Below are 53,639 nucleotides of genomic sequence, written 5' to 3'. Positions count from 1 at the left end.
GTAGAAGTATTACTTATATCTGCTTGTTTATATTTTAGAGTATAAATAGAGTTTTTAAATTCACTTGATATATCATAATTAGGAGAACTTGTTTTACTACTTATACTAAAATTAGTGTTATTGCTAGTATTTGTTGTATTAGTAGAATTTAATACTTCACTTCTTGCTAGAGTTTGTGAATTTGCATTTTGAATTTCATTTAACTTACTAGCATTTTGTTTTAAAAAAGCATTAGCAAAACTTATTTTAGAATTTTCTTTACTTTCTTTATTAGCTTTTGCTTGTGAAAGTATAGAATTATAGTTTGAGTTATCATTGATGCTAAAGATACTCATATTAATTCCTTGATTTAGATTTTTCTGCCTTCAATCTAAATATATTAAAATAATATAAGCAAGATCTGTTCCGTTTTGGGGTGGAGTTATCCCAAAGTCCTTATAATCAAACTTTTAGGCAAATTGAAATACTCTATAAGTTCTTTCTCTTTTTCTCTCATTTCTCCATTATCATTTTCATGATCAAAACCTAACAAATGAAGCATAGCGTGGATAAAAAGCAAGCTTATTTCTTCTTCATAGCTATGCCCTAACTCTTTAGCCTTCTCTTTTGCCAAATCCACATTGATCACAACAGAACCCAAAGGCAAACTCTCATCGATATTTTCAAGCGGAAAAGAAAGTACATCAGTGGTTTTATCTTGTTTTCTTTGCTCTAAGTTAATTTCTTGCATTTCTTTACTATCCACAAAGACAAGCTCCACATCTTTAGGACTTAAAAAACTTGCTATTGATTCTAAAAAATCACATTTTTCATCACTTAATATCATAAACCTTCCTTAATCAAATGATATAAATTTTCTATTTCTTCATCATCAAAAATCGCACAATTTTTACTGCTATAAAATTGTTTTAGTTTTTTCTCTTCAAACTCAAATCCTAAAGCACATTGAGAATGCGAAGGTAAAAAAGCCCTTAGTAATGTAATGGAATTTTGAATTTTCTCATCACAGGCAAAACAAAAAAAATCTTTATGCAATCTTCCTTCAAATTCCAAAATTTTTAAATAAGCATCAATAATAACACGCTTTGGATTTTGTTTTTCAAACCTTTTCACACACTCATCAAGTAAATCAAAATAAAAACTATCAAGCTCTTCCACATCTTTTAAGTGTCTATATAAAAGACGGATAAATTCTTGCCAAATAAGCATTTTATCCCTTTGCATAATCCATAAAAATCCCAAATGCAATACATCTTTAAGTCTTGGTAAAAAACTAGGATTTTCTTCTAAAGCAAAGTCGATTTTATAGCCGCTTAAAATACTAGAATGTCTAAGTCCATAAAAACGATAAGCCTTAATAAGCATTTTAGGACTTAAAATATAAACGATCAAATCCTCATCTTTAACTTTTTGAGTATGAAGTATAAAGCCTTGCATTAAACAATTTCAATACCATAAGCCCTAAGTATATCAAAAGCGGATTTTTCTAAATTTTCATCAAAACTTGCACTTAAATTTTGGTGTAAAATTATCCTTGCATTAGGCTTAGCGCCAAAAGCTAAAATGATATTACAAAACACACAAATATGAGAAACAAGCCCTGCAAAATGAAGTTCTTCATAATCGCTTTTTTGTATGAAATTAGCTAGTTCTAAGCTACCAAAAGTATTTTTATAAAAAATTTTATGAGCTTTTTGTAAAAAAGGTTCAAATTCCTTTGGCATTTGCCAACCCAAACTCTCTTTAATACAATGTTTTACAGGTAAATTTAAACCTTCTTTACTTTGTAGATAATGCTCATCATGCGTATCATAGGTTAAAAGCAAATGCGTGTTATTAAAATCGATTTGATTTAAGGCTTTAAGAATATTTTCTTTGATTTTTAAAGCCTTATCAAAACCTAAACTTCCATCAATAAAATCATTTTGATAATCCACTAAAACAAAAGCTTTTTTCATGCTTTTATGCCTTTTGAAGCCAAAAACTCTCCGTGTGTAAATTGGCAAAAGCGGTTTTTAAACTTGTAAAAAGCTTAGGATGATCTTTTTCTAAATTTGCTAAAAGCTGTTTAGCTTCTTCTCTAGCGTGGGGGAATTTTACATTTTTTTCGCTGAGTTTCATACCAGGACAAAATTCATTTCCTATCACGCTAAGTTCATTTTGTGTAGCATTATCCCTAAGCTGTCTTTCTCGCACAAAAATCAAAGGGCGTATCACAATTACACCGCGTTTGCTTTGATAAATAGGCGCTAAGGTTCTTAAAGCTCCATTATGAATAAAATTCATAAAAAAGCTTTCTGCTGCATCATCTAAATGATGGGCTATAGCAAGCTTGTTAAAACCTTTTTCAAGAGCGTAAGTATATAAAGCTCCACGACGCATTCTCGAAAAATAACTACAAAAACTTGAATTTTCTCTTATGGTATCGCCTGAAACTTCATAAATATTTGAATCAAGCACGCTATGTTTAATGCCGTGTTCTTCACAATGTGCATGAAGATGAGAATAATCCTCGCCCATGCCATAACTCAAAGTTACCGCTTCAAGTTCAAATTTAAAAGGAGCATGAGCTTGCATACGATTTAAAAGATGGGCTAAAGCCAAAGAATCTTTCCCGCCACTAAGCCCTAAAAGAACCCTATCTCCATCTTTAATAAGTCCAAATTTAGCATTAGCTTGTGCAACTTGGCGTATGAGTTTTTTGCTAAGATTTATCATAATTTCTCGCACATTTTAAGCACAAAATTGGCTGAAATTTTAGCTGAATTGATCACAAATTCATCAAAATCAAATTCAGCCTTTTCCCCTGCTTTATCACTCATAGCTCTTAAGATAAAACAAGGCACCTTTAAAGCATCACAAACCAAAGCCACACTTGCGCCTTCCATTTCACAAGCATCCGCATTGAAAATTTCTCTAATTTTTGCTTTTTTTGCTTCATCGCAAATAAACTCATCACCCGTTGCAATAATACCTGCACGAAGTTTGATATTTAATTCCTTAGCAACTTCTAAAGCAAGATTGTTTAATTTCTCATCGGTTTTGATAAAAATTTCATTACCTGGAACAAAACCCAAAGGATGCCCAAAAGCGGTAATATCAAGATCGTATTGGGCTAATTTTGTTGCATAAAGCAAATCACCAATTTCAAGTTCAGGATTAAAAGCACCTGCAACTCCTGTAAAAAGCAAAGCTTGTGCGCCAAATTTTTCTATCATCACACTAGCACTAAGAGTAGAATTTACCTTGCCGATTTTAGAATACGCTAAAACAAGTTCATGATTTTTATACTTTGCAAAATAATAAGTATTATTAGCGTGTTCTATTTTTGTATAATCTTTAAGTGTTTCAAGCAAAGGAGTGATTTCTTCACTCATGGCTCCTAAAATTGCTATTTTCATCATATAACCTTTAAAAATTCATCAATATCATTCATATTTGTTAAAGCATAAGTTTCTTTTGAAGTGATTTTTTTATTCAAACCCTTAAGCACGCTTGCACCAAATTCTATGAAATAATCTACTTCATTTTCACATGCCTTAATGCTTTGTTTATAAAGCACAGGAGAGATAAGTTGTGCTTTTAAAAGTTCAAGGGCTTCTTCTTTGCTTGTATAAATTTTAGCATTTGCATTAGAAATTACGGCTTTAAAATTTGGTTTTAACACCTTTTCAAGCTCCACACAAAGCTTAGCTGAAGCATTTTCCAAAAGAGGACAATGACTTGCCACGCTCATATTTAAAAGCATAGCTCTTTTAGCTCCTGCTTCTTTAAATACACTTTCATAACTTGCTAAATCAGGTTTTAAACCTGCTACAACGATTTGTCCATCGCAGTTATAATTTGCAGCGAAAATTTGCTTGTTTTCTTTTTGTGCTTTTTGACAAAGCTCTTCAACCTTTTCATCATCAAGCCCTAAAACCACCATCATACCTGCTTCAACTTTTGCACAATCTTCTTGCATAAAAAGCCCTCTTTTATTGACCAAAGAAAGAGCCTCTAAAAAATCAAAAGCACCATTGACAGCTAAGGCTGAAAATTCTCCCAAAGAATGCCCTAAAGCAAATTTCGAACTTAAATCAGGTTTTTTTTCAAGTAAAACACTATAAGCCATTAAGGAATTTAAAACGATGGCGGGTTGAGTAAATTCACTTTGATTGAGTTTTTCGTTTTCTTCAAAAAGCAAATGTTTAAAATCAATCTTACAAAAATCACTTGCGTTTTGAAGGAGTTCTTTGGCTTTTATAGAGTTTTCATAAAAATCTTTTCCCATGCCAAGACTTTGTGAGCCTTGACCTGGAAATATAAATGCAGTATTCATTAATGACAACCGCAACCGCCGCCACCACAGCAACCGCCACCACCGTGTCCGTGTCCGTGTCCGTGATGATGATCGTGTCCATGTCCGCTTCCACAACCACAACTATGACTTCCTGCGATAATACCTGTAAGAATTTCATCTTCACTTGCAACTCTAGCATCTACGATATTTAAAGAAAAAAGCAAATCACGACCTGCATAAGGATGATTATAATCAATTGTGACATCATTTTCGCCAATCTCTTTTACAGTTACACGAACGGTTTCGCCATTTTCACCTTCGCCAAAAAGCTCCATACCTACTTTTAAATCAATACCTGCAAATTGCTCTTTTGGTAAAGTTTGAACGGCATTTTCATCGTATTCGCCTAAACCTTTTTCTTTTTTAATTACCACATCAGCATTGCTAGGGCAATCAAGCTTCATCACTTCTTCTTCTAAGCTTTCTAAAATCTGACCTTTGCCTAAAATAAAAGAAATAGGTTGAGAGTATAAATTTGATTCTAAAACTTCATTTGTATTTGCGTCTTTTAACTCATAAAACATTGAAACTACACTATTTTTTTCTATAGCCATTTTATCTCCTTAATTTATTTTCTATTAGGTGAAGCTTTTGCTTCGGGTGAATTTGGATAATTAGTTTTTAAAGCTTTATAAAAACCATTTGCTGTTTTTGTATCACCTGTTTTATCCAATGAAATGGCAGTATGATATAAAAGTTTTGGGAAATAATCCCCTTTTGTACTCAAAGAAGAACTTTTTTTATAATAAACAATAGCATTGTTATAATTTTTTTGTTTATACTCGATCTCCCCTAACCAAAAATTTGCTCTTGCAGGTTTATACTGCTTTGTTATGAGAAAATTTAATTTTGCTTTGGAATCTTCAAAAGCATTTTTATCAACATCTTTTATCGCTAATTCTAAAATTTCATTATCTTTTTTCTTTTTCCAAGATTCATCAATTTGTTTTGCTTTATCATCTTGGGTATTTTGAGCATTATTGTTTTCAATGGTACTATTTGAATCTGTAGTTGAAACAACAACACTAGGTGCAATAGTTTTAACACTTAAATTTGCATCATTTAATTCGTTTTTAGAAACATAATTTGCATTAATAGCATCTACTAAAGAACTAAGTTCAGCTAAAACTTTTTTTACTTGCTTATTATTAGCTTCTTGAATTTTTCTACTTTCTTCAACATAAGTCTTTAATTTTTGAATTTCACTAGTAAAATTATTTTCAATATTTTGATTATTCTCTTCAACTTGACTTAATCTAGAATTTGATTTAGCATATTGAGAATTTATACCTTCTAAAGTGCTTTGTAAACCCTCGATTCTTTCGTTAATTTCATTAATTCTAGCATTTGTTTGTATATTTTCATTATTTAAATTATCTAACTTTTCTTTAAATAATTTTTCATTTGAAGTTAAACCATAAGAAGAATTGCTTGTTATATCTCCTGCACCAAAAGCTGAGCTTTCTGCATAAAGTAAAGTAGCTCCAAGAAGAGCTACTGTGAATATTTTTTTCATTAATTATCTTGATAATTTAAATTCAGCACGTCTGTTTTGTGCATCGCAAGCTTTAGTTTTTTCAGTGCACACAGGATTTGTTTCTCCATAGCTTTTAACAGCAATTCTATCAGCATTTACACCTTTAGCGATTAAAGCTTCTTTTACAGCTTTTGCTCTTTTTAAACCTAGAGCTTGGTTATATTCATCAGTTCCCCACTCATCGCAGTTTCCTTCAACAGTAATACTTACACCGCTTACTTCAGTGTTAAAGATATTAGCATTCGTGCTTACAACATTTTGCATATCAGGACGAATGTTGAATTTATCAAAATCAAAATATACTTTATTTAAAGTATCATTAAGTTGAGAAATTTTTGAATCAATATCCCAACCATCACTTCCACCTGAACCACGATTTGAATCAACACTACTATCACCGCTTACACTAGTGCTTTTTGTGCTACAACCACTAATAACAACTGCAAGAGCTGCAATTGAAGTAAAAAGAATTTTTTTCATTTATGACCTTTCAAAGTTAATAAATTCTTACTATTATATCTAATTTTTAATTAATTTTAACCTAAAATTGAAATTTTTACCAATCAATTGATTGAATTTTTCCAACCCTAAGAGGAAAATAAAAAGTCTTATTTGCATTTACACGAATAACACCTAAAGCACTTTGCGCACCTAAATATTTAATAAATACTATACTTCCACCGTCACTAGAAAATCTTGGAAATAAATTTTTTCCATTTGCTGTAAGTTGACGAATATAATCACTATTAATTGACATCAAATAAATATTAAAAACACCTGCTTGATTTGGTTCACGACTTGAATAAACCAAAAAATCTTTATAAGTCGAAACAGCCGAATTGTTTCTACCATGAAAAACAACTTGTTCAGCACTATTGCTATTTAAATCTTGCATAAAAATATTAGGATATCCTAAACGATCGCTTACAAATACCACTTTACTATCATCTGAGCCAATAAAATTTCCATTAACATCAATACCAGAATAATTAGTTAATTGTGTTAGATTTTTGGTATTTAAGTCATATAAATAAACATCAGGCTGATCTTTTGGAGCCATGGTAACAAGTAGTTTACTTCCATCTACACTCACATCACTTGCTACAACCATACCGCCGCTTGATAAAATTTTACTAGCTTTATTGGTATTTAAATCATAACGGTATAAAGTTGGCTTATCATGATCATAAGCTGTATAATAAAATAGAGTTTGTTCTTTATTTCCCCATTTTGGAAATAAATTAAGCCCACCATCAACAATAACTTTTTGATAAGTTAAAGTATAATCAGCCATAATAATTTGACTTTTCTTAGAGCTAGAATTTCTCGCGATCAAAATTTTATGATCCATCCAATCAACAGGTGCAAGTCCTAACGCATTTACAGAAGCTTTGACGCTTTTATGTGCCAAAAATGGATATTGCTCTAAACCATTTAAAGTATAAGTTTGCTCTGACTTATCAGAACCGCCAGCTTTTATTTTTACATTTAAACTCAAAGTGTTACCATTTTTATTTAAAGCGTATTCAAAAGTATAATTATTTGTCTCAGTTGCATTAGCAACAACTTCAAAGTTTGAACTTACTTTCAAATCGTTCACAATGATATTATAAAAGCTTTTCTTTAAATTCTCATCACTTAAATTTGAATTATCTTTAACAATAATCTTTGGTAAAACTACACCAGAATTAACAACATCAATCACTGGATCTTCTGCCCAAAGACTTCCTAAAAAGACTAAAAAAATTGCTACAATTTTTTTCATTTTTTTCTCCTAATCATTTTTAACTTTTGCTTCATCTCTTAAATTCATGGTAATGCTTATATTTTTATTTTGCGGAGGATAAGTAATAAATTTACCTTTTTGACTTTCTAAAAATTCAGCCACTTTAGCATCATATAAAGGATTCCCACTTTTTTCAACTGAAGTATAGCCAAATTTTCCATTTTCATCAATAAAAATTTTTACCTTAACAGAAATTTTTTCACTATTTGGATAATACTGAGTCCATCTTTGAGTGATAATACGCACAACTTTCCCTAAAAATTCATCATAAATTCCAATCTTTTGCGCCTTTGTGCTTTCTCCTTGTGTTGAACTTTCTTCTTGAAGTAAACTATCATTAAGTTGTTTTACAAGTTCGGAAGCTTGAGGTTTTGGGGCACTAGAAGCTCCTGATTTAGCACTTGATTGAATTTTTGTAGTCTTTTCTTCTTGTATTTCTTTGATATTTCCAAAAAGCTCATTAAAATTACTTGCCTTTTGGTCAATATCTTCTGTTTTAACTGTTTTATTTGTAGTCTGAGCAAAAAGCTTTTCTATATCAACTTGCTCTGTTGGTTTTTGTATTTCTTTAGGAGTGTTGCTTTGAGTAATAACTTGTTTTGATGGTTCAGCAAGTTCAATATCTACAAAACTATCTTTTATATCGGTATATTGTATAGCAGGTTCAACCTCGCTTACAAGTCTAAAAAAAACAAGAATTACTATACTAATATATATTACTAAAGCAAGTAAAAACGAATTTAAATTACTCAAACCATAATTTTTCATGATTATTCAGTCTGTAAAGCAACTTTATTAAATCCTAAATTTTTTACACTTCTTAAGACTAAAATAACATCGTCATATTTTAAGCTTTTATCAGCGCGTATAAAAACCGGATCTTCGGTATTAAATTGTGCTTTTCTTTGAGCAAGATTGTCAGCAAAACTTATAAAATCGTATTTTTCTTGATTTAAAAAAATTTCTTTTTTTGCATTAATACTAATAATTAAACTCTTAACAGTTGGAGAGCTAGTATTTTTTTGACTACCTTGTGGAAGATTAATTTTTTCTTCATAAGTAATGCTTGGAGCTGTTACCATTAAAATCGCAAGCAATACAAGCATAATATCTACTAAAGGCGTGATATTAAGTTCAGGTTTTTCATCATCAAATGGCATTTTTAACCTTATTTACTCGAACTTATAACTTTAATCTCGCTATCAATAATGCTTAAAAGTTCGAAAGCTTTTCTTTTAATGATAAGATGAAATGTATAAGCAGGAATTGCCACTAAAATACCACAACCTGTAGCAACTAAAGCCTCGCTGATTTTAGGAGCTATGATACTTAAAGAATTTTGAGTTCCAAGCCCACCAAAAGTTTCAAGTATAGAAATAACTGTCCCAAAAAGACCTATAAAAGGTGAAGTTGAAGCAATAATACTAAGCCAAGTAAGTCCAGCAGAAGCGCGACGACTTGCTAAATTTTTATAGATTTCTAAATGATTTGAAGTTGTATCATTGCATTTTCTTAAAATCGAATCAGTACGACTTAAATCCTTCTCACCCAAGAGCAAAGTTTCTAAACTTTCTTTTTCCTTATTTCTCCATGTAGCCAAATAAGTCAATCTAGCAAACAAAATACTAAATGCTAAAATAAAATATAAAGAAAGCCATAATAAAACTATATAAGTAATAATACTTGAACTATTGAAAAAATGAAATATAGCTTCAAAATTCATTAATGCATCCTTGCATTATCAAGTTTTGAAAAAGTTGCTGCTAAAGCTGCATTATCAGAACTCATAGATTTGATCAAATCTTTTGCTTGAGCAAGATTTTTTTCAATCTCACTTTCATCACTTCCGCAAACCCAAACCGCACCCTTTGCTAACACGCAAATCTTATCTTCATCTACCTTTGCATGCCCAGCATCAATAGCAATTAATTCATGATTTAAATCAGCTTTTTCAATATCAATTACTCCAGATTTTAAAGAAGAAACCAAAGCAGCATGTCCTTTAAGCACGCCAAATTCTCCTTCACTACCCGGTAAAGTAACAGATTTTACTTCTCCTTGATAGATTACACCCAAAGGCGTAACTATCTCGAAATTAATCAAATCGTTCATAAATTAACCTTTTAATTTATCCGCTTTTGCAATAGCTTCATCTATATTTCCAACCATATAGAAAGCATTTTCTGGTAAATGATCATATTTACCTTCTAAAATTCCCTTAAATCCTGCTATTGTATCTTCAAGGCTTATATATTTTCCTGGGCTACCTGTGAAAACTTCTGCAACGAAAAATGGTTGTGATAAGAATTTTTCAATCTTTCTTGCTCTTTCAACTACAAGTTTATCCTCTTCGCTAAGCTCATCCATACCTAAAATGGCGATGATATCTTGTAAATCTTTGTATTTTTGAAGCACTGATTGAACACCACGAGCAACTTTATAATGTTCTTCTCCAATGATATTTGGGTCAAGCATTCTTGAAGTTGAGTCAAGTGGGTCAACTGCAGGATAAATACCCTTTTCAGCAATAGCTCTATTTAAAACCGTTGTAGCATCTAAGTGAGCAAAAACAGTTGCTGGAGCTGGGTCGGTTAAGTCATCAGCTGGAACGTAAACAGCTTGAACTGAAGTGATTGAGCCTTTTTTAGTTGAAGTAATTCTTTCTTGGAATTTACCCATTTCACTTGCTAAGGTTGGTTGATAACCCACAGCTGATGGAATTCTTCCTAAAAGTGCTGACATTTCAGAACCTGATTGTGAAAATCTAAAGATATTATCAATAAACATAAGCACATCAAGACCCATTTCATCTCTAAAATACTCAGCCATTGTTAAACCTGTTAAAGCAATACGATTTCTTGCCCCTGGTGGTTCATTCATTTGCCCATAACATAGAGCAACTTTGTCTAAAACATTGCTTTCTTTCATTTCATTATAAAGATCATTTCCTTCACGAGTTCTCTCACCCACACCTGCAAATACAGAATAGCCGCTATGCTTAAATGCAACATTGTGAATAAGCTCCATAATAATAACAGTCTTACCAACACCTGCACCGCCAAAAAGACCTACTTTACCACCTTTTGCATAAGGAGCAAGTAAATCTACAACTTTAATTCCTGTTTCAAAAATCTCACTTTTTGTGCTTTGATCTTCAAAAGCTGGCGGATCTCTATGAATTGCCCATTTTTTATCAAAAGGAATTTCTTCACCTTCATCAATCAAATCTCCAGTAACATTGAAAATTCTTCCTAAAACTTTCTCACCAACAGGAACACTAATAGGAGCACCTAAAGCCTCAGCTTTTAAGCCCCTTACCAAACCATCTGTCATATCCATAGCAATAGTTCTAACTCTATTATCTCCCAAATGAGCTGCTACTTCTAAAACAAGTTTATGCTTTTTTCCTTCACTTTCAAAATTTACAACAATTGCTTCATTAATTTGAGGTAAATAGTCGTTAAAATCTACATCAACAACCGGACCTAATACCTGTGAAATAAATCCTTGCATTATTTATCTTCTCCTTAAAATTTACTATTTCATTGATTCAACACCACTGATAATTTCTATAAGCTCAGTAGTAATAGATTCTTGTCTTGCTTTGTTATAAGCTAAATTTAGTTGTTTCACTCTTGCCTTTGCGTTATTAGTTGCATTATCCATAGCTTGCATTCTTGCGCTATGCTCTGCCGCCAAAGAATCGATTAACGCATAATACATATTATACTCAAAATATGTTTTCATTAAATCTTCTAAAAGCTCAGTTCCTTCCGGTTCAAGCTCTAAAAGAGAATTATGAGTCTGTTCAATACTCTTTGGTTCAACTGGAATAAGATGATTGATTTTAAGTTCTTGGGTAATCATATTTTTATAACCATTATGAACTAAAATCACTTCATCTGTATTTCCATTTAAAAAATCATCTACAGCAGCATGAATTACTTCACATGCTTTCTCATAATCAGGACTAGAACTAAGATGGAAATATTTCTCTAACAATTCTATTTTTTGAAAATTAAAATATTCAATCCCAGTTTTACCTATAGCTCTAAGACGAATATTAATATTTTTTGCTTCATATTCTTTTAGCATTTCACTTACTGTTTTTAAAGTCTTAATATTAAAACCACCGCATAAACCTTTATCCGCAGTGATAAATATTAAATCTACGGTTTTAATTTGTTCTTTTTTATGGAACAAAGATAAACGCACATCATCTTCATTGTGAACAATTTTATTAATCTGAAATGAAATTTCACTCAAAATTTCATCGATTTTTTGTGCATAAATTTTTGATCTTTTAGCTGCTTCTTCTGCTTTTTTTAACTTAGCAGTAGAGACTAGCTTCATAGCATTTGTAGTCTTTTGAGTGTTATGAACACTTTTAATTTTTCTTTTAATTTCTTTTAAATTAGACATAAAAGACCTTATAAATGATTTGCTTTAAACTCATTAATAGCTTTAGCTAGTTTTTCTTCCAAGTCAGAATCTAAAGCTTTTTTAGAGCGAATTTGCTCAAAAATATCCGGATGTTTTGCCTCAATAAAAGGATAAATTCCATCTTCAAATTCTTTAATTCTAGAAACAGCAATATCATCTAAGAAACCTTTGGTTCCTGCAAAAATTAAAACTACTTGTTTTTCAACGCTAAGCGGAGAATAAGGTGGTTGTTTTAAGAGTTCAACCATTCTTTGTCCACGTTCAAGTTGTTTTCTACTTGCCTCATCTAAATCACTAGCAAATTGTGCAAAAGCTTGAAGCTCTCTATATTGAGCAAGGTCAAGTCTTAATGTGCCTGAAACTTGTTTTGTAGCTTTAATTTGAGCAGCCCCACCTACACGAGATACTGATAAACCAACATTAATTGCAGGACGAATTCCTGAGTTAAATAAATCAGTTTCTAAGAAAATTTGTCCATCTGTAATTGAAATAACATTAGTTGGAATATAAGCAGAAACATCTCCTGCTTGTGTTTCAATTATCGGCAATGCCGTCAAAGAACCAGCACCTAATTCATCATTTAGCTTGCTTGCTCTTTCAAGCAATCTTGAATGAAGGTAAAAAACATCGCCTGGATAAGCTTCACGACCTGGAGGACGACGTAAAATCAAAGACATTTCGCGATAAGCTACAGCATGCTTGCTCAAATCATCATAAACAATTAAAGCATGTTTTGCGTTGTCTCTAAAAAATTCACCCATGGTTACGCCAGTATATGGAGCTAAGTACTGTAAAGCCGCAGGATCTGAAGCGCCGGCATTTACAACAATGGTATATTCCATAGCACCATGTTCTTCTAGTCTTTTAACCACTTGTGCCACTGTACTTTGCTTTTGACCAATTGCAACATATATACAGATAACTCCTTGACCTCTTTGAGATATAATAGTATCAACAGCAACAGTAGTTTTACCTGTTTGTCTATCACCTATGATAAGCTCTCTTTGACCACGACCAATTGGCACAAGCGCATCAATAGCTTTAATTCCTGTATGTAAAGGCTCATGAACACTTTTTCTCGCCATAATACCTTTTGCTTTTTCTTCAACAAAACGATATTCATTAGCATTGATCACACCTTTAGCATCAATTGGCTCACCTAAAGCATTTACAACACGGCCAATCAAAGCCTCACCTACTGGAACTTTAAGTAATTTCTTAAGTCTTTTTACAGAAGCACCTTCTTTTAAACCTTCTCCTTTTCCAAGTATAACAATACCTACACTCGACTCTTCAAGGTTTAAGGCCATTCCTTTATCACCATTTTCAAACTCTACCATTTCTCCAGCCATAATATTCTTAAGTCCATATACCTTAGCAACACCATCAGCTATAGAAATAATCTTTCCTGTTTCTTCAATTTCAAGATTTAAATCAAAATTTTCAATTCTTTCTTTGATTATTGAACTGATCTCATCAGCTTTAAATTTCATTTACTTTTTCTCCTTAGATAATTTTCAATATATATTCATTTAGCTTATTTTGAAGAGCTTTCATAGAAAAAGAAAGTTCATAACCTAATTCTTCCAATTCTATTTTAATGCTATCATCTTGACTGATTTTATTATTTAATTTAATATTTGCATTAAATTTTTTGTTAAGTTTTACTTCAAGATCTTTAAGATTTTCTTGATTTAATTTTTCTTTAGAATATACAATACCAACAAAAATATTTTCTTTAAAAGCTTTTTGTCTTTCAAGTTCTTTAACTATTTGAGGAATGCATTCTAATCTTGAATTTTCAATCAAAAGTCTTAAAAAATTTTGAAAACTAGAATTTTTAATATCAAAAAAAGAATCAAGAAATTCCATTTTTCTTTCTTTTTTAATCTCATTAGATTCTATAATATTTTTAAATTTTGGCAAAACAAAAGCAGAATTTAAAATACACAAATTCTGATAAAAATCATTTATATCAGCTCTTGAAGCTATCGCTTTTGCATATCTTCTTGCAATTATATTCTCCATATTTAAGATACCTTCTTCATCATAAGTTCTATTATTTCACTCTGTTTTAATGTCATATTTGGATCAGAAAAAATTTCGTTTAAAGTATTTGATACTAATTCTTTTTCCATTTTTCTAAATTCATAATCTTTCTGTTCCTCGAAATGTTTTTGAAGTAAATCCAACTCATCTTGAGTTTCTTTCTTAATATTTTGAACTAAGATTTCAGCTTCTTTTTTTGCTGTAACTAAAGCAGCAGCAGCATTTGCTTTCGCTTCTTCAAGTTTTTTCATCGTATCTAATTTCTTAGCTTTACTTTCTAAAAGTTTTTTTTGAATTTCATCAAGCTTAGAAGAAATTTTTACAATACGGTTTTTGTAAAAATTTTTAAATGGAGTTGCAACAAAATAATACAATATAGCCACAAAAATTAGAAAATTAATAGTCCTTGGAATAATATCATATTCTCCACTACCATTTGATGCACCAAAAGCATACAAAGGTAGCAAAAATATAATAAATAATAACTTACTCATTTCTCTCCTCTTAAATTTTCTTTATGTTATTTTGCAAAGCTTGCTTAAGCTCAGGTAAATGTATGTTTAAATGTTCTTGTAACTCTTTTTTTTGAATAGCTAAATCTGCATAAAAGCTGGCCATTTTTCTTTCTAATTCTTCTTTCTTGCTTCTAAGAATTTGCTCTGCCTCTTCTTTAGCAGCAGCTATAGCACTTTGTTTGATTTTTTGAATTTCTTCTCTAGTGTTAATATGAATAACTTCTAATTCATCATTCACACATAAAACTTCTTGAGAATTTTCTTTTACTTTATTCTCATCATTTTTTATAGAATCATTTCTTTCATCCATAAATTTTAAAAGCGGCTTATACAGCATACTATTTAAAATAACTATCATAGCTAAAAAAATAGCCATAGTAGCAAGCATTATGGAAGGATGCATATCTTCAAACATAATTCTCCTTGGTTAGAATTTTTGAAGGACTATTCTACCATAAAAAAGCTAAGATTTTGGTTAAAACTTTTCAAGCATTTTGATTAATTTTTTAATTTTATCAATATTTTCTAAATGAATTACAAAATCATTATTTTTATTTTTGCAGTCAAATCCAAAGCGATTTAGTATGTGTTTTAATTTCTTTATTTCATCTTCAAATTCTTGATTAGGTAAGCTTTCATTATTTTTTATTTTTTTAACTATTTTTTCGGTATCTCTAACATTAAGTTTTTGACCTATTATACTATCAACCAACATTTTTTCATCTTTTTGATCTAAACCAACCAAAACTTTAGCATGACCCTGAGAAATTTTTCCAGAAGCAATCAACTCTTGAGTTCTAATGTCTAAATTCAGAAGTCTTAAAGTATTTGTTATTTGAGTACGAGACTTATGAATAAGTTCTGCTAAATTCTCTTGAGTAATTTTATGAACTTGCATCAAATCCTTATAAGAATTAGCAAGCTCAATAGGGTTTAAATTCTCTCTTTGTATATTTTCAATAAGAGCCAATTCTCTAAGCTTATTCTCATCAATATCAGCAATAAAAGCTAGAATTTCTTTTTTTCCTAATGCTTTCACCGCTCTTAAGCGACGTTCTCCAGCAATTAAAATAAATTTACTATTTTTTTTAAATACAATAATAGGCTGAATAAGTCCAAATTCTTTGATAGAATTAGCAAGCTCATCTAAAGCTTCTTGATCAAAATTCTTTCTTGGCTGAAATGGATTGGGTGAAATTTGATCAATTTCTATCATAGTGCTTTGATTTTTATCAAAACCCAATTCTTTACTATAAACAGTATCCATATCACTAATTAAACTGCTTAAACCCCTATCTTTATTTAACCCCATTATAATTATCCTAATATAGAATACGCCAAATTTTGATAAGCAACAGAACCTGGTGATTTAATATCATAAAGAATTATAGGCTTTCCAAAACTTGGACTTTCTGCAAGTTTTACATTGCGAGGGATCACAATAAAGTCATCTTCGTTTCCATTAATAGTAAAAAGTTGTTTTTTAAAATTTTGTTTCAAATCATCTACAACATCTTTAGAAAGATTATTTTGAGAGCTATACATTGTCGGTAAAAATCCACGAACCCTGAGTTTAGAATTAATAGTTTTTTTGATAATTTTAATTGTATTTAAAACCATAGCTACACCCTCAAGCGCATAAAATTCACACTGTATAGGGATAATTACACTATCGCTTGCTGCAAAAGCATTTATAGTAATACTTCCAAGAGCAGGTGGAGAATCAATAATAATAAAATCATACTCATCAATCACTTCTTGAATTTGATTTTTAAGCAGCATTTTTTTCTCATTATTTTCACCTTTAGCAAGCTCTTGTTCTATACCTACAAGACCTATATTTGAAGGAGCTAAATGAAGTTGTGGCAATTCTGTTTTTAAAATAATATCTGAAAGCTTTTTTCTTCCTATAAAAACATGGTAAATATTATACTCATAATTATTACGATTAAAACCAAGTCCTGTAGTCGCATTAGCTTGCGGATCAACATCAATCAAAAGTACTTTTTTCTCAGCCACAGCTAAAGAAGCGGCTAAATTTACTGCTGTTGTAGTCTTTCCTACTCCACCTTTTTGGTTTGCTATTGTAATAATTTCGCTCATCTTAAACTATACACCCTTTTATCACCTAGTAAAATTGAACCATCTTCATACAAAAAAGAATTTTCAAGTGAAAAAACTTTACCTTCATGATGGACGCTAAATTTTCTTGATTTTTCGAATTCTAACATATACTTGCTAAAAATATTCTTCCATAAAAATTTTTTTTCTACTTTTTGCAAAAACTCACTCACTAAATCTTTAAGCGAAATTTCTATATCGCATAAAGCTGTATTTTGAGGTGAAAATTTCAGATTTAAACCCATACCGCCTATGATAAAATTTGAAATTTTAGCACTTATAACCCCTCCAGCTTTTTTATCATCTAAATATAGATCGTTAGGCCATTTAAGCCAAATTTTAGAACCTTTTTCTTGTAAAACTTCTTTAAGTAAATAAGCAAAATAAATGCTCACAGAGGCCAAAGGTAAATCTTTTGGTAAATCTTCTTCTTTAATACAAAAAGAAAGATGTAAATTTCCTTTAGAGCTTTGCCAAGAATTTTCCCTGCTTCCAACTCCATTTGTTTGTTCTAAAGCATAAATAGCAAAATTTCCATCAATCTTTCCATTGCGTATTTGCTCGCATAAAAAAAGATGAGTTGAGTCTATACTTTCAACACAAACTATCTTCACTTTTAAGCCTTTTTCCATTTAAATAAGTCCTACCATCAAGAACTTTTTTTCCACTTTCTTGAAGTTTTTTAATACGCAAAACTCCTTGTTTGCAAGCAAGCAAAAAACTTTCTTTTTCTAATTCTAAAATTTCACCCATCCTAGCATTTTGTTTTAATTCATCCACAAGTTCAACTTCTAAGAATTTAAGTCCATTTTCCAAAAAAACTCCAGGCCAAGGAGTAAAAGCTAGATATTTTTGATAAAGTTCTCTTGCATTTTGCAAATTTATAAGTCCATCTTCTTTTTTGATTTTTCTACAAAGTGTTGCTAGACTTTCCTCTTGTTTTTTAGGGGTGATTTTATCGAAATTTAAAAGAGTAGAGAGGATGAGCTTAGCGGCCAAATTTGCTAAAAGTTCAAAAACTTCACTTGAATTTTTATCTTTTATATCACATTCTAAGCTTTCAAGTATAGCACCTGTGTCAAGCCCTTCTTCCATCAGCATGGTGCAAACTCCACTTTTTTCATCTTTGTTTAAAATTGCACTTTGGATCGGACTGGCACCACGGTATTTTGGAAGTAAAGAAGCGTGCAAATTCACACAAGGTGCTAAATCCAAAATGGCTTTAGGTAAAATTTTTCCATAGGCAGCAACCACGATAAAATCAGGATTTAAATCCTTAATCTCTCTTATAATATTTTCATCTTTTAAAGAACTTGGAGTAAAAATAGGAATACTAGGATAATTTTGACTTAAAAAAGCCTTAGTATCACTTGGAGTTAAAATTTGCTTTCTACCTACAGCTTTATCAGGCTGGGTAAAAAGTGCTACGAGTTTAAAATTTTCATTTTCTACTAGTGCTTTTAAAATACAAGTTGCGTAAGATGGAGTACCCATAAAAATAATTTTTTTCATTTTTTCGCTTTGTGTGAAATTAAAAGTTTTAATTATAACTTATTTGATTTTAAAAGAGAATTTAATAAATTAATCACTCAAACAAAGTTCCACCTATTTGTTTATCTTCTAATAAAAATGTCTTTGCCGCACTTAAATCAAATCCACTTGCTAAAAACATTTTTTTATTGTGTTCAAGTAAAAATTTAGCTGCTTTAAGTTTGGTTACTATACCGCCTGTTCCATGTTCACTGCCTGTTTTTATGGTTGCTTGTAGCCATTCTTCTTTAATATGAGTGATTTTTTCTAAACGCTTTGCATCACTAAATTCACTAGGATTTTTATCATAAAATCCATCAATATCGCTTAAAATCACAAGCAAATCCGCATCAAAAAAATGCGTAGCATAAGCACTTAAGCTATCATTATCACCAAAGACAATTTCTTCTATAGCTGTAGCGTCATTTTCATTGATAATAGGCAAAATTCCTAAATTTATCATCATATCGATAGCATTTTTTGCGTGTTTGGTAGCTTTTCTAGAGTCAAAATCCTTACCTGTAAGTAAAATTTGTCCACCTAGTTTATTAAATTTGGCTAAAAGCTCGTTATAAACACTGATTAAAAAAGGTTGTCCAATAGCGGCTAAAACTTGTTTATTAATGAGGTTTTTTCTATCGATATCTAGTTTGGTGTGTCCTGCTGAAATAGCCGCTGAAGTTACTAAAATCACTTCATATTTTTCCATGAGTTTAGCTAAAAATGCGACTAAATTTTTAAGACGCTCAAAACTTAAAGTGTTTTCTTCGCTAATCACATGAGAACCCACTTTAACAACTATTCTTTTCATGCTTATTCCTTGAAAAATTTTTATAATTTTAGCCAAAATTTCATATAAACTAGTTATTTTTTGAAAAAATAGGGAGTGTTTGAAATTTTTAATATAAAACACTTCCTAGATTGTTAAAATTTTTATTTGTTATTTCTTAAAGTTTTAATTTCTTCTAAAAGCATGAATTTAAGTTCTTTAAGTCCTGTTTTTTCAAGGCTTGAGACTTTGATTAAAAAGCTTTGCGGATTATTTATTTCTTTGAGATAATTTTCTAACTCATTAATGTTTAAAGCAATTTGCTCGGCAAATTCTTCTCCTAAATTAACACTATCACTTTTTGAAATCATGATGCCAAATTTACGCCCAAAAAGTTCATTGGAAAATTTTTCAAGTTCTTTTCTTAGTACTATAAATTGTTCTTTTAAAGGCATTTCTCTCATAGGATCAAGCACGAAAAGTAAAAAGCTCGTTCTTTCTATGTGCTTTAAAAAGGCAAGTCCTAAGCCTTTACCCCCACTTGCTCCTTCGATAATCCCTGGAATATCAGCCATAACAAAGGAATTATACTCATCTACATCTACGAGTCCAAGTTTTGGAGTAAGGGTGGTAAATTCATAATTTGCAATTTCAGGTTTTGCATTTGAAACAACGCTTATAAGAGTAGATTTTCCCACATTTGGAAAGCCCACAAGCCCTACATCGGCAATAAGTTTAAGTTCAAGTCTAACTAAGCGACTTTCTCCTTTTATACCAGGTTGTGCGTAATCGGGGCGTTGATTAGTGGCGTGTTTAAAATGAGTGTTGCCAAGTCCACCTTTTCCACCTTTTAAAAAAAGCTCTTTTTGTCCTTCTTTGGTAAGATCGAGTAAAATTTCATTAGTTTGTGCATCGATAACTTGCGTTCCTTCGGGCACTATAAGTTCTAAATTTTCACCCTTTTTGCCATTTTTATTGCGTCCCATTCCACCAGCACCATTTTGTGCGCGTAATTCTCTTTTGCCTTTGAAATTTACAAGAGTGTGGGTATTATTATCACATACGAAAATAATATCGCCACCATTTCCACCATCTCCTCCATCAGGGCCACCAAGTGGAACATGTTTTTCACGGCGAAAACTTACAGCACCTTTACCACCATCGCCTGAAGCTAAAGTAATTTTAACACTATCAATAAACATTTAAATTGCCTTTGACTTTAAATTTATAAAGCTAAATTTGAGTAAATAAAAGAAGTTAAATTTATAAATTTAAAGTTTTCGAGACGCTAAAAAGCGTCCTAAAAACTTATGCAGGATATACAGAAACTTTTTTTCTGTCTTTGTCTTTTCTTTCGAATTTTACAAAACCATCAATCAAAGCAAAGATAGTATGATCTTTTCCCATACCTACATTGTTACCTGCATGAGTTGCAGTTCCTCTTTGGCGGATGATGATATTTCCAGCTCTAACAAACTCGCCACCAAATTTTTTAACACCTAAACGACGACCTATAGAATCGCGGTTATTTTGAGTTGAACCTTGACCTTTCTTGTGTGCCATTCTTTACTCCTTAAGCTTTGATATCTTTTACTACAACGCGAGTAAATTGTCTTCTAAAACCGCGTTTGAGTTTAGAATCTTTTCTGCGTCTTTTTTTGTAAATCACAACTTTTTTATCTTTTCCGTGATTGATCACTTCCAAAACAACTTTTGCACCTGCTACGAAAGGCGCACCTACCTTTAATTCTTTATCATTGATAGCAAGAACTTCGCTTACTTCAATACTTGCTTTGCTTTCAGCTTCAAAGTGATCTAGTTTTAGCTCATCGCCAACACTTACTTTGTATTGCTTTCCGCTGTGTTTGATAATAGCATACATTGCTTTTCCTTATAAATTGGTAGTACCATAAAGCACCGCAATAACGGATTTAAAAGCTTTAGTGGTTTAATAAAATTTTGATTTTACAAAATTTTTCTTTAATTTTTGATGAATTTAAGAAAGGATTTAGAGTTTGAGAAAAATCAAACTCTAAAAATTTAAAAGCCTAGATTTACTCCGCCACCTTCTTGGGTTTCATAATTTGCATCACGACCTATAGTATAACCATTTCCACTATTGCTACCAATTAAAGGTCTACAAATATCGCCTACTTTTACACTACCTTCTGTGATTTTTGCATAAGAAAGTTTAGGGCTTGTGCGAGTGATTTCAATACTTCCTGTTTTGCTTTCTACTCTTCCTGTATTTTCTTTTGTATAAGCATCTTTTATAACCTTCCCAAGAGCAAAACATTCATAAATATCACCTTGATTTAAGCTTTGAGAAAATACTACTTCATTGTTTTCAACGCTTGCAACTTTCAAAGGATAAATTGCATTTAAAATATCTCCTGCAATACGATTTGCAATTTGTTTGAGTGCAGCTTCATTGGCGCTAAGGCTATCGTCTTTAATGTTAACTTTCATACTTAAAGTATTAGAAAATTTAATTTGTCTTGTAGCAAATAAAAACACACGATAATCTACGATAACTTCAATTTCAGTTTTGCTTTTTCCTGTTAAATTGCTTGTTTTTTGCTTACCTTCAAGTCCTGAAATAGAAAACAATAAAATATAATCTGTTGCTAACACATTTTTAAGTTTATAAACTTCATCACTAGCTGCGTCGCCACTTTTGATTAAAGCTTTTTCCATTTCATAATAGCCACTAGAATCACGGTCTAAAACATTAAATTTACGACTTTGCAATAAATCAGAAATGATTTTTTGTTGCAAAGCTGAGCCTATGCCTCTTTTTGCAGCATCTGGAGTAGAATCAAAAACAGTAATACTTCTTCTATTATCTGCACTTAAACCTGGAACTTGATACTTTTTTGTTGTTGTGGTTTTAAAAATCGTTACATTGGCTGTATATTTACCATTTGCATCTTGTTCAACACTATTGATTTCATAAGTATCGGCTCTACCTTTGGTGGCTTTTGAAATTTGCTCGCTGTAATTATCTTGTATGTTTGAACCTGAATTATCAGTTGAAACGCTAGTGTTAGATTTCTTAAGAGAATTGATGCTTACTCCGCTCATTTTTCCTATAGCTTCTATAATGGCATTGTTTATCGCATCTTCCCTAGTCAAACCTGTGCCTTCGCCTGTGCTTGATTTTGTTGAAGTTGTGGTTATAACTTTAGCATTAAGACTTAGGCTTAAAAATAAGCCTAAAAAAAGAATTTTAGTTATTTTCATCTTTTACCTTTAAAAATCATCCATGCTATTTACAACATTAGAACTTCTTTGTATGCTAGAAGATTTTTTAGCTTCATTTTTTGTTGCATTTGACTTTGAATTTAAAGCCTCATTTGTGTTGGCTAAATTTTCATAAGAATAAAATCTCACAGCTCCTACATGTTCAATACCATTTTCACTTGTATAGCTCCATTTTTTAAGAGTACGAATACCACGAATTTTACCGCTTGCGCTTGCTTTTATTTTACTATTTACTTTGTCAATAATATTTGTTATGTTTTGAGTTTGTTCTTGAGTGGAACTATCATTAACATTAATACTTTGTTTGATAATTTCCTCGTAAGTATCACCAGTTGTTCTTTCATCTTTAAGACTTAAATTTGTATTAATAAACTCTATAATAGCAGCATCAGCCATAGTAAGTGCTGTTTCTTTGGCTCTATCTTCTAAAATATTTGTTTTTTTAGCATTGCTAGAATCTGCTACATAACCCCAGTTTCCATAACTTAAAATAATAGGTGCACCATTTTCATCATAAACTAAGCGAATTCCATATTCATTTAAAAAGCCTTTTGTATCTTTTGGCAGATACTCACTTATTGCCTTGCCTTTACCCTTAATAGCACTCTGTCTTGCTAGTGCCATATCTTTTGCTAATTGGCGAGTTTTATTGGAAATAACAGCAATAACACCTACATCATACTCACCTCTTCTTTGTGTAACTATAGTTTGCACAGGAACAAGTCCACTCATAGAACCTATGGCATTTGTCATAGTTTTATTAAGAAATTCTTGCTTTAATAAAGTCTTTTTTCTGTCTTCGCTTAAAGAATTTGTATCTATACCTAAATCTTTTAATGCCTTATCAAGCTGAGCACCAGCTAATTGTGTAAGTTTATTTAAAATTTGATCAACCTTATCACCTTTTGGCAATTCATCAAATTCTTTAGCATTAGTAGAATTATCTGCTTCATAATTTTGAATCCTGCTTGTAGCAATTCTTCCAAAAACATCTCTTATAAATTCGCTTTGTAAATTTAACATTGCTTTTTGGTAAGCATTTTGTAAAGCTTGTGCAAATTGTGGATCAGTATCATTTACAGCAACAGTACTTTTTCCCGTATAAAAAGTTTTTCCATCTTTGGTTATACCATATTCTATACCGAAATTATCGGCAAATTCTTCAAAAAAATCTTCAATTGATTTTGGGGTAATATCCTTAGTACTTGCATCAGACATTTCATTTTGAGTATTTATATCTTGTTGTGTAATTTCTACAGGCTGGGAACCTTGTGCATAAAGTAAACTTGCCATAACTAAAGAGCCAATAAATAATATTTTTTTCATTTCATATCCTTTTAAAAATCATAAAAAAAAGCTCAAGCTAAACACTTGAGCTAAAAATTTTATTCATAAATTAATTTTTATTTTACCAAGTAACTGATTTACTAGAACCAGTTTTATCAATAGTTTGCTCATCTTCCCAATAAACTAAACCTGATGTTAAATCAGTAAGTCTTAGTAAGAAAAAGTATTCTACTTGAGTTTTACCATTGCTAAGTTTTACATTATCTTGTCTAATTTTACCCGCAAGAGAAAAATCAGGCGATACCAATGTCCCTTTTTTTGCTATGGTTTTTTGATTAAACTCATCATTATCTCTTAATTCTCTTACATCTTCACTCATGCTATCAAGCGCTCCGCCTGCAGCAACTGCCGAAGTTAGAACAAATTTACCTGATTTTCTTAATGCAGAAGTGATTTTTGCGGTGAGTTTTTCAGTATCGATTCTTTGCGGGGTATCATTCACAACCCTACCAATAGCAATAACCTTTCTTGTACCTGGTTTAATATTTGCAAAAGCAGGATCGCTTAACATACTATTTATCATAGTTTCAGCTGCACTTTCAAAATCTTGTCTATCAAGACCCAAGGTTAAAGCATCGCCTTTTTTTACCTGACTTGCCTTTCCATCTGTATAAGCTGTTTGCGCACAACCACTAAAAAGCAAAGCTCCAATAAGAGCTGTTCCTAAAATTTTTGTTTTTTTCATGATTTATCCTTCCTAAAATGAGATTAATTTTTTGCTTTAATTTCTAATCTAAAATCCTTCGCTCTTGTATCAGATGCAAGTTTACGAAGAATTACCTCTTGTCCTGCTGGAATTCTAAGGGCTTGATAATCCTCATTTAAAACATCTCTTAGCACAAAACCATCTTTATCTAACCAATCTACTTTATAAATTACATCTTTAGCAAAAGTACTGCGTAAAATCACTTCAAATTCTAAATAACCATTGCTATTTATACGCTTTTGAAATTGTTTTACTAAACTTTTTGGTAAATTTGAACCTAAAATTACAGTATTTTGATTTGAATTTATTTGATAACTTGGTGCACAAGCACTAAGTAAAAACATTAAAATAAATAAAATAATTTTTTTCATCTTTTAGCCTTATTTTTCCATGATAGCAACACTTGCAGGTAAATACGGAGCAAAAGAACGCACTACAACAAGAGCATTTTTATTTTTATCCAATGATTTTTGAAACAAAATATTGCCTTGTGGATCTTTGATTTCTAAATTTCCGTCGTTTTCTATTGTTGCTATGGCAATACTTTTTGGTAAACCTCTCCAAGAACGCACATCAGCTTTGTTGGTTGCAGCAGTTGCTACTGCTGTTGCAAGACTTAGCCATCCACCTGTAGAGTCATTATTTGCAACAGCTACATTTAAAGTGGTTTTAATTATAGTTTGAGCTAAGGCTTTAGCAATCATTGCAGGCATATTTATTTTAAATTCAGTAGCGACAATATTGTCTAAATCTACAAAATCATTTGTATTTTGACCATTTATATTTAAATTTGCAAAAGAAGCTTCCCTTTTTTTCAAGGTTTGTAAAGCAATATTTGTGCTAATAATTTTTTTATCCACTATAAAAGGTAAGGTTAAAGCAAATTCATCCTTAACTACACCAAATCCATTTTCATAAACTACAAAAACATATTTTTTAGCTTTTTTGACTTTTATTTTTGTGGCATATTCTTTAAAAATTTTAGCCTCTTTTTTGATAGTTTTATTTTTTGGATAAATAATAGCTACTTCTCTAAATAAATCTGCAGCTTTTCTATAATCTTTATCCATAAAGAAAAATATTGAAGCAAGATAAGTCGCATAAGGATTTATGAAATTTTTTGTTGTATCAAACTCTTTAAATAAGTTATCGTATTGTGCTTCTATAACTTTTGAGTTTTCATTCATATTTTTATCATAATTTTTATCTTCTTTTGCCTTATCTAAATCAGCACGATTTTTCTCAATTTCTTTAGCAAAATATTCTTTTGCCTTATCTTGACGCATTAAAGCACGATTAAACTCAACTCTTGCATTTTCATAATCATCTTCTTCCATATAGTTTAGAGCTTTATATATATTAACCATAATTCTTTCATATAAAGAACCATCATAATCAACTATAGTATCATTAAGCAAGGTTGTACCAACAAATTTAGCTGCTTTAGAGCCTACATTTTCTAAATCCACATCATATTTATAAGATTCTTCCACAGCATCAAAAAATACATTACTTTTGTTAAAATCACCACAATTTCTAGCAATCAAACCTGCATTTAATCCTGTATAAACGACATCATCATTTTTTTTAATTTTTTCTAAATTTTGATTGAAAAAATCATCACCACAATATTTTTGTGTTAAAGCATTTTCAAATGTTGTATTTTGTTTAACCTGATTAACACAAGCTGTTAAAAAAAGGCAAACAATACCTGAAAAAATCAACCCAACTTTTATCTTCATTAAATTCCTTTCTTAAAGAAAATTAAAAATGAATATTATAGCGTAGTATATACTTAAAAACTAATGAAAAAATTTTCACCCTAGGAGAAAAACCTAGGGTTTGATTTAAATAAGCATAGGAGCTAATACAAAGCCTAATGCTACAGCAATTGCAATAGCTAAAACTCCTGGTATAAAGAAAGAGTGATTAAATATAAATTTACCAATTCTAGTCGTTCCTGTATCATCCATTTGCACAGCGCCAAGTAAGGTTGGATAAGTTGGAAGCACAAAAAGTGCTGAAACTGCTGCAAAACAAGCTACAAGCATATAAGAATCATGCGGATTTGTTGCTGAAATTCCTAAAGCGGTGATAATTACAGGTACAATGGCCTTTGCGGTTGCTGCTTGAGAATATAAAAGCATACTTGCAAAGAAAAATGCAACTGCTAACATAGCAGGGGTTTGTTTAACCCAGTCACCTGCTACTTCTTTAATAGAAGCTTCGTGTCCTGCAACAAAAGTATTTCCAAGCCATGCTACACCAAAAACACAAACACAAGCAGTCATACCACTTTTAAATACACTGGTATCAAGAATTTTACCTGGTTCAACTTTACAAAGCCAAGTGATCAAAGTTGCTGCAGTAAGTAAAAAGCTCATAATAGCTGCATCTCTTGGAACCACAACAGGATCAATCCATTTAATATTACTTGAAATTGCAGTTGCATAAAGTACAACTGCCAAAACAGTGATCAAGAAAATTCCTACTGAAAGTTTAGCACCTGGTTTATCTTCACCATGTAAAATAGCTCCTGCATCTTTAACAAGTCCTGCTTTTAAGCGTTCTTGATAAACGCTATCTCTGCTTAAATCCATAGGAGTGATTAAACTCACTATAAAAGCTGTAAGCATACAAGCTATAAAAGTTGTACCGATCCAAATTCCAATTAAAGTTGGATAATTCCATCCAAGTGGCTCTAAAACGCCGCTCATATAAACCACAGCTGCACTTACAGGAGAAGCAGTGATTCCAATTTGCGAAGAAACAACCATTAATGAAAGTGGAACACTAGGTTTTATGTTTTGAGATTTTGCAACATCAACTACAACAGGCATTAAAGAAAATACTGCATTTCCTGTTCCTGCTAAGATTGTAAGCAACCATCCACAAGCTGGAGCTAAATAATTTATAAATTTAGGGCTTGATCTTAAAATTTTTTCTGTCACCCTTACCATATAATCAAGTCCACCTGCTTGTTGCATAGCAGAAATTGCTGCAATAGCTGCAGCAATAATTAAAATAACATCCCAAGGAATATTACCAGGTTTCATACCTAAAACAAGTCCTAGTATAACTACACCCAATCCTCCAGCATAACCTATAGCAATACCGCCTAGGCGAATACCGATAAAAATTGCCCCAAGAAGGACGATTACTTGCAAAATTATCATTATATCCATATTAAATCCTAAAATGCTATTTTTTAGCTTCCATGTGAGGATTTAGCATATTTGATGGTGTTAAAATTTCATCAATTTGTTCTTTACTTAAAAGCCCTCTTTCAAGCGCAATATCAGCCACTCTTTTTCCAGTGTTCATTGCCTCTTTAGCTATAGAAGCTGAATTTTCATAACCAATATAAGGATTTAAAGCTGTTACTATACCTACTGAATTATAGACAAAGTCTGAACAAATTTTTTCATTTGCAGTAATACCATCTATACATTTATCAGCTAAAGTATACATTGCTTTTTCTAGCATTACAATAGAATTAAATAAGCTATATGCTGCAACTGGTTCAAAAACATTAAGTTGTAATTGTCCACCCTCACAAGCAAAAGTTACAGTTACATCTGCTCCAATAACAAAATAACAAACTTGATTAACTACTTCAGGAATAACAGGATTTACCTTACCTGGCATGATAGAACTACCTGGTTGCATTTTTGGAAGATTAATCTCATTAAGACCACATTTTGGACCACTACTTAAAAGTCTTAAGTCATTACATACTTTAGAAAGTTTTGTTGCAACACGTTTTAAAACACCTGAAATTTGTACATAAGCTCCCGTATCTTGAGTCGCCTCGATCAAATCCTCAGCCACAGTATATTCAAAACCTGTCACTTCTCTTATTTTTCTTTCTACAACCTTCGGATAATCAGGGTGAGAATTAATTCCCGTTCCAATAGCAGTTCCGCCCAAATTGATCTCTAAAATCAATTTTCTAGCTTCTAATACTCTTTGTATATCTTCACCTATCATTACGGCAAAAGTTTTAAATTCACGACCTAAAGTCATAGGTACAGCATCTTGCAGTTGGGTTCTACCCATTTTAAGAACATCTTTAAATTCTTCAGCTTTTCTCTCATAAGCTTTTTTTAGATGTTCCATAGCTTTTGCCAAATCACTTAAATAATCATGCAAAGCAAGGTGTAAAGCTGTAGGATAAGCATCGTTAGTACTTTGGCTTAAATTAACATGATCATTTGGATGAAGATATTGGTATTCACCTTTTTTATGACCCATAAGTTCAAGTCCTATGTTTGCTATAACTTCATTAGCATTCATATTTGTACTTGTTCCAGCACCTCCTTGGATCATATCTACTACAAATTGATCATAATACCCGCCTTCTAAAATTTTATCACACGCTTTAATAATCGCATCTTGGATATTTTTATCCAAAAGACCTAATTCATGATTTGCCATAGCTGCAGCTTTTTTTACTCTAGCCAAAGCTCTAACAAAGCGAGGAAAATCTTTTAATCTATCATGAGAAATATCAAAATTTTCAACAGCTCTAAAAGTTTGCACTCCATAATAAACCTCATCAGAGATTTCCAATTCCCCAATAAAATCATGTTCTTTTCTTGTTCCCATTTTGAACCTTTCATAAAAGTATTTTAATTTAAAATCAAAAATTTTTGATTTAAATCATAAAATAATGATATTGCATTTTTAGTTAATAATTGGTTAATAATTAAAATACTTTCAAAATATAATAAATTAAGTATTTTTATATCCTATTATGTCTTTATATTTAATTTTTATTAATATAAAAAATTTTATTTACTTCAAAAAAAATTAATATATTTTTGCAAGCTTTTTTTGCTAGAATAAAATTTTTAATAATTTAAATAATTAGGGATAACATGGAAGAAATTACAATAAACATAGATAAGATTAAAATAAATGATGACTGGAAAGAATTTTTAAGAGACGAATTTCAAAAAAAATATTTTCTAGAAATCAAAAAACAATACCTAAATGCGATTGATCAAAATATAATTATTTATCCGCCTGCAAATTTAATCTTTAATGCTTTTAATTTATGTCCCTTAAAAGAAATTAAAATTATTATCCTAGGACAAGATCCCTATCATCAACCAAACCAAGCAATGGGGCTTAGTTTTTCGGTTCCAAAAAATGTAAAAATCCCACCAAGTCTTAATAATATTTTTAAAGAATTGCAAAATGATTTAAACATCGCTCCAGCAAAAAGCGGAGATTTAAGCTCTTGGGCAAAACAAGGAGTTTTGCTCTTAAATTCTATTCTTAGCGTTGAAGCAAATAAAGCAGCTAGTCATAGTTCGTGGGGTTGGCAAGAATTTAGTGATGCTATAATACATAAATTAAGCAATGAAAAATCAGGGCTTGTTTTTATGCTTTGGGGAAATTACGCAAAAAGCAAGGAGATCTTGATTGATAATACTAAGCATTTGATTTTAAAAGCAGCTCACCCAAGCCCTTTAGCTAGAACAGGATTTTTAGGTTGTAAGCATTTTTCAAAGGCTAATAAATTTTTAAAAAAAGTTGGTAAAATTCCTGTAGATTGGAAAATAGTTTAAAAAATTATTTTAAATTTTAATAAAAATATTAAAATATATTTATTTATTTAAAAATAAATCGTATTTCTATGAAATATATTATAATAAAACAACTCAAAAATTAATTTTTAAGGAGAAAAATGAAAACCATTGGTATTATAGGCGGAATGAGTTTTGAAAGTACTATTACTTATTATAAAACAATAAATCAAGCTATAAATGATAAATTAAAATCTTTAAATTCTGCAAAAATTTTACTTTACAGTGTTAATTTTGAAGAAATAGAAAATTTACAAAGCCAAGATAAATGGCAAGAAGCTGCGCAAATTTTAACTCAGTGTGCTAAAAAATTAGAACTTGTAGGGGCTAGTTTTATAATAATTGCAACTAATACTATGCATAAGGTTTTTGATGAAATTCAACAAAACATAAATATCCCTATTTTGCATATTGCAAAAAGCTCTGCTAAGGCTTTAAAACAAGAAAACATACAAAAAATTGGTTTATTGGGTACTAAATACACAATGACTCAGGATTTTTATAAAAAAATGCTTATTGAAGAAAATATTAGCGTTATTATTCCTAGCGATGAAGATATAAAAATCGTTAATGATATTATTTTTAATGAGCTTTGCAAGGGTAAAATCAAGCAAGAATCTAAAGAAAAATATTTAAATATTATAAAAAAACTACAAGAAAAAGGTGCAAAGGGAGTGCTTTTAGCTTGCACTGAAATTGGTTTATTAATATCCAAAAATGATACAAATATCAAAATTTTTGACACAAGCCTTATTCACGCCCTTGATGCCGCTAATGAAGCTTTAAAAGATTTATGATTAAAAGATGCCCAAAAATGGGCAAATTGCAATATTTTGAAAAGATTTATACTTATATCGGTTTAAATCTTATCTTGCTTTATAGTTTGCTATCTTTTTCTAATTGATTGATATTTAGCATTATAAATTTATAGCTTAGATAAATTACTAAAGGCCAAGTCAATAAAAACAAAGCATGTAACATTTTTTCTCCTTAATATGCGTGATCATCGTTTGCGATTTCTTCGCGTGTGATTTTTACCTTATCCATTGCATTCCAAACATAGATAATATAAGCTAAAACAAAAGGTACAAGCAAAGACACATAAGCCATGACGCTTAGAGTATAATAGCTTGAACTTGCATTTTTTAAAGTTAAAGAACTTTGTAAATCACTTAAAGATGGGTAAAAAGCACTTTGACCTAAACCAATACTTGATAATAAAGCAAAAACTATTAAAACCGTTCCAAGTCCTAGAGTAAAAATAGCCTTAGAGCAACCTTTTACTCCTTGAACCATACCTAAAAGCACTAAAATCACACCAATAACAAGCAAAACAGCAAAAATCATTTGATTTAAGAAATTATATAAATATAAATTCGCACTCATGCTTACAGTTCCATTTGCATCTACACTAAAACCATCTTTTAAGAAAATCCACGCTAAAAAACCTAAGAAAAAAGGTAAAAATAGAATGCTATTGATCATAAGTTTTTTCATAGCTCTTATTTTGATATTCTCATCATTGATATTGTTCATAAAATACGCTGCGCCTAAAAGCCTTGCTAAAAATACCAAAGCTAAGCCTAAGAGATAATTAAAAGGATTGAGTAAAAGCTCTAAGCCGTGCAAAGGATTTTGCCAAGAAACAAAATTATGCTCATTTAAGATAAATTCGGAACCGCTAAAAAAGCTACTTACTGCAACTCCGATTAAAAACACACCTAAATAGCCATTAATTTTAAGAAAAATTTCATAGGTTTTAGAGCCATAAACATTATTTTCTTTTTTACGATACTCATAAGCCACAGCTTGTAAAATAAAACAAAATAAAATACAAAGCCAAGCCCAATAAGCTCCGCCAAAACTTGTACTATAAAAAAGTGGAAAAGCTGCAAAAGCAGCTCCGCCAAAAAGTACGAGAGTTGTAAAACCAAGCTCCCATTTACGCCCTAAAGAATTGACTAGCATGGTTTTTTCAAGCTCATCCTTGCTAAGCTCATCGATTAAAGTTTGTCCACCTTGGACAAAAAACATAAAAACTAAAAGTCCGCCGAGCAAACTTAAAATCAACCACCAATAAATTTGCAAACCTTCGAGTTCTAAACCAAAAAACATCATTTTTCTCCTTTGCCCATAAGTGGAGTATGCTCTGCATGTGCGTCAAAACCTTTTTTAATCTGAGTAAGTATGATTTTAACTTCTGCAATCAATAAGGCTGTAAAAAGTACTGCAAAAATCCAAAATGAAATTTGAACATTGACTTTTCCAAGTTGCGTTGCTGCGATATGTACAGGAAGTAAGTCTTGAATTGCCCAAGGTTGTCTGCCTACTTCAGCAACAATCCAGCCTGCTTCAGCGGCGATATAACCCAATGGAATGGATAATAAACATACCCAAAGTACTTTTCTAAATTTCTCAATATCATTTGCCATAGTAAGATAAAGAGTAACGATGAAAAGTAAAAAGAAAAAACTTCCTAAAGCAACCATGATATGAAAGCTATAAAAAGTTAAAGCCACAGGCGGAATAGTATCACTTGGTTTTTCTAGATATCCATAGCCAAAATCTTTAAAATGAGTTTCTAAAATAGATTTGTGATTTGCCATAGCTATTGTATCATTGTTTTCTTTAGCAAGTTTATAGTCTTTTAGAGCTTGTATAGCGATTTTTCCTCTATCGATACGATTTTGCATAGGTTCTATACCTTTGCTTTCATTTCCATAGATTAAATCTTCAATTCCTGGAACAAAAGAATTTGGATCACGGTTTCCTAATATAGAAAGAGCGTAAGGTATAGTAATGTCAAATAAAAACACACTTTCGTTATTATCTATGGTTTTTTTAGGGTTTAAAATTCCAAAAGGCACAAGCCCTGCACGATGTTCACCTTGATAAACCCCTTCCATAGCTGCAAGTTTCATAGGTTGAGTTTGAGTTACACGATAAGCACTTTCATCTCCGCTGAAAAACAAAAAGATTGAACAAACCAAACCAAAACTAGCTCCTACAACTAAGCTTTTTTTAGCCTCGATAATATGGCGTCCCTTTAACATAAACCAAGCTGAAATTCCTATTACAAATAAAGCTGAAATCACATAACCACTGCCTATGGTATGTAAAAATTTTGAAATAGCCACAGGAGAAAGTGCTACTTCAAAAAAGCTTTGCATTTCATTTCTTGCTGTATCAGGGTTAAAGCTCATTCCTACAGGATATTGCATCCAACCATTTGCCACTAAAATCCAAAAAGCAGAAAGATTGCTTCCTATAGCCACACACCAAGTTGAAAGTAAATGAAAACCCTTACTTACTTTATCCCAGCCAAAAAACATAACTGCAAAAAAAGTAGCCTCTAAGAAAAATGCCATAATACCTTCAACCGCCAAAGGTGCGCCAAAAATATCGCCCACAAACCAGCTATAATTTGCCCAGTTTGTTCCAAATTCAAATTCCATTATAATACCTGTAGCTACACCGATAGCAAAATTTATAGCAAATAATGAAAGCCAAAATTTGGTGATTTTTTTCCATCTTTCATTTTTAGTTTTTACATAGATAGTCTCCATGATAGCAATGATAAAAGATAAGCCTAAGGTTAAAGGCACAAACAAAAAATGATAAAGTGCAGTTAAAGCAAACTGCGCTCTTGACCAATCAACGCTACTAAGTTCGTTCATTTATTTTCCTTCGAGTGTAAGATTTTTGAGTACAAAAGTGCTTTTTTCTTTGTCGCTTTTAAAAATAGAATTAAAATTTACATCAAAAACAAAAAGTTTTAAAATCACAAACATAACAAAAAGTTTAATAAAGATAATTTTCCAAAGGGTCTTTCCAAGAGTTAAATTTTTAAAACCTTCTTTGTAAAAATTAAAAATTTGAGAAATACTAAAATATAAGTGTTTAAGATGCATGTAAATTCTACCTTTAAAAACAACAAAATAAAACATTTTAAGAAGCGGAAAATTATAATGAAAATTATGTTATTATTTTCTTAAAAAATTTAAATACATAATCAAGGTTTTTAATGCAAAAAATTAAACTTTTTATTTTTGTTTTATGATTTTTTCTTTAAATACATGTTCTTCTAAATTTTGAAAATGTAAATCCTTTGGTGCGTTCATTTGGAGAATTTGAAGATACTAATTCTTTTTCTTTAAAATTAGGACTTGAACCTATTTTTCCTACCAATCAAGAAATTCCAAGTTTAATTAGCAATGCTGATTTAGTACTTATTACTCCTATTTACCCCACCTTTAACTAGTAGCATCAACAATAATGCAATAAAACAACTTGCAAGTGGAGCAAACCCCTTAGATATCTTAATGATACAAGAAATAGGAACTTTACTAAGAATAGCCACTCCAACAGGACGCCATGTGCAACAAGGTGGAATGCCTATTGATGAATATGAGTAGAATTTGAGGACTCTTTCAAGACCTGATAGGGTTTTTAATTTATTATTCTCGCGTTGATGTAGGAGCTAATCGTGTAAATTTAGCTATAGTTTCAAGACCCATTATAGGAATTCGCGATGGAAGTGATGCTTTTTTCAATATCTATGTTTTAGCCAATGAAGGAACAGATGTAGGAGCAATTATCACAGCCCATAAATACACATTTTGTAAATATACCTCAAGTTAACTGGATGATAGCAGGGGATTTTAACCGTGATCCTTCTACTATAACAAATACAGTGGATAGAGGATTAGCAAATAAAATTAGAGTGGTTTTTCCAACTAGTGCAACTCAAGCAAACGGAGGGACTATTGATTATGCAATTACAGGAAATTTAAACAGACAACAAGCCTATACTCCACCACTTTTAGCTGTGATTTTGATGCTTGCAAGTTTAAGATCATTTTCCAGTTAATTTTAGAAAATTTTAGGACATTTAATATGAAAAAAATTGTTGCTTTATTTTTTATGTTTATAACTTTAGCCTTTGCAACTCCTACTGGAGATTTGAAAGATTTTACCAAAATGGTTTCTATAAGAAATTTAGAAACGGGAATTTTTTTAAGCGCCTTTAGAGATATCTCAAAAGATCCTATTGATCAAAATTGGAATATTAAAGAAATTGTTTTAAGCAATGAGTTAAAACAAAAAGATAAATTAGCTAATGAACTTCCTTTTGGTTATGTGCAATTTACAAATCCAAAGGAAAGCGATCTTTGTTTGGCCATCCTAGAAGATGGAACCTTTGGAGCAAAATCTTGTCAAGATGATCTAAAAGATGGTAAATTAGAAACTGTATTTTCTATAATGCCAACAGCAACTTCAGACGTGCAAATTTGTTCTTTAGTTTTGGAATCTGATGAATGTATGGTAACTTTTTAATCCAAATATTCCTACACAAAAACGCTTTAGAATAGCCCCTTGCACCTTAGATCCTAATTTTTTATGAAGTAAACGAACTAATGACTATAACTCCACCTTTAACAGCTTCTACCCCTTTAGAATAAGATTTTTTATTATTCTATTTTTATATTTATTTAATATTTATGATATTACAAAAATACACAAAATAATCAATAACAACACAATATAATTTACTTTACTCTATAATTTTTTTATTTTAATTTAATTTTTTGTTACAATAAATTTATACATAAATAATTATCAAGGAGGAAAAATTGGAGCAAATTTTAACATGGCAACAAGTTTACGACCCTTTTTCAAACATTTGGCTAAGTGCTTTAGTGGCATTTTTACCTATACTATGTTTTTTAGTTTGTTTGGTTGTTTTAAAACTTAAAGGTTATCAAGCAGGTTTTTTAACTGTTATACTTGCTACTTTGGTAGCTTTATTTGCCTATAAAATGCCTTGGAATTTAGTGGGCGCAAGTTTTATTCAAGGCTTTACAAATGGTATGTGGCCTATAGCTTGGATTATCATTGCGGCAATCTTTCTTTACAAACTTTCTATCAAGTCGGGTTCTTTTGAAATCATTAAAAAAAGCGTGATGAGCATTACTCCAGATCATAGAATTCAAGTGATTTTAATAGGTTTTTGTTTTGGTTCATTTTTAGAGGGTGCTATAGGTTTTGGTGGCCCTGTGGCTATAACTGCTGCACTTTTAGTAGGACTTGGTTTGCGTCCTTTGCAAGCTGCAGGACTTTGTCTTATCGCAAATACCGCTCCTGTTGCTTTTGGTGCGGTGGGAATTCCTATTATTGCTATGGCAAATCTTGTCGGCATAGAACAGCATTCAGTTTCTGCCATGGTAGGTAGAATGCTAGTTCCTTTAAGTCTTACTATACCTTTTTTCATAGTTTTTTTAATGGATGGATTTAAAGGCGTTAAAGAAACTTTTCCAGCTATTTTAGTTGCGGCACTAAGTTTTACAACTACTCAATTTTTAAGCTCAAATCACTTAGGAGCAGAATTACCTGATATTATCTCAGCTGTAGTTTCTTTAGCGGTTACAACTGTATTTTTAAAATTTTGGAAACCAAAAAATATTTTTAGATTTGATAATGAAAGCAATTTCACTCAAGATAACACCTTAAGTTTTAATCAAATTTTAAAAGCTTGGTCGCCTTTTATTTTACTTATTGTTTGTATTATCATTTGGACACAACCTTGGTTTAAAGCTCTCTTTGATAAGGACGGAATTTTAAGCTATACAAGCATTACTTTACAATTTAGCAATATCACAACTGGAATTTTAAGCCCTTCTATCACAGGCATAGGAGAAGCTAAGCCTTTATCTTTGGCCTTGGGTGTAGATTTAATCAATGGAAAAACCGTAGCTCAAGCAGGAACAGCGATTTTACTTGCCGCTTTTCTAACTATAGCTATTTTAAAAATCAAAGCTGAAGATGCAGCAGAATGCTTTTGGGCTACTTTAAAAGAAATGGCTATACCTTGTATCACCATAGGTTTAGTTGTGGCTTTTGCTTTTATTTCTAAAAATAGTGGTATGAGCACTACTTTAGGACTTGCTTTTGCACATACAGGTGATGCTTTTTCTTTCTTTTCACCAATCATTGGCTGGATAGGGGTATTTTTAACAGGCTCTGATACAAGTGCTAATTTACTTTTTGGAACCTTGCAACAAGTAAGTGCTCAAAAACTAGGTGTTAGTGAAGCTTTATTTTTAGCAGCTAATTCAGTAGGTGGAGTCGTTGGAAAGATGATCAGTCCACAAAGCATTGCTATAGCTTGCGCAGCAGTTGGGCTTGTAGGAAAAGAATCTGATCTTTTCAAATTCACATTAAAATATTCTGTAGCTTTTATTATTTTAATAGGAATTTGGACTTGCATTATAGCTTTTTTCTTACAAGAAATCATCCCTGAAGCTATAGTGAAATAATTAAAAATTTAAGTTTTGCTTCAACAAATATTCGTTTTTAGAATATTTGTTGGAAAATTTACTTTGCTTTTATTTTTACAGGATTAAAATATTTATCCTAAATTATCCCAAAAGGAGAGATCATGAAAAAGGTGTATTTTTACGCCACATGCTTAGGAAGTGCTGCTATGCAACAAAGCGTTTTAAATGCAATAAAACTTTTAAGGCGTGAAGGTATTGAAGTGATTTTTAAAAAAAATCAAACCTGTTGCGCTCAACCTTCTTTTAACTCAGGTTATTTCGATGAAAGTCGTGAGATTGCTTTATATAATGTGGATTTATTTGATAAAGATTACCCCATCGTTGTGCCAAGCGGATCTTGTGCGGGTATGATGAGTCATGACTATAAAGAACTTTTTAAAAACAAACCTGAATTTTCTAAAGTCAAAGATTTTAGCTCTAGAGTCATAGAACTTTCACAATACCTTGATGAAGTTTTAAAAGTAGATTATGAAGATAAAGGTGCACCTATAAAAGTAACTTGGCATTCTAATTGCCATGCTTTAAGAGTGCAAAAAAGCATACAAGCGAGTAAAAATCTTATCAAAAAACTAAAAAATGTAGAATTAGTAGAACTTCAATACGAGGAAGAATGTTGTGGTTTTGGCGGAACTTTTTCAGTAAAAGAGCCTGAAATTTCAAATGCTATGGTAAGAAGTAAAATTAAAGATATACAAAATAGCGGTGCAAAATATCTCATCAGTGGCGATGGAGGTTGTCTTTTAAACATAGATGGCACAATGAAAAGAATGGGTTTAGATATAAAAGGCATACATTTATATGACTTTTTACTTAAACGCTTGGAAGGAGAAAGACTATGAGTCAAAAAATTCCTCACGAACAAATCGTTCAAATTAAACTCAATGACAAGCAAATGCAAGAAAATTTAATGACTGCCATGCATACTTTACAAAAAAATAGACTCAATGTTATTGATGCTAGATTTAAAGACTGGCAGGGTTTAAGAGCTAAAGCTAAACAAGCTAAAAACAATGCCTTAATGAGTTTAGAAGAAAGGCTTTTAGAATTTGAAAAAAATGCTACAAAAAATGGCATTAAAGTGCATTGGGCAAGTAGTGATGAAGATGTCTGTGAAATCGTCTATGAAATCATGAAAGAAAAAAATATTACCAAGCTTTTAAAAGGTAAATCTATGGCAAGCGAAGAAATAGGCCTAAATCACTACCTAGAAAAAAAAGGTTTAAAAGCTATAGAAACCGATCTTGGAGAGCTTATTTTACAGCTTAATGAAGAGCCTCCTTTACATATAGTTGTACCTGCTATACATAGAAACCGCCATGAAATCGGAGAAATTTTCAAAGAAAAATTAGGAGCGAATTTAGAAAACAATGAACCTGAAAGTTTAAATGCGGTAGCTAGAGAGCATTTAAGAAAAGATTTTGAAGGCTTAAAACTTGGACTTAGTGGGGTCAATTTTGCCATGTCAAGAGAAGGAGCTTTTTGGCTTATAGAAAATGAAGGAAACGGTAGAATGTGCACTACAGCACCTGATATTCATATCGCACTTTGCGGCATAGAAAAAGTCATGGAAAGCTTTGAAGATGCGGCTACTATGGTTTCTTTACTCACTCCTTCAGCCACAGGACAATTTATACCAACTTATAATAATATCATTACAGGCCCTAGAAAAAATGGGGATTTAGATGGTCCTAAAGAAGTGCATGTGATTTTATTTGATCACAATCGCTCTAAAATGTTAGCTCATGAGGATTATTATGAGGCTTTGCGTTGTATTCGATGTGGGGCTTGTATGAATTTTTGCCCTGTTTATGATCAAATCGGCGGACATGCCTATCAAACCACTTATCCAGGACCTATAGGAGAAGTAATCAGTCCTAATATTTTTGGTATAGATCATACAGGAGATATTTTAAATTTCTGTTCACTTTGTGGGCGTTGTTCTGAAGTTTGTCCAGTGCAAATTCCTTTGGCTGATCTTATTCGCAAATTAAGATGTGATAAAATAGGACAAGGTAAAAATCCACCTTTAGGAGCAAATAATGTTCATCGCAATGCCTTAGAAGCCTTTACTTTTAAACAATTTAAAAATATCGCAACCAATGGCAATAAATGGCGTTTTTCACTTTCAAAAGCACATTATTTCAACTGGACGGTACAAAATTTCGCAAGTGTTTTACCTGTGATTAAAAAATGGCACGCTTTTAAAGAATTACCTCAAATTAAAATGGATCTTTATAAAGAAGTGCAAAAACTAGAAGGAGTAAGCTATGAGTAAAATCGATGAAATTTCAAGCAAAAGTAAAGCAAGTATTTTAGAACATCTTAAAAAAGCTTACAAAGAAACAACATTCACACGCATTGAAAGTATAGATCCTGTAGAACATATCCAAACCACCCAAGATATGCTTGCAGAAATGAAACAAAAAATGAATGATAACAAATACATCGTTGAAAATGCTACAAAAGATACCTTAGAAGAAAAAATCAATGAAATTATCGCAAAATATGACTTTAAAAGTATGATTTATGGGCTAGATTTAAATTTAAATTTAGAACAAATCAAAGCAGAAAAAAAGATTTGCTTTGATAAAGAAATCGAAAATTTAAGATCTGAGGTTTTTCATAGTGATTTTTCCATCATTCATGCAAGAGCAGGGGTAAGCTCTCACGGAGTTGCACTTGTACCTTCAAGCAAAACTCAACCTAGAATGCTAAGCCTTGCACCTAAACTTTGTATAGTGCTACTTAAAAAAGAAAATGTTGTTAAAAGTCTTAGCGAGGCTTTAAATTTGGTAAAAAAAGAAAATGAAATCTTACCTACTAATATCTTATTTATAGCAGGGCCTTCAAGAACAGCAGATATAGAACTTATCACTGTTTTTGGTGTTCATGGGCCACAAATTGCACATATTATTATTTACTGATTCTATACTAGAATCAGTAAGTCTTAATTTTTAATATTAATTATATATATTTTTTATATTATACAAATATAAATAAAATAAATAATTTTAAATTAATAATATTTTAATAAAATATAATATTTCACTCAAATATATGAAATTAATTTTAAATACAAAAATTAAAGAAGGTGCTTTTGGATAAACTAATTCCAACTTGGAATGAAAAATACAGTATTCATGACATAATGATTGACATTCAACACCAAAAACTTTTTGAACTTGCAGCAAAAATAGAAAATATGGTTTATAAATTTGTTCAAAGAGATGAGTTAAAAGAAATTTTAATAGAACTTTTTAACTATAATAAAAGAACATTTTAGCAACGAAGAAGATTATATGCAATAAATTCATTATCCTTGTTTAAATGAACACAAAATCATGTATAAAATATCATTCATGATATGTCTTATCTTATACAAAACATAAAAACCACTAATGATTTAAAAGAGAAGCTTTACACAGTTTCTAAAAAATTTCTTTTAGAACATATACTCTATGAAGATATGAAAGTTGAACAATATAGAAGATCTTCTTTAGCTTCTGAAGATGATGGAGGAGTAAGCTTTGAAGAAGTCAAAGAAGAAAAAGATGATGAAAATGCAGTTTATCTTTATACATGTGAATGCGTAGGACAAATGCATGATATACCTTTTGGAATTCATCAAAAATTCAACTTAAGGGTGTAAAATTTAAATGTAAAAAATGTAAAGAAGCCATACAGTTTTATAAAAAATATTCAGAAAATTTCTAATTAACTATTTATGCGTTAAAATAATAAATAAAGTATAAGTTAGTCAAAGAAGGAAATTTGATGGATAAAAAATAAAATATTTTATTTTGGATAAATTTGACTATTCCTATCCTATACTAACCAAAGATACAAAATGCTCATTTTGTGAAAATTTTTTCCCAATAGAATATAGCTCAAACTTAAAAACAATAGAAAAAGAATGTCCATTTTGCAATAATAAAATGGACATTAAACTTAAAAACTAAGCCTTAGTTTTACTTACAATATTAATAATATTTGAAGCCACTTCATCAGCAAGCTCTAAATGAGAAGTAAAGCCTACACAAGAACAATTAATCTCGCCTAAAACATATTTATCATTGCCCTTTTCATCAGTATCTAAAATAAAATCAGCCGTCCAAATCAATGGTAAGTCGTAATTGCCTAATCTTTCCCTTACCTTAGGAAGCTCGCCTAAAAACATATCCACCAAAGTTTTCCAATCTTCTGGCTTATCATAACGATATTTTGCCCCACTAAAAAGCGTAGCAGAAAAAGCATCGGCATCTTCGGCTGGTTTTTTATGTACTACATTTACAGGAGTGTTATAAAGCATTAAAAGTCTGATTTCACCTTCTTTAATGCGCGGTAAAAAAGTCATATCCACAAGCATACCATTATCACCTATGATATATTGCTCACAAAAATCCATAAATTCCCCAAGCTCTCTATGTTCTACATGATTATCCTTAGCTTCCGTACACTTGATTTTTGTGTTTAAAGGCAAACTATCTCCACTAACGCTACCCTCTACACTCACACGCCAAATTCCCTCTCCTGTAGAGCCACGATTTTGCTTTAAAACCCTTTCACCTTTAGCCAAACTTTTTGGAAAATTTTCTTTAAAAGTCTTAATATCATAGTAAGCATAAGTATCGCTTGGAACAAGATCAGTATCTGCTAATTTTGTAAGTGCATCTTTAGCACCATAACCTATCATAGCATCAGGATGAGGCATACCTACAAGCTTATCAGCACAAAGTTTTCTTAACATATCAAAATACTCATTTTCTTCTTTAAGATTACCAGGATTGATGCGAGAAACATAACCATCAAAATTTTCTTTCACATATTTGTAAATTTCATCTTTTTTACTCACTTCAAAAAAAATCACCTCAGCATTCCAACCCTTAGCTTTTAAGGCATTTACCATAGGTATAGTATCTTTTCTATAACCATCTTCACCTTTATCACTCCCACCTTTAACTTCAAAAAAAACAATATTTTTTTTCATTATTTTACTCCTTATCTAAAATATAAATAATTATTGCATAAAAATATTACAAAAATTAAATAAAAATATTTATATATTTTATCTAGCGTTTATAAAACTGCTATTAGTCTTATAAGCGATTTCGATTAAGCTTTTACTTATCAAGCTTGATACTTGTCCTTCTAGGCGGTTAAGAAATTTATCAATCTTATTTTCTTCTTTCCAAACGGGATTTGAAACATTAGCAAGTTTTTCAAGCTCCTTTTTAGCATTTTCATAATTACTAAGCTCATCTATAAGACCAAGCTCCTTAGCCTTGGCAGCTAAAAACACTCTTGCATTTGCCCATTGGTCTTTTTTGTTAAGATCTAATGCTCTTTCCTTAGCAACAAAACCTGTAAAAAGATCATAACTTTGATCAATTAAACCCTGTAAAAAATTTCTTTCATTCTCATTCCAAGCTCTTGCAAAAGTTCCAGCACTTTTAAATTCACCTGCTTGAATAGTTTGTTCTTTAATACCGAGTTTATTAGCCAATCCACTTAAATCAGCTCCTTGCATAATCACACCGATAGAGCCTATAAAACTTGCCGGATTGGCTAAAATTTTATTGGCTCCAACTCCTGCTAAATAACTTCCACTTGCCATAGTTCCGCTTGCATAGACAAGCACGGGCTTTTTAATTTTTAAATCCTTTATAGCTAGAGCTAGTTCCATACTAGGAGCAAAAGCTCCACCAGGAGAGTCTATAACAAAAAGCACTCCTTTGATATTGCTATCATTTTTAGTATTGATAATTTTTTCTAAAACCGCAGAGCTATCAAAAATTTCACCCTTTAAATCAATGCGTTCTAAATTTGCAAGATTGGAGCTTGAATTTGCACTAGGCATTAAAATCCATATAACAATCAACAATAAAACAAAGGTTTTAAAATAAGTATTGATAAATTTTATTCCACACCCTAAAGCCTTAAAAAATGATTTTAAAATTTGCATTCTTTTCCTTTTATAAATAATTTATCCACTTCCTTAGCATTTAAAATAAACTGCAAAGGAGCTTGCTTTTTATCACATTCTCCTAGCTCAAATACGCTAAAATCAGCAATTTTACCTTTTTTAAGCTCTCCTAAATTTAAATTTAAAGCCCTTGCAGGATAAAGTGTTACCATTTGCAAAAGCTTAGATGCTAACTCTAATAAATCAAAATTCTTATGTATAAGCAAATTCGCGCGCATTTCATCAAGTAAGGACAATGAAATATTTGAGCTAAGTCCATCGGTTCCTAAATGGATATTTAATCCACTTTTTAAAGCCGTTTTTAAATCTAAGCTTTTTTGACTTAAAAGACGATTTGAAAATGCACAATGTGTAATAGAATGTAAATTTTTATCTAACCATTCATATTCTTTTAGATAAACACAATGCGTAAAAAGAGTCCTTACTCCTTTAAAGAGTTTAGCAAAATCCTTTGGTGTATAAAGAGGCTTAGGATGAAGTGTGAAATTTTCAAGCCATTTTTTAAACCTCCCTTTAGACTCTCTAAGCCAGATATTTTCAGCCTTACTTTCTAAAAAATGCGTACTAACTAGTAAATTTTGCTTTTTAGCTAAATCAAGAGCAAAATGAGCCAAACTAGGATGAGTTGAATAAGGAGAATGAATCGAAATTGCTGGGATAAAAAAATCATTTTTAAATTTCGAAGAATTTTCAAATCTTTTTAAAAATTCTTGTTTTTTATCTTCAACTTGATTTTCATTTGTGCCTAGAATTTCATTAAAAAATACTACACGTATACCCTTTTGACTAGCCTTTAAACAAGGATCTAAATCACTCCCAAAACTTGAAATTTCACCTATGGTGCCTATGCCGCTTTTTTGCATTTTTTTAATGCTTTGAAGTATTAATTCTTCTTTGGCCTGCGCATTTAACATGGAACGAGAATTTATAACACTTTTAAGCCAAGTTAAAAATTCTCCAAAATGCAAAGTTGTTGAATTTGCACTAAATTCTAAGTGTGTGTGAGGATTTATAAAAGTAGGTAAAATAACCGAATTTTTAGGTGTTTTGATGATTTTAGCCTTAGGATATTTTTTTCTTAAATTATCCAATTTACCTAATTCTAAAATTTTATCTTCAAAAACAAAGGCTTGATTTTCTAGTATCGTAAAATCTTCATCACATAAAAAAAGATATCTTGCAGCAGCTATAAACACGATTTTCCTTTCAAAAATTACATTGTAGCAAAAATTTATTTTTAAAATGTTATAATATAAGGTTAAAAATAAATTTTTAAGGTTAAATCCATGAAAATAATGATTATCCAAGGCCCAAATGTTAATATGCTTGGCGTAAGAGAAGTGGGAATTTATGGTGCTATGAAAATGGAGCAAATTCATGAGCAAATGAAAATAGCTGCCACTCAAAGCAATGTAGAACTTGACTTTTTCCAAAGTAATTTTGAAGGTGAAATCGTAGACAAAATTCAAGAATGCCTTGGAACAGTTGATGGAATTATTATCAATGCAGCAGGCTATACTCATACTTCAATAGCTATTCGAGATGCTATTGCAGCGGTAGCTTTGCCTACAATTGAAGTGCATATTAGCAATGTTTATCGCAGAGAAGAATTTCGCCAAAAAAGTCTTATAGCGCCTGTATGCTCTGGAACTATTGTTGGTTTTGGTCCTTTTGGCTATCACTTGGCTTTAATGGGTGTAATTCAAATTTGTGAACAAATAAAAAATTTGCACGCAATGCAACAAGCACAACAAACAAATAAATAATAATGCTAAAAATTCAAGGAGTAAAACACTTTGAAAAAAGTCGTTTTTTTCCTTTTTTTAGTCAAAATATACGATCTTTTAAATATTTAGCCCTTATAGGCTTAGGAAGCAATATAGAACCTGAAAAAAAAAGATTTGATATGCTTTTTCGAGTAATGATGGATGATAAAAGATTTAAAATTTTATCCACATCTCCTATGTTGATAAATGAAGCCTTTGGTTTTAAAGAGCAAAAAGATTTTACCAATGCTGTTATGTTGATACAAACTAATTTGCATGCACGAGCACTTTTGAAAGTTTTACTTTATTATGAAGTAAAATTTAAACGCAAGAGAACTTTCAAAAACGCTCCTAGAACGCTTGATTTAGATCTTTTATACTTTTCACAAAAAGTCAAGCGTGATAAGTGGTGTGAGGTGCCTCATAAAGGGGCTAAAGAAAGAGTGAGTGTAATTTTGCCTTTAGGCATGATATAAGGAATATAATATGGGACAACTTATACATACTTTTACTGTTGAAGATACAGAACAAATTATACCCAAAGTAAAAGAAGATTACGGAGATAAAGCTTTAATTATAACAAATAAACAAATTCGTCCTAAAACCTTAAATCGCAGTGCGCTTTATGAGGTTATGGTAGCCATAGAAGAAAGCGACTATGAAGAACACTTAAAAAAACAAGGAAAATCTTTACCTGCAAAAAAAAGCTCGCCAAAACCATCTTCTACCTCTCTTACAGAAGAAAAAATTAGATCTCAAATCCCTCAAGAAGATGAAGATGTAGTCTTGGATTTCTCAAACACTCGCTTAAATACAAATTTAAACACTGTAAAAAACAATGACTTAACTAAAAAAACCTATCAAGATTTTCCACAAAACAAAATCAACCCTCATCAAAATAAGACTCTAGGCTTTGATGATTTTAAAGAAAAACTAAGTGAAGTTAGCAATGAAATTTCTAAAGTCACAAACACACCTTTAGAAAATTACACCCCTAATCCAAATTATAATAAAAAAATAGAAAATTTTGAAAAGCAATTTGAAAAACAAATCAACAAGCTTAACGATAAAATAGATCTTCTTGCAGATATGATGTGGGATGATAAAGCTGAAGCTAGAAAAAATCTTATGATACCTCCTGAATTTGCAAGTATTTATAAGCAAGCCAAAGAAAGTGGAATGCTTGAAAATCATCTAGAAGCGATTATGAAGGCAACTATAGAAAATATGCCAGCTGCTATGAAAACCAACAAAGATGCGGTTCAAAGATATTTTCACTCACTTTTAAGAAATATCTTGCCTTGTCGCGTTGAAAGCGATATAAAAAAACAAAAAATCATGATGCTAGTGGGCCCAACAGGAGTCGGAAAAACAACAACCTTAGCTAAGTTAGCTTTTCGCTATGCTTATGGAGATAAGCGTTATAAAACAGGTATTATTACGCTTGATACTTATAGAATCGGTGCGGTTGAACAACTTTTTCAGTATGCAAAAATGATGAAACTTCCTATTATTGATAGCATAGAACCAAAGGATTTAGATGAAGCAATAAAAAGCTTAAATAATTGCGAAGTAATTTTGGTTGATACTATAGGAAATTCACAATACGATCAAAGTAAACTTTCTAAAACTAAAGAATTTTTAATGCACTCAAATGCAGAAATTGATGTAAATTTAGTGGTTTCTGCAAACACCAAACATGAAGATTTAATGGAAATTTATAAAAATTTTTCATTCTTAAATATTGATACTTTGATTATTACTAAATTTGATGAAACAAAGGTTTTTGGAAATATCTTCTCTCTTATTTATGAAACAAATATTCCTCTAAGCTTTTTCTCTACAGGACAAGAAGTGCCAGATGATTTAGAAGTAGCCAATAGTGATTTTCTAGTTCATTGTATTTTAGAAGGGTTTAATAAAGGAAAAAATAATGAATAACCAAGCAAATAAACTTCGCAATCTCATGAGTCAAAATGGAACCAAAAAATCCCAAAACACTCATTTTATAGCTATTACAAGTGGAAAAGGTGGCGTTGGAAAAAGTACGATTAGCGCAAATCTAGCCAATGTTTTAGCAAATAATGGCTATAAAGTTGGGCTTTTTGATGCTGATATTGGCTTGGCAAATTTGGATGTCATTTTAAATGTACGCATACAAAAAAATCTCTTGCATGTTTTACGCGGAGAATGCTCCTTGGAAGATATTTTAATAGAAGTTAAGCCAAATTTATGGCTCATCCCAGGCGAAAGTGGAGATGAGATTTTAAAATATAATGATAAAAATATTTACGAGAGATTTTTAAATCAAGCAAGTATTTTAGATGAGCTTGATTTTCTTATTATCGACACAGGCGCGGGTATTGGTGGAAATATTTTAAATTTTTTAGAAATGGCTGATGAAGTTATAGTAGTAACTGTTCCTGATCCTGCAGCAATCACTGATGCGTATGCAACCATAAAAACAACTTCTAAGACAAAAGAAAATTTACTAATGCTCTTTAATGTTGTAAAAAATGAAAATGAAGCTTTAAAAGTGTTTGAAAATATTAAAAAAGTTGCAGATGCAAACATTAAAAATCCTTTAAATTTAGAATTCTTAGGTCATTTAAGCGCTTCTAAAGATGTAAGTGGTAGTATTAAAAAAAGAACTTTATTTAGCGATGAAAACACAGCCTCAAGTGATGAGCTTAAAGCCCTAGCTTCCAAGCTTTTATATAGATTGGAACGGAAAGTGCTTGATAATGTTTCAAATCGTAGTTTTTCAAGTTTTTTTAGAAAAATTATTGAAAGATTTTAGCAATAAAGAGAAGAGATTATGAGGCCAGAAAATTACGTAGCATTTTTTACTGTTTGTGGATTTTTTATAGGACTTGCATTTAGCATTATTAGTATAGATGAAGCCTTTGATATACTGATTTTTACTTGTTTTATTACTTTTATGTTTTATGTTTTTGTTCATATTGCCATTATGAATTTTATAGATGTAAAGAAAATTAGCGGTAGAATCTTTAATAAACACGATTATGAAAAAACTAGCAATAATATTATCAACGATTTAGCTATTCGTGAAAAGAAAATGGATATAATTTTAGAAAAGCTCAATGAAGAAAGAGAAGAGCTAAAGAAAAATGAATCCAAAGAAAGACGAAGAAATGCTAAAAGAGCCGCCTAAAGCTTATGCACAAATGCTAAAGAAAGAGCAAGATGAGCTTGTGCTTTCTTACATGCCAGCCCTACGTGCTATGGCTTTTAGACTAAAAGAACGCTTGCCTTCAAGCATAGATGTTAATGATCTTATTAGCATAGGCGTTGAAGAAATGATAAAGCTTTCACGCCGTTACGATAAAGAACAAAATGATAACTTCTGGGGTTTTGCAAGAAAAAGAGTTAATGGCTCTATGCTTGATTATCTTAGAAGTCTTGATGTAATGAGTCGCAATAATCGCAAAATTATTAAAGATATTGATGTAATCATGGATGAATATTTCCTTGAGCATGAATGCGAACCTGATGATGAATATCTAGCCAAAAAACTTGATTTGGATGTAGAAAAAATCAAAGAAGTAAGAACAGCTCATGCTATTAGCTATACCCTGCCCATCGATGAGCAAATCGAACTTTACAACGAAGACAATACTTTAGAAAAAATTGAAAAAGAAGAACTTTTAGAAAAAATTCACGAAGTGCTAGATGATCTTAAAGAGCGCGATCAGTTAATCATTCAGCTTTATTATTATGAAGAATTAAGCCTAAAAGAAATCAGTGAAATTTTACAAATCAGTGAAAGTAGAATTTCACAAATTCACAAAAAACTTCTTAAAAAACTTAGAGAAAGGCTAATGTAATGGCTGAGATACTTTCCCAAGAAGAAATTGATGCCCTGCTTGAAGTTGTTGATGATAACACCGACACACCCATAGCCTCAAATTCAAAAGATGAAAAAGATGAAAGAAATATCGTTGTATACGATTTTAAGCGTCCAAACAGAGTTTCAAAAGAACAACTTAGGACAATCAAAGGCATACATGATAAATTAGCAAGAAATTTAGCCTCTCAAATTTCATCGATGATGAGAAGTATTGTTGAAACTAAACTTCATTCAGTCGATCAAATGACTTATGGAGAGTTTTTAATGTCTTTGCCAAGCCCAACAAGTTTTAACGTTTTTTCTATCAAACCTTTAGATGGAAACTGTGTTTTAGAAATCAATCCAAGCATAGCTTTTCCTATGATAGACAGGCTTTTAGGTGGTCAAGGTGATAGCTATGAAGCTTCGCGTGAGCTTACGGATATTGAGCTTAATTTGCTTGATTCTATTTTGCGTATCATTATGCAAAGACTTAAAGAAAGCTGGGCTACTGTAACTGAAATTTATCCTAGTATTGAAGCTAAAGAATCAAGTCCAAATGTTGTGCAAATCGTATCTCAAAATGAGATTGTTATCATGGTGGTAATGGAAATCATCATAGGAAATTCAAGCGGTATGGTAAATATCTGCTATCCTGTAGTACATTTAGAAAGTATATTAAGCCGTTTAGCAAACCGCGATATTATGATGGGTGAAACCTCAGCCAAAAAATCACGTAACAAAGAACTTAAAACTTTAATCGGTCGTGCTGAAGTGGTATATGAGGCAATTTTAGGAAAAACCTTAATTAATGTTCATGAATTTTTAGAACTTAAACAAGGTGATATTTTAAGGCTTGATAGAGAAGCAGATGATAAAGCTATAGTAAGCATCGATAAAAAAGATGTTTTCTTAGCACAAATTGGATTGCATCGTTTTAGAAAATCTATTAAAATTTTAGAACTCATACGCACAGATAAAGATGAAATCAAAGAAATTTTGGAAAAATACGAAGAAGAACGTAAAGCTAAAGCTAGTGTTTATGATGAGCCTGAAGAGGAGGATGAAGAAATATGATCAATGATTTTTTAAAAATGTTTACAAATGAATGCATCAGCACCATTGAAGGTTTAACAGGAAAAAGTGCTGAATTTAGCGAATATAAAGAATTTGATGTCAATGCAAGCGATACTTTAAAAGCACCTTTAGTGTATGCTATATTTGATATAGCAAATGGTGGAAAAATAGGAATTTTAGCCGGTGCTGTTTTAATGAGTGCTATTGGTGAATGGATGATGGGTGAAGAAGAGATCACCAAAAACGATAAACTAGGTCCTGATGAAATGGATGCAGCTAAAGAAGCCATCCAAAATATCATTTCAGCATTTTCTACAACTTTAGGAGCTCAAAAAGACATTCCAAAAATGGATTTTAGTATAGAATCTTGTGAATTTGTGCCTGAAAGCGTAGATTTTAAAGATTTTAAAAAATTATTTTTATATGATGTAAAAATAGGCGATTTAGAAGAACAAGTTTCTTTAGCCATGGATCAAACACTTCACAACATTCTAAGTGGAAAACCTGCTGAAACAGGAAATACAAGCACTGATTCTAATCACAACGCTGAAGAAAAAGCGATAATGCTTAGCGAAGAGCTTAAAAATATCAATCTTATCATGGATGTGCGTTTGCCTGTTCGTGTGCGTATAGGCAATAAAAAAATGCTTTTAAAAGATGTTTTAACTATGGATATAGGCTCAGTTGTGGAGCTTAATCAACTTGCAAACGATCCGCTTGAAATTTTAATTGGGGATAAAAGAATTGCTTATGGCGAGGTAGTAATTGTCGATGGTAACTTCGGCGTTCAAATTACAGAAATTGGTTCTAAAAAAGAAAGATTAGAACAACTAAGATAAAAAGTTTTAGCCTACAAATTAAGAATAATAAATATAAACGAATTAAAACTAAAACAAACTAAAAGGGCTGAAATCAAAATGTAAAGATTTTGGAGTATTTAACTTAAAAGGTTTTAGCTCTTTTTTAGGAGCAACAATTAAAGCATAACCACCTTTATTATATCTATCCCAAATACTAAAAAATTGACTTTTAGAACTTATATATTCTCCATGGCTTGGATCAAGTATTTGCAAATAATTTCCTTTATGATTGATAATTATAACAAAATGTGGAAAGCGTGGATCATCTTCAATTTTTACAAGCATTGGAATATTTACAAGTTTATCCAAGTTTTCTCTATTGATTTGATATGAATTGCTTTGAAAGCCCAGTTTTTTAACTGCATCGCTTAAATCTGCAAAGCTTACCATATCCGTATAAAGTTCTTGTCCGCTCATAATCTTTAAAAGTTCAAGTTCATCAAACTTTTTTTGATCATCAAGTATATTAAGTAAAGTTGCTAAAGATGAAGCCCCACAAGATTGCTCATAAGTTTGTCTTATTACTCTTTCGTTTTTAATTTCTTGATAAGACTTAACTACCCATTCGGCTTTTGCACTCAAAGCAAGAATGGGTAAAAATAATAAAATTTTTAGAATTTTTTCCATAAGCTTATCCCAAATATACTATCAGGAGAAGCAGAGCTTCCTCCAAAACTAGCATTAACAGAAACTGCGGTATCTGAATTAATGCTATAAGTAGAACCTAAACTTAAAGTTGGAATAGAACGCACTTCAGAATTTTGATAACCATTAATTTTTTGCTCGGTTTGAAATCTTTGCTCTGCTCCTAAATCTAAAGTAATTTTAGGACTTAGAATAATAGATAAATCCCCACCCACATAAATACTATTTCCATACTCTATTTTAAGGGTTTTAAATTTTCTTGATTGATTATAACCAAATCCTGTATAAATACTATAAACCACAGGATCGCTATATCCCCTTAAACTAGCTTGTAAGCTTTGTGATTTTAGATAAAAGTTTTTGGTTTGATTGATTGCTTTTTCTCTTTGAACGACTGCAGTTTGAAAGGTAATTTGTGGAATTAAATCTGCAATGCTATCGCCTGTATAAATAAAACCTAGCCATAAATTATCAAAACCTATTCTGTTTTTACTAGAATACTCATTTGTAAAAAAGTTTGTATATTCCCCTCTTGCATAACTTCCGCCCCCTGAAATAAGTATGTCAAACTTAGGTGTTATGGTATAAATGAAAGTTTGAGTTAAAAACACTTGCTTTGTATCATTCCAAATTGTAGGATCTCCGCCTATTGTTATATTAGGATAAAGAGAATACGAGTTTGCATTTCCTGTGCTAAGCAAAGAAAAGCTTGTAATGCTTCTTAAGCCTATTTGCTTTTTAAATAAACTGTCTATATTTAGTTCATCACTAGCAAAAACACAATTAACTAAAACCATAAATACTTAAACAAATCTTTTTCATTGTTGCCTTTCTAAATATTTTCAAATTTTTTTAAAAGCAATGAATGTTCCAAATAAAAAAAATTTGATTTTAATATATAATTTGTGATATTATTTGTAAGGGGTATTTCAAAAAGAACATGTAACTATCCCTAAATAATTTTAGCAAAAATCCCAAATAATAGGATTTTAAAGCTTACAAAAATGACTTTTTATCTTTCCTAATCTAAAGCGTAAAATATCCCAAATATCCCAAAATGTCCGTTTTGTCCCAAAAAAGTGATTAAATGCTGTTTAAAAGATGGATAAACACGAGCTTTGATTTTAAATTTTATATCCCAAAAGTGTTTTTTACCCTCTAGGATAGTTACATTTTTGCTTAAAGTATTTTTATATTTTCTTATTGATGTAACTATCCCAATAAAACACTATATAATCATAGTTTAACCACTTTTTATATAAAAATAGCATGTAACTATCTATGGCATTAAGCTTTGGAAGATAGTTACATAGAAAACTTAAAAAGTAATGAAGCAATTTTTTATGAAATCTTGTTAAAAAAATAGCTTAGTAAGATGTTTTTAAATATCAATTTAGAGAGCTTGAAGTTAGATTTTTCAAGCTCTTATATTAAAAATCTTTCAAATCAAAAGTTTTTAATTGCTTTTTGAAATTTTATGTTTAAATTCTTTGAAATTAAAATCAAAGGATTTAAAATGCAAATGCAAGAAGTGATTGAAAAATTAAAAGATATACTTGCAAGTGAAGGTAAGCGTGATTTAAAAACCAAAGATATAGCTAAAGAACTAGGAATTCATCCTGATACTTTTAATTCCATGAAATTTAGAAACTCCATTCCTTATCCACAAATCCTAAACTTTTTAAATCAAAGAAATATAAGCATTAATTATTTCTTCTATGGAAGTTCCCCAAAAGATCAATTAGAATGTGAGAATAAATATAAAATTTTAAAGCTTTATAAAACAAATGCAAGTTTAGGTGGAGGTGGTATAAATGATTTGATTGATAGCTCTGATTTAATCATCGATGAAAAGGTTTTAAACTTTTTTGGAAGTAAAGAATGTGAGTTTATCACTTGTTATGGAGAGAGTATGGAACCACTTATAAAAGATGGTTCAATTTGTGCAATAGATAGGAATAAGGCTTTTAAAAATAAAAGCATTTGTGTGATTAATACTAGAGATGGACTTTTTATAAAACAAGTTTTAAAACAAGTTGATGGAGTGATTTTACACTCTTTAAATCCTTTATATAAAGATATATTTTATAAAAATGGAGATTTTTTACTAATTGGTGT

General features: G+C 30.9%; 58 protein-coding genes and 5 pseudogenes. 19 read left to right on the top strand and 44 right to left on the bottom strand.

What is annotated here, in order from left to right:
- The 36 genes and pseudogenes from AJ885_RS02045 to aspA all read right to left on the bottom strand — a co-directional run.
- Positions 1 to 335: pseudogene (locus AJ885_RS02045) on the bottom strand (hypothetical protein); the annotation flags it as partial.
- An 86-nt stretch (positions 336 to 421) separates the two neighbouring features.
- Positions 422 to 826: an rRNA maturation RNase YbeY gene (gene ybeY, locus AJ885_RS02040; RefSeq protein ID WP_070249010.1), complete on the bottom strand. Its 405-nt coding sequence runs from the start codon at positions 824 to 826 to the stop codon at positions 422 to 424.
- On the bottom strand, positions 823 to 1,437 hold the full coding sequence (gene recO, locus AJ885_RS02035) for a recombination protein RecO (protein ID WP_044779837.1): 615 nt from the start codon (positions 1,435 to 1,437) through the stop codon (positions 823 to 825). The genes ybeY and recO overlap by 4 nt, the downstream gene beginning before the upstream one ends.
- Complete coding sequence (locus AJ885_RS02030) at positions 1,437 to 1,958, bottom strand: isochorismatase family cysteine hydrolase (RefSeq protein WP_002785057.1); 522 nt, start codon at positions 1,956 to 1,958, stop codon at positions 1,437 to 1,439. The genes recO and AJ885_RS02030 overlap by 1 nt, the downstream gene beginning before the upstream one ends.
- A 4-nt stretch (positions 1,959 to 1,962) precedes the next feature.
- Positions 1,963 to 2,718, bottom strand: coding sequence for a tRNA 2-thiocytidine(32) synthetase TtcA (locus AJ885_RS02025; protein ID WP_002860947.1), 756 nt, complete (start codon positions 2,716 to 2,718; stop codon positions 1,963 to 1,965).
- Positions 2,715 to 3,404 (bottom strand): aminodeoxyfutalosine nucleosidase, encoded by a 690-nt coding sequence (gene pfs / locus AJ885_RS02020; RefSeq protein ID WP_002859787.1) that lies wholly within the window; start codon positions 3,402 to 3,404, stop codon positions 2,715 to 2,717. The genes AJ885_RS02025 and pfs overlap by 4 nt, the downstream gene beginning before the upstream one ends.
- On the bottom strand, positions 3,401 to 4,273 hold the full coding sequence (locus AJ885_RS02015) for an ACP S-malonyltransferase (RefSeq protein WP_236842038.1): 873 nt from the start codon (positions 4,271 to 4,273) through the stop codon (positions 3,401 to 3,403). The genes pfs and AJ885_RS02015 overlap by 4 nt, the downstream gene beginning before the upstream one ends.
- A gap of 47 nt (positions 4,274 to 4,320) precedes the next feature.
- Positions 4,321 to 4,896, bottom strand: coding sequence for a peptidylprolyl isomerase (locus tag AJ885_RS02010; RefSeq protein WP_070280656.1), 576 nt, complete (start codon positions 4,894 to 4,896; stop codon positions 4,321 to 4,323).
- Between the two features lie 14 nt (positions 4,897 to 4,910).
- Complete coding sequence (locus tag AJ885_RS02005) at positions 4,911 to 5,858, bottom strand: tetratricopeptide repeat protein (protein ID WP_070280654.1); 948 nt, start codon at positions 5,856 to 5,858, stop codon at positions 4,911 to 4,913.
- A gap of 3 nt (positions 5,859 to 5,861) precedes the next feature.
- The gene (pal, locus tag AJ885_RS02000) at positions 5,862 to 6,359 is read right to left on the bottom strand and encodes a peptidoglycan-associated lipoprotein Pal (RefSeq protein WP_002851617.1); all 498 of its coding nucleotides are present in this window, start codon (positions 6,357 to 6,359) and stop codon (positions 5,862 to 5,864) included.
- A 76-nt stretch (positions 6,360 to 6,435) separates the two neighbouring features.
- Positions 6,436 to 7,644: a Tol-Pal system protein TolB gene (tolB, locus tag AJ885_RS01995; RefSeq protein ID WP_070280652.1), complete on the bottom strand. Its 1,209-nt coding sequence runs from the start codon at positions 7,642 to 7,644 to the stop codon at positions 6,436 to 6,438.
- Between the two features lie 9 nt (positions 7,645 to 7,653).
- On the bottom strand, positions 7,654 to 8,433 hold the full coding sequence (locus tag AJ885_RS01990) for a TonB C-terminal domain-containing protein (protein WP_070280650.1): 780 nt from the start codon (positions 8,431 to 8,433) through the stop codon (positions 7,654 to 7,656).
- 2 nt (positions 8,434 to 8,435) lie between these two features.
- Entirely contained in the window at positions 8,436 to 8,825 is a 390-nt protein-coding gene (locus tag AJ885_RS01985) for an ExbD/TolR family protein (protein ID WP_002860941.1), read from the bottom strand.
- An 8-nt stretch (positions 8,826 to 8,833) separates the two neighbouring features.
- Positions 8,834 to 9,388 carry a MotA/TolQ/ExbB proton channel family protein gene (locus AJ885_RS01980; protein WP_002854361.1) on the bottom strand — a complete coding sequence of 185 codons (555 nt, stop codon included), beginning with the start codon at positions 9,386 to 9,388 and terminating at the stop codon, positions 8,834 to 8,836.
- Positions 9,388 to 9,777: an ATP synthase F1 subunit epsilon gene (gene atpC, locus AJ885_RS01975; RefSeq protein WP_002851752.1), complete on the bottom strand. Its 390-nt coding sequence runs from the start codon at positions 9,775 to 9,777 to the stop codon at positions 9,388 to 9,390. The genes AJ885_RS01980 and atpC overlap by 1 nt, the downstream gene beginning before the upstream one ends.
- Before the next feature lie 3 nt (positions 9,778 to 9,780).
- Positions 9,781 to 11,178, bottom strand: coding sequence for a F0F1 ATP synthase subunit beta (gene atpD, locus AJ885_RS01970; protein ID WP_002860940.1), 1,398 nt, complete (start codon positions 11,176 to 11,178; stop codon positions 9,781 to 9,783).
- Positions 11,179 to 11,202: 24 nt separating this feature from the next.
- Positions 11,203 to 12,087, bottom strand: coding sequence for an ATP synthase F1 subunit gamma (gene atpG, locus AJ885_RS01965; RefSeq protein WP_002860587.1), 885 nt, complete (start codon positions 12,085 to 12,087; stop codon positions 11,203 to 11,205).
- Positions 12,088 to 12,095: 8 nt separating this feature from the next.
- A complete protein-coding gene (atpA, locus tag AJ885_RS01960; protein ID WP_002881387.1) occupies positions 12,096 to 13,601 on the bottom strand; it encodes a F0F1 ATP synthase subunit alpha in 1,506 nt (501 codons plus the stop codon).
- A 13-nt stretch (positions 13,602 to 13,614) separates the two neighbouring features.
- Positions 13,615 to 14,136: a F0F1 ATP synthase subunit delta gene (locus tag AJ885_RS01955; RefSeq protein ID WP_002871100.1), complete on the bottom strand. Its 522-nt coding sequence runs from the start codon at positions 14,134 to 14,136 to the stop codon at positions 13,615 to 13,617.
- A 2-nt stretch (positions 14,137 to 14,138) separates the two neighbouring features.
- The gene (locus AJ885_RS01950; RefSeq protein WP_002881385.1) at positions 14,139 to 14,651 is read right to left on the bottom strand and encodes a F0F1 ATP synthase subunit B; all 513 of its coding nucleotides are present in this window, start codon (positions 14,649 to 14,651) and stop codon (positions 14,139 to 14,141) included.
- A gap of 10 nt (positions 14,652 to 14,661) precedes the next feature.
- Positions 14,662 to 15,087, bottom strand: coding sequence for a FoF1 ATP synthase subunit B' (locus AJ885_RS01945; RefSeq protein WP_002873443.1), 426 nt, complete (start codon positions 15,085 to 15,087; stop codon positions 14,662 to 14,664).
- A 60-nt stretch (positions 15,088 to 15,147) separates the two neighbouring features.
- On the bottom strand, positions 15,148 to 15,984 hold the full coding sequence (locus AJ885_RS01940) for a ParB/RepB/Spo0J family partition protein (RefSeq protein ID WP_044779401.1): 837 nt from the start codon (positions 15,982 to 15,984) through the stop codon (positions 15,148 to 15,150).
- 5 nt (positions 15,985 to 15,989) lie between these two features.
- On the bottom strand, positions 15,990 to 16,775 hold the full coding sequence (locus AJ885_RS01935; RefSeq protein WP_002851697.1) for a ParA family protein: 786 nt from the start codon (positions 16,773 to 16,775) through the stop codon (positions 15,990 to 15,992).
- Entirely contained in the window at positions 16,772 to 17,425 is a 654-nt protein-coding gene (locus AJ885_RS01930) for a biotin--[acetyl-CoA-carboxylase] ligase (protein ID WP_002860934.1), read from the bottom strand. The genes AJ885_RS01935 and AJ885_RS01930 overlap by 4 nt, the downstream gene beginning before the upstream one ends.
- Positions 17,388 to 18,305, bottom strand: coding sequence for a methionyl-tRNA formyltransferase (gene fmt / locus AJ885_RS01925; RefSeq protein WP_002881381.1), 918 nt, complete (start codon positions 18,303 to 18,305; stop codon positions 17,388 to 17,390). Before fmt ends, AJ885_RS01930 begins: the two co-directional genes overlap by 38 nt.
- Before the next feature lie 73 nt (positions 18,306 to 18,378).
- Positions 18,379 to 19,134 (bottom strand): glutamate 5-kinase, encoded by a 756-nt coding sequence (gene proB, locus AJ885_RS01920; RefSeq protein WP_002871097.1) that lies wholly within the window; start codon positions 19,132 to 19,134, stop codon positions 18,379 to 18,381.
- A 122-nt stretch (positions 19,135 to 19,256) separates the two neighbouring features.
- Positions 19,257 to 20,294 carry a GTPase ObgE gene (gene obgE / locus AJ885_RS01915; protein WP_002860931.1) on the bottom strand — a complete coding sequence of 346 codons (1,038 nt, stop codon included), beginning with the start codon at positions 20,292 to 20,294 and terminating at the stop codon, positions 19,257 to 19,259.
- 106 nt (positions 20,295 to 20,400) lie between these two features.
- Complete coding sequence (gene rpmA / locus AJ885_RS01910; protein ID WP_002800974.1) at positions 20,401 to 20,655, bottom strand: 50S ribosomal protein L27; 255 nt, start codon at positions 20,653 to 20,655, stop codon at positions 20,401 to 20,403.
- A 10-nt stretch (positions 20,656 to 20,665) separates the two neighbouring features.
- Positions 20,666 to 20,974, bottom strand: a complete 309-nt coding sequence (gene rplU, locus AJ885_RS01905) for a 50S ribosomal protein L21 (protein ID WP_002778820.1) — start codon at positions 20,972 to 20,974, stop codon at positions 20,666 to 20,668.
- A 158-nt stretch (positions 20,975 to 21,132) separates the two neighbouring features.
- Entirely contained in the window at positions 21,133 to 22,335 is a 1,203-nt protein-coding gene (locus AJ885_RS01900) for a CsgG/HfaB family protein (protein ID WP_002881377.1), read from the bottom strand.
- A gap of 9 nt (positions 22,336 to 22,344) precedes the next feature.
- Complete coding sequence (locus AJ885_RS01895) at positions 22,345 to 23,682, bottom strand: DUF6844 domain-containing protein (RefSeq protein WP_002881375.1); 1,338 nt, start codon at positions 23,680 to 23,682, stop codon at positions 22,345 to 22,347.
- Positions 23,683 to 23,764: 82 nt separating this feature from the next.
- Positions 23,765 to 24,388, bottom strand: a complete 624-nt coding sequence (gene lpoB / locus AJ885_RS01890) for a penicillin-binding protein activator LpoB (RefSeq protein ID WP_002851945.1) — start codon at positions 24,386 to 24,388, stop codon at positions 23,765 to 23,767.
- Between the two features lie 23 nt (positions 24,389 to 24,411).
- Positions 24,412 to 24,780 carry a YcfL family protein gene (locus tag AJ885_RS01885; RefSeq protein WP_002881373.1) on the bottom strand — a complete coding sequence of 123 codons (369 nt, stop codon included), beginning with the start codon at positions 24,778 to 24,780 and terminating at the stop codon, positions 24,412 to 24,414.
- 9 nt (positions 24,781 to 24,789) lie between these two features.
- Complete coding sequence (locus tag AJ885_RS01880) at positions 24,790 to 26,151, bottom strand: COG3014 family protein (RefSeq protein WP_002881371.1); 1,362 nt, start codon at positions 26,149 to 26,151, stop codon at positions 24,790 to 24,792.
- 105 nt (positions 26,152 to 26,256) lie between these two features.
- Positions 26,257 to 27,594 carry an anaerobic C4-dicarboxylate transporter gene (locus AJ885_RS01875; protein WP_070280648.1) on the bottom strand — a complete coding sequence of 446 codons (1,338 nt, stop codon included), beginning with the start codon at positions 27,592 to 27,594 and terminating at the stop codon, positions 26,257 to 26,259.
- A 16-nt stretch (positions 27,595 to 27,610) separates the two neighbouring features.
- The gene (gene aspA, locus AJ885_RS01870) at positions 27,611 to 29,017 is read right to left on the bottom strand and encodes an aspartate ammonia-lyase (RefSeq protein ID WP_002854440.1); all 1,407 of its coding nucleotides are present in this window, start codon (positions 29,015 to 29,017) and stop codon (positions 27,611 to 27,613) included.
- Between the two features lie 272 nt (positions 29,018 to 29,289).
- On the opposite strand from aspA, the gene ung reads away from it, so the two are divergent.
- Positions 29,290 to 29,985: a uracil-DNA glycosylase gene (gene ung / locus AJ885_RS01865; RefSeq protein WP_070280646.1), complete on the top strand. Its 696-nt coding sequence runs from the start codon at positions 29,290 to 29,292 to the stop codon at positions 29,983 to 29,985.
- A gap of 119 nt (positions 29,986 to 30,104) precedes the next feature.
- Complete coding sequence (locus AJ885_RS01860; protein WP_070210397.1) at positions 30,105 to 30,800, top strand: aspartate/glutamate racemase family protein; 696 nt, start codon at positions 30,105 to 30,107, stop codon at positions 30,798 to 30,800.
- Between the two features lie 193 nt (positions 30,801 to 30,993).
- On the opposite strand, the gene cydB is transcribed toward AJ885_RS01860, so the two are convergent.
- From cydB to AJ885_RS01840, 3 genes are read right to left on the bottom strand one after another with little or no spacing between them, the layout of a single operon-like run.
- The gene (gene cydB / locus AJ885_RS01850; protein WP_002881266.1) at positions 30,994 to 32,118 is read right to left on the bottom strand and encodes a cytochrome d ubiquinol oxidase subunit II; all 1,125 of its coding nucleotides are present in this window, start codon (positions 32,116 to 32,118) and stop codon (positions 30,994 to 30,996) included.
- The gene (locus AJ885_RS01845) at positions 32,118 to 33,680 is read right to left on the bottom strand and encodes a cytochrome ubiquinol oxidase subunit I (protein WP_002881265.1); all 1,563 of its coding nucleotides are present in this window, start codon (positions 33,678 to 33,680) and stop codon (positions 32,118 to 32,120) included. The genes cydB and AJ885_RS01845 overlap by 1 nt, the downstream gene beginning before the upstream one ends.
- Entirely contained in the window at positions 33,681 to 33,914 is a 234-nt protein-coding gene (locus AJ885_RS01840; RefSeq protein WP_002860921.1) for a DUF4492 domain-containing protein, read from the bottom strand.
- 200 nt (positions 33,915 to 34,114) lie between these two features.
- Between AJ885_RS01840 and AJ885_RS01835 the strand changes: the two genes are divergently transcribed.
- The 8 genes and pseudogenes from AJ885_RS01835 to AJ885_RS10410 all read left to right on the top strand — a co-directional run bounded on the left by AJ885_RS01835 (position 34,115) and on the right by AJ885_RS10410 (position 41,054).
- Positions 34,115 to 34,264, top strand: a complete 150-nt coding sequence (locus tag AJ885_RS01835) for a toxin (RefSeq protein WP_186820550.1) — start codon at positions 34,115 to 34,117, stop codon at positions 34,262 to 34,264.
- Positions 34,265 to 34,280: 16 nt separating this feature from the next.
- Positions 34,281 to 34,889: pseudogene (locus AJ885_RS10415) on the top strand (cytolethal distending toxin subunit B family protein); the annotation flags it as partial.
- 10 nt (positions 34,890 to 34,899) lie between these two features.
- A pseudogene (locus tag AJ885_RS01825) lies at positions 34,900 to 35,465 on the top strand (cytolethal distending toxin subunit A).
- 171 nt (positions 35,466 to 35,636) lie between these two features.
- Positions 35,637 to 37,319 carry an L-lactate permease gene (locus AJ885_RS01820; protein WP_070210398.1) on the top strand — a complete coding sequence of 561 codons (1,683 nt, stop codon included), beginning with the start codon at positions 35,637 to 35,639 and terminating at the stop codon, positions 37,317 to 37,319.
- Positions 37,320 to 37,438: 119 nt separating this feature from the next.
- Positions 37,439 to 38,179: a (Fe-S)-binding protein gene (locus tag AJ885_RS01815; RefSeq protein ID WP_074470023.1), complete on the top strand. Its 741-nt coding sequence runs from the start codon at positions 37,439 to 37,441 to the stop codon at positions 38,177 to 38,179.
- The gene (locus AJ885_RS01810; RefSeq protein ID WP_070280644.1) at positions 38,176 to 39,615 is read left to right on the top strand and encodes a LutB/LldF family L-lactate oxidation iron-sulfur protein; all 1,440 of its coding nucleotides are present in this window, start codon (positions 38,176 to 38,178) and stop codon (positions 39,613 to 39,615) included. Before AJ885_RS01815 ends, AJ885_RS01810 begins: the two co-directional genes overlap by 4 nt.
- Positions 39,608 to 40,264 (top strand): lactate utilization protein C, encoded by a 657-nt coding sequence (locus AJ885_RS01805; protein ID WP_070280642.1) that lies wholly within the window; start codon positions 39,608 to 39,610, stop codon positions 40,262 to 40,264. The genes AJ885_RS01810 and AJ885_RS01805 overlap by 8 nt, the downstream gene beginning before the upstream one ends.
- Before the next feature lie 173 nt (positions 40,265 to 40,437).
- Positions 40,438 to 41,054, top strand: a pseudogene (locus AJ885_RS10410) (bacteriohemerythrin).
- Positions 41,055 to 41,295: 241 nt separating this feature from the next.
- Here the strand turns inward: AJ885_RS10410 and AJ885_RS01785 are convergent.
- The 3 genes from AJ885_RS01785 to AJ885_RS01775 form a co-directional block, all read right to left on the bottom strand.
- Entirely contained in the window at positions 41,296 to 42,327 is a 1,032-nt protein-coding gene (locus AJ885_RS01785; RefSeq protein ID WP_002933934.1) for a Cj0069 family protein, read from the bottom strand.
- Between the two features lie 78 nt (positions 42,328 to 42,405).
- Complete coding sequence (gene sppA, locus AJ885_RS01780) at positions 42,406 to 43,302, bottom strand: signal peptide peptidase SppA (RefSeq protein ID WP_044779857.1); 897 nt, start codon at positions 43,300 to 43,302, stop codon at positions 42,406 to 42,408.
- Positions 43,290 to 44,519, bottom strand: a complete 1,230-nt coding sequence (locus AJ885_RS01775; protein WP_044779858.1) for a metal-dependent hydrolase — start codon at positions 44,517 to 44,519, stop codon at positions 43,290 to 43,292. Before AJ885_RS01775 ends, sppA begins: the two co-directional genes overlap by 13 nt.
- A gap of 90 nt (positions 44,520 to 44,609) precedes the next feature.
- On the opposite strand from AJ885_RS01775, the gene aroQ reads away from it, so the two are divergent.
- The 8 genes from aroQ to fliY are packed head-to-tail and all read left to right on the top strand — an operon-like array spanning position 44,610 to position 50,855.
- Positions 44,610 to 45,089, top strand: coding sequence for a type II 3-dehydroquinate dehydratase (gene aroQ / locus AJ885_RS01770; protein WP_002860905.1), 480 nt, complete (start codon positions 44,610 to 44,612; stop codon positions 45,087 to 45,089).
- A 2-nt stretch (positions 45,090 to 45,091) separates the two neighbouring features.
- Positions 45,092 to 45,565 (top strand): 2-amino-4-hydroxy-6-hydroxymethyldihydropteridine diphosphokinase, encoded by a 474-nt coding sequence (gene folK / locus AJ885_RS01765; RefSeq protein WP_002851803.1) that lies wholly within the window; start codon positions 45,092 to 45,094, stop codon positions 45,563 to 45,565.
- Positions 45,566 to 45,575: 10 nt separating this feature from the next.
- On the top strand, positions 45,576 to 47,030 hold the full coding sequence (gene flhF, locus AJ885_RS01760; RefSeq protein ID WP_044779859.1) for a flagellar biosynthesis protein FlhF: 1,455 nt from the start codon (positions 45,576 to 45,578) through the stop codon (positions 47,028 to 47,030).
- On the top strand, positions 47,023 to 47,889 hold the full coding sequence (gene flhG / locus AJ885_RS01755) for a flagella biosynthesis ATPase FlhG (RefSeq protein WP_002854691.1): 867 nt from the start codon (positions 47,023 to 47,025) through the stop codon (positions 47,887 to 47,889). The genes flhF and flhG overlap by 8 nt, the downstream gene beginning before the upstream one ends.
- An 18-nt stretch (positions 47,890 to 47,907) precedes the next feature.
- Positions 47,908 to 48,264: a hypothetical protein gene (locus tag AJ885_RS01750; protein ID WP_070248959.1), complete on the top strand. Its 357-nt coding sequence runs from the start codon at positions 47,908 to 47,910 to the stop codon at positions 48,262 to 48,264.
- The gene (locus tag AJ885_RS01745) at positions 48,245 to 48,937 is read left to right on the top strand and encodes an RNA polymerase sigma factor FliA (protein ID WP_002871494.1); all 693 of its coding nucleotides are present in this window, start codon (positions 48,245 to 48,247) and stop codon (positions 48,935 to 48,937) included. The genes AJ885_RS01750 and AJ885_RS01745 overlap by 20 nt, the downstream gene beginning before the upstream one ends.
- Positions 48,937 to 50,016 (top strand): flagellar motor switch protein FliM, encoded by a 1,080-nt coding sequence (gene fliM / locus AJ885_RS01740; protein ID WP_002851710.1) that lies wholly within the window; start codon positions 48,937 to 48,939, stop codon positions 50,014 to 50,016. The genes AJ885_RS01745 and fliM overlap by 1 nt, the downstream gene beginning before the upstream one ends.
- Positions 50,013 to 50,855, top strand: a complete 843-nt coding sequence (gene fliY, locus AJ885_RS01735) for a flagellar motor switch protein FliY (RefSeq protein ID WP_002860902.1) — start codon at positions 50,013 to 50,015, stop codon at positions 50,853 to 50,855. Before fliM ends, fliY begins: the two co-directional genes overlap by 4 nt.
- A 48-nt stretch (positions 50,856 to 50,903) precedes the next feature.
- Here fliY and AJ885_RS01730 read toward each other — a convergent pair whose 3' ends face one another.
- Both AJ885_RS01730 and AJ885_RS01725 read right to left on the bottom strand, forming a co-directional pair.
- Positions 50,904 to 51,503 carry a C39 family peptidase gene (locus AJ885_RS01730; RefSeq protein ID WP_053872216.1) on the bottom strand — a complete coding sequence of 200 codons (600 nt, stop codon included), beginning with the start codon at positions 51,501 to 51,503 and terminating at the stop codon, positions 50,904 to 50,906.
- Positions 51,488 to 52,343, bottom strand: a pseudogene (locus AJ885_RS01725) (hypothetical protein). Before AJ885_RS01725 ends, AJ885_RS01730 begins: the two are co-directional and overlap by 16 nt.
- 694 nt (positions 52,344 to 53,037) lie before the next feature.
- On the opposite strand from AJ885_RS01725, the gene AJ885_RS01720 reads away from it, so the two are divergent.
- A partial coding sequence (locus AJ885_RS01720) for a helix-turn-helix transcriptional regulator (RefSeq protein WP_070280637.1) occupies positions 53,038 to 53,639 on the top strand: 602 nt, incomplete at its 3' end.

The sequence above is a fragment of the Campylobacter sp. BCW_6464 genome, assembly GCF_001762775.1.
GTDB lineage: Bacteria > Campylobacterota > Campylobacteria > Campylobacterales > Campylobacteraceae > Campylobacter_D > Campylobacter_D jejuni.
Note: the sequence above shows the minus strand (reverse complement) of the source record. Positions and strands in the feature narration are given on the sequence as shown.

Excerpts from the sequence above, each read along its gene's own strand:
- ybeY (WP_070249010.1), bottom strand. The coding sequence starts at position 826 with ATGATATTAAGTGATGAAAAATGTGATTTTTTAGAATCAATAGCAAGT.
- recO (WP_044779837.1), bottom strand. The coding sequence starts at position 1,437 with ATGCAAGGCTTTATACTTCATACTCAAAAAGTTAAAGATGAGGATTTG.
- AJ885_RS02030 (WP_002785057.1), bottom strand. The coding sequence starts at position 1,958 with ATGAAAAAAGCTTTTGTTTTAGTGGATTATCAAAATGATTTTATTGAT.
- AJ885_RS02025 (WP_002860947.1), bottom strand. The coding sequence starts at position 2,718 with ATGATAAATCTTAGCAAAAAACTCATACGCCAAGTTGCACAAGCTAAT.
- pfs (WP_002859787.1), bottom strand. The coding sequence starts at position 3,404 with ATGATGAAAATAGCAATTTTAGGAGCCATGAGTGAAGAAATCACTCCT.
- AJ885_RS02015 (WP_236842038.1), bottom strand. The coding sequence starts at position 4,273 with ATGGGAAAAGATTTTTATGAAAACTCTATAAAAGCCAAAGAACTCCTT.
- AJ885_RS02010 (WP_070280656.1), bottom strand. The coding sequence starts at position 4,896 with ATGGCTATAGAAAAAAATAGTGTAGTTTCAATGTTTTATGAGTTAAAA.
- AJ885_RS02005 (WP_070280654.1), bottom strand. The coding sequence starts at position 5,858 with ATGAAAAAAATATTCACAGTAGCTCTTCTTGGAGCTACTTTACTTTAT.
- pal (WP_002851617.1), bottom strand. The coding sequence starts at position 6,359 with ATGAAAAAAATTCTTTTTACTTCAATTGCAGCTCTTGCAGTTGTTATT.
- tolB (WP_070280652.1), bottom strand. The coding sequence starts at position 7,644 with ATGAAAAAAATTGTAGCAATTTTTTTAGTCTTTTTAGGAAGTCTTTGG.
- AJ885_RS01990 (WP_070280650.1), bottom strand. The coding sequence starts at position 8,433 with ATGAAAAATTATGGTTTGAGTAATTTAAATTCGTTTTTACTTGCTTTA.
- AJ885_RS01985 (WP_002860941.1), bottom strand. The coding sequence starts at position 8,825 with ATGCCATTTGATGATGAAAAACCTGAACTTAATATCACGCCTTTAGTA.
- AJ885_RS01980 (WP_002854361.1), bottom strand. The coding sequence starts at position 9,388 with ATGAATTTTGAAGCTATATTTCATTTTTTCAATAGTTCAAGTATTATT.
- atpC (WP_002851752.1), bottom strand. The coding sequence starts at position 9,777 with ATGAACGATTTGATTAATTTCGAGATAGTTACGCCTTTGGGTGTAATC.
- atpD (WP_002860940.1), bottom strand. The coding sequence starts at position 11,178 with ATGCAAGGATTTATTTCACAGGTATTAGGTCCGGTTGTTGATGTAGAT.
- atpG (WP_002860587.1), bottom strand. The coding sequence starts at position 12,087 with ATGTCTAATTTAAAAGAAATTAAAAGAAAAATTAAAAGTGTTCATAAC.
- atpA (WP_002881387.1), bottom strand. The coding sequence starts at position 13,601 with ATGAAATTTAAAGCTGATGAGATCAGTTCAATAATCAAAGAAAGAATT.
- AJ885_RS01955 (WP_002871100.1), bottom strand. The coding sequence starts at position 14,136 with ATGGAGAATATAATTGCAAGAAGATATGCAAAAGCGATAGCTTCAAGA.
- AJ885_RS01950 (WP_002881385.1), bottom strand. The coding sequence starts at position 14,651 with ATGAGTAAGTTATTATTTATTATATTTTTGCTACCTTTGTATGCTTTT.
- AJ885_RS01945 (WP_002873443.1), bottom strand. The coding sequence starts at position 15,087 with ATGTTTGAAGATATGCATCCTTCCATAATGCTTGCTACTATGGCTATT.
- AJ885_RS01940 (WP_044779401.1), bottom strand. The coding sequence starts at position 15,984 with ATGGGGTTAAATAAAGATAGGGGTTTAAGCAGTTTAATTAGTGATATG.
- AJ885_RS01935 (WP_002851697.1), bottom strand. The coding sequence starts at position 16,775 with ATGAGCGAAATTATTACAATAGCAAACCAAAAAGGTGGAGTAGGAAAG.
- AJ885_RS01930 (WP_002860934.1), bottom strand. The coding sequence starts at position 17,425 with ATGGAAAAAGGCTTAAAAGTGAAGATAGTTTGTGTTGAAAGTATAGAC.
- fmt (WP_002881381.1), bottom strand. The coding sequence starts at position 18,305 with ATGAAAAAAATTATTTTTATGGGTACTCCATCTTACGCAACTTGTATT.
- proB (WP_002871097.1), bottom strand. The coding sequence starts at position 19,134 with ATGAAAAGAATAGTTGTTAAAGTGGGTTCTCATGTGATTAGCGAAGAA.
- obgE (WP_002860931.1), bottom strand. The coding sequence starts at position 20,294 with ATGTTTATTGATAGTGTTAAAATTACTTTAGCTTCAGGCGATGGTGGT.
- rpmA (WP_002800974.1), bottom strand. The coding sequence starts at position 20,655 with ATGGCACACAAGAAAGGTCAAGGTTCAACTCAAAATAACCGCGATTCT.
- rplU (WP_002778820.1), bottom strand. The coding sequence starts at position 20,974 with ATGTATGCTATTATCAAACACAGCGGAAAGCAATACAAAGTAAGTGTT.
- AJ885_RS01900 (WP_002881377.1), bottom strand. The coding sequence starts at position 22,335 with ATGAAAATAACTAAAATTCTTTTTTTAGGCTTATTTTTAAGCCTAAGT.
- AJ885_RS01895 (WP_002881375.1), bottom strand. The coding sequence starts at position 23,682 with ATGAAAAAAATATTATTTATTGGCTCTTTAGTTATGGCAAGTTTACTT.
- lpoB (WP_002851945.1), bottom strand. The coding sequence starts at position 24,388 with ATGAAAAAAACAAAAATTTTAGGAACAGCTCTTATTGGAGCTTTGCTT.
- AJ885_RS01885 (WP_002881373.1), bottom strand. The coding sequence starts at position 24,780 with ATGAAAAAAATTATTTTATTTATTTTAATGTTTTTACTTAGTGCTTGT.
- AJ885_RS01880 (WP_002881371.1), bottom strand. The coding sequence starts at position 26,151 with ATGAAGATAAAAGTTGGGTTGATTTTTTCAGGTATTGTTTGCCTTTTT.
- AJ885_RS01875 (WP_070280648.1), bottom strand. The coding sequence starts at position 27,594 with ATGGATATAATGATAATTTTGCAAGTAATCGTCCTTCTTGGGGCAATT.
- aspA (WP_002854440.1), bottom strand. The coding sequence starts at position 29,017 with ATGGGAACAAGAAAAGAACATGATTTTATTGGGGAATTGGAAATCTCT.
- ung (WP_070280646.1), top strand. The coding sequence starts at position 29,290 with ATGGAAGAAATTACAATAAACATAGATAAGATTAAAATAAATGATGAC.
- AJ885_RS01860 (WP_070210397.1), top strand. The coding sequence starts at position 30,105 with ATGAAAACCATTGGTATTATAGGCGGAATGAGTTTTGAAAGTACTATT.
- cydB (WP_002881266.1), bottom strand. The coding sequence starts at position 32,118 with ATGTTTTTTGGTTTAGAACTCGAAGGTTTGCAAATTTATTGGTGGTTG.
- AJ885_RS01845 (WP_002881265.1), bottom strand. The coding sequence starts at position 33,680 with ATGAACGAACTTAGTAGCGTTGATTGGTCAAGAGCGCAGTTTGCTTTA.
- AJ885_RS01840 (WP_002860921.1), bottom strand. The coding sequence starts at position 33,914 with ATGCATCTTAAACACTTATATTTTAGTATTTCTCAAATTTTTAATTTT.
- AJ885_RS01810 (WP_070280644.1), top strand. The coding sequence starts at position 38,176 with ATGAGTCAAAAAATTCCTCACGAACAAATCGTTCAAATTAAACTCAAT.
- AJ885_RS01805 (WP_070280642.1), top strand. The coding sequence starts at position 39,608 with ATGAGTAAAATCGATGAAATTTCAAGCAAAAGTAAAGCAAGTATTTTA.
- AJ885_RS01785 (WP_002933934.1), bottom strand. The coding sequence starts at position 42,327 with ATGAAAAAAAATATTGTTTTTTTTGAAGTTAAAGGTGGGAGTGATAAA.
- sppA (WP_044779857.1), bottom strand. The coding sequence starts at position 43,302 with ATGCAAATTTTAAAATCATTTTTTAAGGCTTTAGGGTGTGGAATAAAA.
- aroQ (WP_002860905.1), top strand. The coding sequence starts at position 44,610 with ATGAAAATAATGATTATCCAAGGCCCAAATGTTAATATGCTTGGCGTA.
- folK (WP_002851803.1), top strand. The coding sequence starts at position 45,092 with ATGCTAAAAATTCAAGGAGTAAAACACTTTGAAAAAAGTCGTTTTTTT.
- flhF (WP_044779859.1), top strand. The coding sequence starts at position 45,576 with ATGGGACAACTTATACATACTTTTACTGTTGAAGATACAGAACAAATT.
- flhG (WP_002854691.1), top strand. The coding sequence starts at position 47,023 with ATGAATAACCAAGCAAATAAACTTCGCAATCTCATGAGTCAAAATGGA.
- AJ885_RS01750 (WP_070248959.1), top strand. The coding sequence starts at position 47,908 with ATGAGGCCAGAAAATTACGTAGCATTTTTTACTGTTTGTGGATTTTTT.
- AJ885_RS01745 (WP_002871494.1), top strand. The coding sequence starts at position 48,245 with ATGCTAAAAGAGCCGCCTAAAGCTTATGCACAAATGCTAAAGAAAGAG.
- fliM (WP_002851710.1), top strand. The coding sequence starts at position 48,937 with ATGGCTGAGATACTTTCCCAAGAAGAAATTGATGCCCTGCTTGAAGTT.
- fliY (WP_002860902.1), top strand. The coding sequence starts at position 50,013 with ATGATCAATGATTTTTTAAAAATGTTTACAAATGAATGCATCAGCACC.
- AJ885_RS01730 (WP_053872216.1), bottom strand. The coding sequence starts at position 51,503 with ATGGAAAAAATTCTAAAAATTTTATTATTTTTACCCATTCTTGCTTTG.